Consider the following 53,338-nt stretch of genomic DNA (forward strand, 5'->3'; position numbering starts at 1 on the left):
GCATTCCCGGAATCATCGTGTCTACGTATGCGGCTGACGGCCTGGTGGACGGGCGCTTCATGGAGAGCGCCATCATATTCGTGGTGGCCGGTGCCATCGCCGTGCTGGGCATTGTTTTGCGCGACCCCATCATGCGCTTTTTGGAGAAGCGCTCGAAGGGCAATCGCTAGCGGTTCTCTTGCGCTGCGCGGCGGGCGTTTTCGAGTCTGCGGGCACGGGCTGCTTCGCATACCTTAAGAAACTATGAGGACGTTAACGATATTATGACGGAACCCTCTGCGACGTTACGTCGCGCTCTACTATGACGTTGAAGAACAACGATGTTGAAACGCAGGACGAAAGAGGTCGCTATGACCAAGAAAAAACCTTTGAACAGCGCCGAGGACGCGGTTGCTGCTGCGGAAGCCGAGTTGAAGGCGGCCCAGGAAAAACTTGAGGCGGCAAAAGCGCGGCTGGCTGCCGAAGCGAACGACGAGAAGAAGGCGGATGGGCTCGATGCCGCCGAGGCGTCTGTTGAAGAGCCTGTTGAGCAGGAAGCCGAAGTTGACAAGGTCGTGGACGTGGTTGCAGTGGAGGCTTCGGCCTGCGTCCCAGATGATGCCTCGACCGCTTCGGCCGACGACGAATCCGCGGTCTTAGTTGAGGAAGTCGAGACGATCCAGGAAGCCGAGCCGGTCGAGCCGATGGGGACGGCCGAGCAGGAGAGCGCCCCGTCTGCTCCGGAGCCTCCCGCGTCCCCGGCGTCCGAGAATCCCCAGTGGGTTCCGTATTCGAGTGCGCAGGTCCCCCCGTACGGGGTCCCCGCACAGCAGCCTTCTTACGGCGCACCGCAAACCGCACCGCAGGTGCCTGCGAGCGGTTCTTATGGCGGGTCCTCATCTCAGCAGCCTGGTTACGCTGCGCCCCAGACGCCGCATGCCGGTCCTGGCGCCGTGCCGCCGCAGCAGCCCTATTACGGGTATCAGCAGCCGTACTACCAGCAGCCGTACGCGCAGCCTGTTGTGGCTACGAAGGATCATGTGGCTGCCGGTTTGCTGGCCATCTTCTTGGGATGGTTGGGCATTCACAAGTTCTACTTGGGGTACAACACTTCCGGTTTCGTCATGCTGGGAGTTTCTATCTTGGGCGGAATCCTTACGCTGTCGCTTGCGTGCTGGGTGATCTGGGTCATCGCTATCATCGAGGGCATCATTTACTTGACGAAGTCGCAATCTCAGTTCGAGCAGATCTACGTCCTCAATAAGAAGGAATGGTTTTAGCGCATCGGCGGTCCGCTGTTTGCCCGCGGTTGCATTGCTTCGCCGCTCGTCCAAATGTTCAGGGGTTTTTCCATGAATAGGGGCGGGCGGCTTTTCTTTTTCGCTAGAATGGCGGTATCGATAAGGCCTAAGCGCAGGAATTCGCGCACCGCCTTCCCGAATAAGGATCCTATAAGGAGGAAATCATGCCCAAAATCACTCGTGACCAGGTGAGAGTTCCGGCTGACGTCATGCCGGAATCCCGTGACGAGTACATTGAGAACTACATGAAGGCTACCCGTGGCACGGGTCGTCTCATGCTGTTCGCGTGCGATCAGAAGGTCGAGCATCTGAATGCCGACTTCTACGGCGAGGGCATCGACATCGCCGACGCTCAGCCGGAGCACCTCTTCGAGATCGGTCGTCAGGGCGTGTGCGGCGTGCTGGCTGGCCAGCGCGGCCTGATCGCGCAGTATGCTGCCGATTATCCGGAGATCAACTACCTGGTGAAGATGAACTCCAAGACCAACCTCGTTGGCGTGAAGCAGGACGATCCCTATTCGCCGCAGCTGCATGATCTGGATGCTGTGCTGGCTATGCGCGAAGCTGGCGTGAACATCGTGGGTCTGGGTTACACGCTGTACCTGGGCAGCGAGTACGAGTCCACCATGATGGCCGAGGCTGGCGAGCTGATCGCCCAGGCTCACGCAAACGGCATGCTGGTAGTGCTGTGGATCTATCCGCGCGGCAAGGCCGTCGCGGCAGAGAAGGACCCGGATCTGATCGCCGGCGCCGCTGGCGTGGCGCTGTGCCTGGGTGCCGATTTCGTCAAGGTGAACCCGCCGAAGCCCGAAGACGGCCGCACTCCGGCCGAGGCTCTGAAGGTTGCCGCCATGGCTGCCGGCCGCACGGGCCTTGTGTGCGCGGGCGGTTCGACGGTTGACGCCGAGACGTTCCTGACCCAGCTGCACGACCAGATTCACATCGGCGGTGCCTGCGGCAACGCGACCGGCCGCAACATCCACCAGCGCTCGCTGGCGGAGGCCGTGCGTTTGACGAAGGCCATCAGCGCCATCACGCTGGCCGACTACTCCGTGGAGGACGCGCTCGACGTCTTCAACGGCGACGAGGATTTCTCGCTGTAAGTTTCGCCGCATAGAACATGCCGACGGGCCCCTTTCGAGGGGCCCGTTTTGCGTGCGCCGGGCATGGCGCTCTTGGCGTGCGGGGCGCGCAGGTTGCGGGGTGCGTGGGGGGGGGTGCGAGTTGCGTGCAGGTCGCGGGATGCGCGGGGTGCGCGGCGCGCGCGGGGTTCGCGCAGGTTGCGGATCGCGTGCGTGGCGTGCGGCGGCGTCGCCCTCCCGCGTGGATCGCGCACCTCGTGGTGAGCCCCCCAAAAAAAATCTGGGCGCGAATCGGGACCTGTGACAATTTTAGACGTGGAAAAGCCGCGTTTTAACAGCGGACATACGCTTTTTGGCAGAGATTGGGGGGTTTGCGGCTCCTGAACGCGAGAAATTCCATCTATAGCGAACAAGTAATCGCATAATGCCTGGTCGCAGATTTTATCTTCCCTTTTTGTGCGCGCCGTCGCGCACGAAAAGCCACAAACCTCGGAATCTCTGCCATTTTCGAGCCTTCCGCGGGCAGGTTGCGGCAGCGCCTTGTCGGCAAAAGGCATGGCCGCGTTTTGGGATGCAGCCGATTGGCGGCTTCTTGCGCTCGTGAAATTGTCACAGGGGGTCCCGATTCGCGCTTCCGCAGCGCGGCCGCTGCGAGGCGGCCCGCAACTACCACCCCGCTCTATATCCGCCGTCCCGCCCGCGTCCGCGCGGGGATGGACTCACTCCGCTTGATCGGTGAACAGGTCGATGATCTCCTGCTTCGAGTGCACTTCCAGTTTTGCATAGATGTTCTTGATATGTCCGCGAACGGTGTTGGGGGACAAGTACAGAGCCTCGCCGATGTACGTGCTGCTTCTTCCGCGAGCAAGTAGCAGCAGTATTTCCGACTCTCTATCCGTTAGCTTGCATCGAACGGAAATCTCTTGTCCCGTCGCGCAAAACGAGCCGTTCTCGGTAGAAGAAGGTGCGCTTCCTTCCGCATCGTTGCTGCTGGTCGTTGTGGCGGAGCGTTTTCTGATGCGCAGCATGAACAACAGCGCAAGGGAAAGGAGGTATACGGCGATGCAAAACACGAGCATGGTCTTGAACGGCGGGTTTATGTCCAGTCCCGCTATGGCCGAGCCGCCCACGATCCCCAGCATCGATGCCAGTCGAATAAGCACGACCGACGTTCCCATAAACACGTACGGGTTCAACCGGCTTTCGTGAGACTCGCGGACGATCAGGAACATGACGCTCGTCGATATCAGGCTATGGCCGGCTACGAACGCGGCGCTTACGAAGTAGCCGTATTGGAAGTTCGCGAACGGCCACACAATCAGCACTCCGGTCAGAAGAGGGAAGAGCGCGCGGTACGCGCGCGACGCGCTGAACGTCTTGGGGAATCCGTACGCCATGACAAAGAAAGCGACCGATGCGGCGATGACTCCCAAGGAGGAGGCAAGGGACGATCCTTCGAAGTTGTAATGTTGCACAACCATGAACCCGTTGATGATTCCGACGGTGCATCCCAGCACCAAGAGCGACAGCAATCCCTCCCCGATCGAGAGAAATCCCTTCAGGTACGAGCGCGTCGCGTTGGTTCCAAGCTGCGACGCCGATCCGCGGGAAGGCTCGTTTTGCGGCACCGCGTTCGCTTCGCATTTCGCCTTTCGGCAAAGGGCCACGTTTGCTAGCAGCAAAACCAGAACGGCGATCAGGATGACAGGGGAGGGGGCGTGCCGGAGAGCGTAGGAAACCAAAGATGCAAGCAGCATGGCGAAAGCAAGCGCCTTCATGCTGTCGGCGGGTTTCATGGTGGTGAACAGTTCTACCCAGGCCAGGGTCAGCATGGCGGTGGAGATCCCTTGGGCCAGCGCAAGAACCAGAAGAGAGACCGCTGGATCCATCGTGGAAAAACCACCGGCAAACGAAAAGCAAGCTGCGGCTGCGAGAATCGCCGAGGGAACAACGATCGGCACGGACATTGCGGGCAGCCGCCCGCGCAGCGCAGCTATGACGATGAGGGTATCGGCCAGCAGCACGAACAGGGCCGACGCAACGCTGAAATCAAAGCCGGCAATAAGCACAGTGGTTGTGTCGGACGTTAGCACGGCCGTTGAATACAGGACCGATTGGGCCGCTTTGAATGCCGAGAATCCAAGGGTGCACCACATGACAAGAAGGTGGCGCTGTTTAGAACGCACGTCGTCCATCAACCGCTCCCCTCCCTGGTCGTGTTGTTGGATCGCGATTCATTGTGCGACAGGATCGAGCTCGTGCCAACCCTGTTTTGGCCGAAAAGGTTGGGCGAGGGCGTATTCAACCCAAAATGAGGGAGGGGCTGAGCGGCGGATTCGACCCAGAATGGGAGATGTGCGGGCTTCGAGGGCACTTTAACCTGAGTTTGTCGAAGGGCTGTGCGAGCTTGTTTTCGACAGACGAATTGGTGTGGTCAGGACGGCGGTTTGCAGACGAAGTGCTTCTCGCTCGGTCTTGATCGGAATGGAGGGCATCATGCAGCAGGGGATTTCACGACGCAGTTTCATTGGAAGCGCCGCCGTTGGAAGCGCGGTTTTGGCTTTGGGGGCATTGGCCGGCTGCGCTCCGCAGGCGGATCAAGGAGGCTCCAGCACGTCGGCTGCCTGGGATCAGGAGGTTGATCTTTTGGTGTGCGGTGCCGGCGGGTGTGGGTTGGCGTGTGCGGTAGAGGCGAAGGACAACGGAGCAGAAAACGTTCTTGTTATTGAAAAGGGCGATATGATCGGCGGCACTACGGCCATGTCTCAAGGCATGATCGCTGGCTACGATACCAAGTTTCAGAAAGAACAAGGCATCGAGTTGACGTTTGACCAGATGTACGCGAACCTGATGAACAATGCGTCGTATCGCCTGGATCCCGCGTTGACCAAAATCACCGTCGAGAATTGCGGTAAGACTATCGACTGGTTGGCAGATCGTGTGGGCGTCTCTTTCCTTGACAGGATAGACATTTACTACGGGCCGTTGCAGATGATGCATAACGTGGACGGCGCGGGCGGCGGTTTCGCGATTGCCTTCTCGGCTTGTCTTGACGATTTGGGCGTGCAGGTTGAGAAGGGCACGAAGCTGGTGGAAGTGCTTCTGGATGCCGAAGGGCGCGTTGAAGGCGCGGTTGTGGAGTCCAAGGGCAAGCAGCGGCGCATCAAGGCAAAGGCGGTTATGCTGGCAACGGGCGGGTTTGCCCACAATGCCGAGCTGGCTGCTCGGTTCGATCCCGAAAAAGCCGGTACTTTCGGCATAGGGCATCCTAACTGCGAAGGCGATGGCTTGGTGGCGGCATCAAATTCCGGGGCGCTTCTGTCGCACATAAACCACATGATGTGCATCCTCAAGGATTACACCATCATGAGCGAACACGAGGGAACCTCGGCCAGTGCGAACTTGAATGGGTTCACGAATCTCCCGAACATGATTTTAGTTGGCTCCGACGGCAATCGATTTGTTGACGAGACCAGCAAGGGGTACATGAGCCAAGATCTCAACAGCCCTATTTTCGACAAGATGCATCGTGACGGTGCGGGGTATGTGTGGGAGATATCCGACGAGGCCACGGTTGCAGCTGCTGGTGGCAAGGTGGTTCGCGGCGAAGGTCTTGAGTACGTGAAGGGCTCCGATGCCGCAGAGCTTGCGAAGAGCATGGGCGTCGATCCGATCGCCCTTGCCGCTACGATCGATGCATACAATGCCGCGGTTGACGCTGGCGTAGACAAGGAGTTTGGCGGCTTCCCCACGACTAAGCTGGTTGCGCCGTATGTGGCTGTTCCCGTGGTTCCGTGCGAAATCATTACGTATGGCGGCGTTGCTCGAAGCGAAAAAGCCGAGGTCCTGCGTGCTGACGGACAGATTATTCCCGGATTGTTCGTAGGTGGCGAGGCAAGCTGCAATTCCGCCTACATGGGATTCACGCTTTCCAATTGCTTTACCTGGGGGCGCATCGGCGGGCAGAGTGCCGCTTCGTATATTCAGAGCTAATTACCCTCCTCCCTCCCTTCAGCGAAAAGGTCTGCTTTTCCAGATCTTCTTCGCTGGGCAGCCGCGCACGCAGGTCGTGCGCGGCTGCTTTTTTGCGAACAGGTGCGCGTCCGCTGCCCACCCTCGTCCCCGTCCCAAGAAGCTTGGCGACGCTGCGAAACTGCTGGGTGCGCGTCCGCTGCCCGCCCTCGTCCCCGTCCCCGCCCGCTTGCGTCCATCGTGGCGGTCGAAACCCCAGATGCATTTCTTTGGCCGAACGCCGACATAGTTCGATGCACGATCGTGTTATGGTTCAAGGCGACGATACGCCGCCCCCTCAAGGGCGCACGGTGCAGGGTGGAATCCATGCGCCCAGGTCATCGACATGTCGCGCGTGAAATTCGCATACGAGGAGGTTGCATGATGGATGACAGGCTGTTTCGCAAGGGCGCATGCGCGCTTGCGTTGGTTTTGACAACAGGCGCGGTCTTGGCGGCATGCTCGAACTCGAACGGCGGCGTTGTGTCTTCGTACGACGGCGTGGCAACGGTGCTGCAAGCCGCTCTTCCGCAAAAACCCGCTGCCGACGACTATGAAGCTCAGAGTAAAGTTCTCGAAGACAACAAACTTGACCAGGCGTTCCTCGATAACTTGAGCACGTTCTCCTACCGGAGCGCACCTGCCGTGTTTGCGGAGGCGTCCGAAGCAAACGAGAACTACTCGCCCGCAAGCCTTTACTACGCTCTGGCGATGACGCAAATGGGAGCCGCAGGCAGCACGCAGGACGAGATCGCGGCCTTGCTCGGTGCGGACAACGTCGACGTTACCGCGCAGCAGTGCGGTAATTTGCTGCGTCTGCTTGCCGCCGATCAATACTCGAACGTCAAGCTGGCCAACTCCGTATGGATGAGCCCCGACGCCGAATTCAACCAAGGGTTCGTCGACGTCATGCGCGATCAATTCTACGCATCGTTGTTCCAGACGGATTTCGGCACCCCCGAAGCGGACAAGGCGATGGGGCAATGGGTTGCCGATAACACCGAGGGAACGCTGGCTCCGCAGTTCAAAAGCGAGAGTCAGCAGCTGATTTCCCTGATCAACACTGTGTATTTCAAAAGCGAGTGGTCAAGGGCATTCGATGCCGAATCCGTTTCCCCCGAAACGTTCAACGCCGAAACCGGAAAAGTGACGGCGGATTTCATGGTTCAACGGCTTGACGGACCTCAGGAGATTCGCGCGACCGATACGTACACGCGCGCAAGCTTGGGCTTTGCGGACGGAAGCCAGATGACGTTCGTGCTCCCGGCGCAGGGCGTGCATGCTCGGGATTTGCTGGCCGATGCCGCCGCGCTCGAAGAGGCGTTCACGGCTGATTCGACTGGAGAAGCGTTCGTAACGTACCATGTTCCGAAGTTTAGTTTCGACAGCTCGTACGACTTGGTTTCATCGCTGAAAAAGCTTGGCGTGAACAGGGCTTTCAGCGATCAGGCGGATTTCTCGAACCTTACCGACATCCCGGCGTACGTATCAAGCGTGGCGCAGGAGGGCCACATCGGGCTTGACGAAAACGGCGTCGAAGCCAGCGCGTACACCAAGGTCGACATCATGGCCATGTCAGCCCTTCCGGATCCTGCGGTTGTGGGCGAACTGGATTTCAACCTGGATCGCCCGTTTTTGTACGAGATCAAATCCAAGCAAGGGGCGGTGCTGTTTCTGGGCATGTGCGGGGACCCTTCTGCAGGGAAGTAGCTCGCCAGTACGCAGGTGTACATAATTCGATACTGTGTTGTAAATAAGAATTTGTCTCATTAAGGGGCAACAATCCTTCCTACCCTGGTAAGATCGTCGCAACAAGACAGGCGATTCTCAACCAGAAAAGAAGGAGCCCTCCCATGACCGACCAGTTCGATACCACCAGGCTTACCAACGAAGTCGGAAACCCCGTCGCCGACAACAACCACACGCTGACCGCAGGAGAGCGCGGCCCCATGATGCTCCAGGACAACTGGATGATCGAGAAGTTGGCGCACTTCGATCGCGAGGTTATCCCCGAGAGGCGCATGCACGCGAAGGGGTCGGGCGCGTACGGCACGTTCAAGGTGACCGGCGACATCACGCGCTACACGAAGGCGAAGGTGTTCCAGCCCGGAGCCGAAACCGAGGTGTTCGTGCGCTTCTCGACAGTGGCGGGCGAGCGCGGCGCGGCCGATGCCGAACGCGATATTCGCGGCTTCGCCATGAAGTTCTACACGCCCGACGGCAACTGGGATCTCGTAGGCAACAACACCCCGGTGTTCTTCCTGCGCGATCCTAAGAAGTTCATCGACCTCAACCACGTGGTGAAGCGCGACCCGCACACCAACATGCACTCCGCCCAAAGCAACTGGGATTTCTGGTCCAGCTTGCCCGAAGCGCTGCACCAGGTGACCATCGTCATGTCGGATCGCGGCATCCCGGCCAGCTACCGCCACATGCACGGTTTCGGCAGTCATACGTTCAGCCTGATCAATGAGGAAAATCAGCGTGTGTGGGTGAAGTTCCACCTCAAGACCAACCAAGGCATCAAGAACCTCACCAACGAAGAAGCCGGCCAAATTATCGCAGGCGACCGCGAAAGCCACCAGCGCGACCTGTTCGGCGCTATCGAGCGCGGCGAGTTCCCCAGCTGGCGCTTCTGCGTTCAGATCATGGACGAAGCTACGGCGAAGAACTACAAGGAGAACCCGTTCGACATCACGAAGACGTGGAGCCAGAAGGAATTCCCGCTTATCGAAGTGGGCACGCTCGAGCTGAATCGCAACCCGCAGAACTACTTCGCCGAGGTGGAGCAAGCCGCGTTCGCGCCGACGCACTTGGTGCCGGGCATTGGACTGTCGCCCGACAAGCTGCTGCAGGGCCGCCTGTTCGCATACGGCGACGCGCAGCGCTACCGCCTGGGCGTCAACCACAACCACATTCCGGTGAACAAGCCGCGCTGCCCCTATGCCGAGTTCCACCGCGATGGAGCCATGCGCACGGACGGCAACTTCGGCAGCACGATTGGCTACGAGCCTAACAGTTACGGCCAATGGCAGCAGCAGGCGGACGCGGCCGAGCCGCCGATGGACCTGTTCGGGCCGATGGATGCATGGGATCCGGCGGACGACCCGACCGACGACACCTTCTATCAGCCGGGAGACTTGTATCGCCTGATGGAAGAGCCGCAGCGCGCCGTGCTGATCGCGAACACGGCGGCCGACATGAACGGCGTGACCGAGAACATTCGCTTGCGCCATGCGGCCCACTGCTACAAGGCCGATCCCGAGTACGGCGACCGTCTGGCCGACGCGCTGGGCGTGGACGTAGCTCGCGTGCACGATTTGGCTGCGATGACGCACGAGGAACGCATGGCCGCTACCGGCCAGCAGGTTCCGGCTCGCAAGAAGGGCGGGGAAGCGCGCGCCTAGCTCCCAGTTCCTTCACCTTGCGCGCCCGAATGTTTCACGTGAAACATTCGTTCGCTATCAAGAGGGTTGATTCATACATTGCTTTCCCATATACGGCCGCTTCTGCTTGCTCCTTTGCAGAAGCGGCTCGTTTCGCGTGGCGTCGATAGGCAAGCCCGCAGGATCCCGATGCCGCTGCCGAGCTGCTTAGGCGATGACGCGCCTGCTTCGTCTGCTTCAAATATGCGCCGATCGGGGTATATTCGCACATTGCCTGCGCGCTTGCCTTACGCGTGCGGGGTCTTCTTGCTACTATGGCACCATCCGACTTCGCCTTTCACAGAGGGATGGACCACATGAGACGACTTTTTTCGCTCGTTTTGGCCGCAGTGCTTGCATGTTCGGCGGTCCCCGCGTTTGCCGATCCCCCTTCAGCGCCGAGCGATAACCCGATGGTCGGCATCGGCAGCGAAGCGCGTTCGATCGACGACCTGCTGCAGGCGGGCGATTATGCGCCTGGGCGCGTGCTCGCTCGTGTAACAAGCGAGTTCGCTCCCGTTGCTCCGCGCTCGAACTACTCGAACGATGCTGCTTCTTGGTCGGCGGAGTCGCTGTTCACGTACGAATCAGGCGCCTACGAGCCCGCGGCGCGCATGCTGTCGGAAAGCGAAACGCCTGCCGATCAGGTGATTCTTATTCAGTCCGATACCATGACGACCGAGGATCTCCTGCGTCAGTTGGCGGGGACTCCGGGAGTGGTGGCCGCCGAGCCCGATTACGTGCGCACGATCAGGGACCCCGAAAGCGCGCCTTCCGTCCGACCGGAGCCTTCCGCCGGCGCAGCGCGCGCCGCCGACTCTGCCGAGGCCGCGACCAACGACCCGCTGCTTGACCAGCAGTGGCAGCTGTCTTCCACCTCCGAGGCGCCGGGAGGTTCCAATGCGCGGACGCTGTGGCAGAAGCTGGGCATTCCCGAAAAGTCGTCCGAGTTGAAGAGCGTTGTGGTTGCCGTGGTCGATACGGGCGTGGACTACACGAACCCCGATCTTCAGGACGTCATGTGGAGCAACCCCGGAGACATCGGCTTGCCCGGCGAGAAGGGAAGCGCCGGCTACAACTTCGGCGACAACGTCGACGATCCCATGGATGTCGACGGGCATGGCACGCATGTGGCGGGCATCGTTGCGGCTGCGAACAATAACGCCGAAGGCGGTTCCGGAGTGGCGCCCAATGTCCGAATCATGGCGCTTCGCATCGCTAATGCAGCGGGGCAACTTCCCTCTTCGGCCCAGATAGGCGCCTATGACTACTTGAAGCGGGCGGCGCGCGGCGGCGTGCCGGTCGTGGCTGCGAACGATTCCTGGGGAGGTATGGGCGTCAGCGGTATTCTTGACAGCGTGATGGATGATGCGTATCGCAGCGCTAATGTCTTGTCGGTGTGCGCATCGGGGAACGAATCTCTCGATAACGACCGATCGCCCGGCAATCCTTCCGGTGGTTCTTCGGAGGGCGTCATTGCTGTGAACGCCGTTGACCGCCAAGGTGCGCTCGCAGCCTTTTCGTCGTACGGTGCGGCGACGACCGATCTTGCAGCACCTGGCGACGCTATCTTGTCAACCGTGCCGGTAGGCCAAGGAATGGCCGATCTCGAGGATAAAGACCTCATTGTCTTGCAAGACGATTTCGAGAAGCTTGACGGCCTCTTCACGTTCGACGTAGCCGGAAGCGCACCGACGTCGGTCGTGCGCACTGATGAGGTATGGGCCGGGTCCGCCGCATCGGGGCACAGCCTGCAATGGAGCGTGCCTGCCGCGAAGGCAGGCCAAGAGGCAAGTGTCGTGCTGACCCCCGCCGATGGGGCATGGGCGGATCAAACGGCGGGCGCGTCGTTCGAGGACGCGCACTATCTGGCGTTTGACGCGAAGGTGACTGATTCGATCGCGTCCGGCTCCGCGCGCATTCTGCACGTGTACCTGTCGTCGACTGATCCGGACAACCCTTGGATCGAACTGTCTCCGGGCGAAGAACTGATCGCTTCCTATAACTCATGGTCGACCTTCGTAGCTCGCATACCTGACGAGGCGCGCGAATCGATTGATTGGAAGAATCTGTCCGTCAAGATCACGCGCAACCTGGTGCCGTTCGACGAGGGGTCCGACCTCCTGTTCAACATCGATAGCGTCTCGCTGATAACTTCGATCATTCCGTACAACAATTTGAGCGGAACTTCGATGGCCGCTCCGGTGGTGAGCGGCGCCCTCGCTTTGCTAGCGGGGAAGTTTCCCGATGAGGATGCATCGACGCTGCGCGCTCGCGTGCTGGGCGGCGTCGAGCGCACCACGGAGCTTGCCGGTACTTGCACCTCGGACGGCAAGCTTGACCTTGTGCGCGCGGCAACCGATCCGTACCCCGTTGTGGATGCGCTCGAGCCCGCCGCGCGTGAAGCCGCAGCTGCTCACGCTACGGCGACCATCCGAGGGAGTTGGTTCGGTGATGCTGAAGGGCGCGTTCTCCTTGATGGCGAAGAGCTTGCCGTGACGGCGTGGGGCGATCAGGGCATTACCGTCGCGCTGCCCGAACAGCTTGAGGCGAAGATGCGCTACGTGCAGGTGGTGCGTGCCGACGGCGCATCGGGAAGGCATCTTCTTCTTGTGGGGCAAGAGCAGCCTCCGGCCTACTATGAAGATCTGCCTGCTCCTAATTTTCAAGATTTAGGGATAGTGGATGCTGAGCAATCGACTTCGTGGCAGGTGGCATCTGCGAACGCGACCGTATATGCAGCGAGCGAAAAAGCAGTCACGATGCAGGGGGGCCAGTCGGTTTTCGTTTTGCTGGCGTACGACCCGCTTGCCAAGACGTGGTCGGTCGAGCGTGCGCTCGACGGCGTGTTCGATCATCCGTTTCTCATGGCGGCGCATGGCGACGTGCTTTACCTGTTCGATCCGATTAAGTATCTTCTGTACCAATACGATACGGCTGCCTGCACGCTGAGCGATCCGCTTGACTGCTCGTCGCTGAAAGCCTGCGCAGATCAGGGAACTGAGCTTGTGTTCGGCGGTGTGGCATGCGACGGGGCGTCGCTGTGGCTGAGCGGCGGGTGCTTGCCTGATGGCAGCGCCGTGACGCTTGCCGCGCGCATCGACGTGCGAACGGGCCAGGCAACGGCTCTGCCTCCCCTGGGCAGCGGGCGCGTGACGCCCGCCGTGCACGTGCTCGATGGAACGTTGACGGTGGCGGCAGGCAATGCATCGGTCCAGCCTAGTAGCCTGGTTGGCTCGGTCGAGCAGCTTCGCGAAGGCGTTTGGACGGCAACGGGCGTTCCGGATGCCGTCGAGAGCCTTCAAAGCGGGGCCGTTGCCTCGGCGGTGCTTCCGAGCGGCATGAGCATCGATGGCGTCGCGACCGAGGGCGAGCGGCTTGTTCTTGCGGGGCTCGTCAGCGCAGATGACGCAGGTGCCGACACGTACGTGTTCGATCCGGCAACGGGCGCATGGCAGGCGGTACGCGAGCGCTTTTCGGCAGGGAAGATGGTCTACGGCGGCGCCACGGTGCTGAATGACGCGCTTTACGTGCTGGGCGAAGACGTGCTTTCCGGCTCAACCGTGTTTAAGCGCCTGGCGCTCGAGGCGGCTCCCGAGCCCACGCCGCCCACGCCTCCGGTGTCTCCGACGACGCCCGTGTCGCCTGAGAATGGGGCCGGGGCGGATCCGAAGGCGCTCGTGCGCACCGGCGACGTTGTGCCGCTTGCGTCGACCGCGATCTTGGGCGTGATTGCGATCGCCTGCGGCACGCTTGCGTTCGCGCATCGCAGGCGCCGGTAGTCTCGTTCGCGGATCCGTGCGATCGCGCAAAGCCGTGAAAAGCGAGTACCCCGCAAAGCCGAAGGGCCTTGCGGGGTACTTGATGAGCGAGATGGTGCCCGAGGCGAGAGTCGAACTCGCACGTCGTTAGACAACGGTTTTTGAGACCGCCGCGTCTGCCATTCCGCCACTCGGGCGCAGCATGAAAGTATACCCGAAGCTTGGCGACCCGTCGAGAAAAAACTCGGCATGTTCGCACCGCTATTCGCTCCGCACACCGTCGCACCTCTGTCGCGCTCCCGTTCGCTCCCTTTTCGCCGCGCGCGGGCAGAGCGCCCGCTGCCCGAACGACAATCGGTTAACAGGTGCACGTCTATCTGGCGCAGGATCTTGCCAAGGCTCATAATGGAAGCAATTGCCATTGGCGGCACGATGCAAGCGAGCCTCGCCGCCAATTTCAGCGCACTCGACAGAGAGGCGGAATCTTTATGGATCAAACGGAACTCGCTCAAAAAATCGATGCATACCTCGAGGACAATTGGGAGGCGATGGTCGGCGACATCGAAACGCTCGTTCGCATTCCCAGCTTCGAGGAACTAGACAAGAAAGCCGAAGGCGCTCCCTTCGGCCCTGGCCCGAAGCAGGCGCTCACCGCAGCGCTCGAACTTGCTTCCGACATGGGTTTTGAGACCCATGATGCAGAAGGCTACATCGGGTTCGCGGACTTTCCCGGCGCAAGCGAAACGCAGATCGGCATCATCGGCCACATGGACGTCGTGCCCGCGGGCCCGGGGTGGACGTTCGAGCCGTATGCCGTCACGCGCAAAGAGGGCTACCTGGTAGGGCGCGGCACGTTGGATGACAAGGGTCCCAGCGTGGTGGCGCTGCATGCCGTGAAGTTCTGGAAAGATCAGGGTGTGGAATTCCCCTACACCGTCCGTTTTCTTTTCGGCGCGAACGAGGAATCGGGCATGGCGGATGTGGCGTACTACCACAAGCATTACGATGATCCGGCGTTTTTGTTCACTCCCGACGCCGAGTTCCCTGTGTGCTACGGCGAAAAGGGCGGTTTCGACGGCGTGATATCCAGCAAGCCCCTTCAGGAATGCGCGCGTGTGATCGTTTCGTTCGAGGGCGGCGCAGCCACCAACGCCGTGCCGGGCATAGCCCATGCCGTGGTGAAGGCGAGCGCAAGCGAGCTGCCGAGCACCGACCGTATTGCCATAAGCGAAGCCGGCGAAGGCCTGGCCCGCTTGGAGGCGTCCGGCAAAGGCGCCCATGCGTCGATGCCTGACGAAGGGGTCAATGCTATCGGCCTTATTGTGGACTACTTGCTGGATCAGGGCTTGTGCAGCGCCGACGAGCGCGCCTTCCTCGAGCTTGACCAGAAGCTTCTGAACCATACTGACGGCAGCGGTGTGGGCATTGCCACGTCGGACGAGTACTTCGGTCCGCTGACCGTTGTGGGGGGCACCATCAAGCTGGAAGACGATCGGTTCGTGCAGACGCTCGACAGCCGTTTCCCCACGTCGATTACGGCTGATGAGATAACCGACCGGCTGCGCAAGCTGACCGACGAAATTGGCGGCACGTTCGAAAGGACGCTGCTTATGGAGCCGTTCCTGGTGGAGCCGGATTCTCCGGTCATCCAGGCGCTGCTCAATGCGTACAACGAGGCAACCGGCGAGGATGCCAAGCCGTTCACCATGGGCGGCGGGACGTACGCCCGCGAGTTCAAGAGCGGCGCTAGCTTCGGGCCCGAGAAGCCTTGGGTCGAAAATCCCGAATGGGTGGGCATGATGCACGGCCCCGACGAGGCCGTCAGCGAGGAACTGCTCAAGCAGTCTTTCAAGATCTACGTGCTTACGCTTGATAAGCTGATGAAGCTCGACCTGCAATAACGGTAATGGATGCGACGCCCCGGCGGCTTTCGGCAATCGCCGGGGCGTCGTGCGCAAAAAGGAGAGGAAGCAGATGGTCGATTCCGTTCCGGACGATTTTTATCCCGCCCTTGGCATAGCGGACGCCGAGGGCTTCGAGCGGGCAGATGACGGGCGCATCGAGTTCGAGGGTCTTCCGAACACGCGTGACTTGGGAGGCCTCCCTTCGGTTGACGGGAGGTTCGTCAAGCGTGCGCGCCTGCTGCGCTCGGGCGCTCTTGCGCGCGCCACCGAGCGCGATTTGAAGGTTCTTGCGGATGAGTTCGATCTTCGTACGGTGGTGGACCTGCGAACCGAGGAGGAGCGCCGCGAGCATCCCGATCCCGAAGACGCCCTGCTGGACGTGCGGTTTCGCGATGCTCCGGTGCTGTCTGCATCCACGTTCGGGGTAACGCACGAAGGCGGGATCCTTTCGGCCCTCAAGGCGCTGCGGGCGGTTCAGAAGAACCCGGCCGGCATGATGATGGACGTGTATGCTCGCATGGTGCTCGACGAGCAAAGCCAACGCGGGTTCTCCCAGTTCTTCCAAGACGTTTTAGCTGCTGAACAGGGGGCGGTGCTGTGGCACTGCACTATCGGCAAGGATCGCGCCGGTTTGGCCACCATGCTGATGCTCCATGTTCTAGGCGTGCCGCGCAACGTTATCGTGAAGGACTACGAAGCCACGAACCGTTACGTGGAGGCGCGCTCGCAAGACATTATGGACGCGCTGGCCGCGTACGGTTTGGCGGACAAGCTGGATGCAAGCCTTAAAGTGCTCAACTCGGCCGACCCTCGGTTCTTGCAAGCGGCGTTCGATGCGGTGGACCGGGAGTACGGAAGCTTGGATGAGTACGTGCGCGTTGCGCTTGGCGTGGCGGACGACCAGCGCGATGCCTTGCGGCACCGGTATTTGGCGGACGGCCCGCAGGGCTAAGGCGTTCTCGCGAATCCGCAAGCGACCGCGCTTGTTGCGCGGTGCGTGCGCTCGCCTCAAGGCCTTTCGCCGCCGATTGCGGCCCTTGTTGAATTGGTCTAGCCCTATATTTCTGCTTTTGCGCGGTTTGGGCTTGCCATGACTTATAATGAAAGAATCTTTAAGCGTTTGTTCGGAATCTAGGAGGTATTAGTGTTGAAAGCCATGATTGTCGACGACGAGGCCCCCGCACGTTCTGAACTCAAGTTCCTGTTGGACGAGCTTGGGCAGACCGAGGTCGTGGCCGAAGCTGCTAGCGTGCGCGAGGCTATCGAAAAGCTCAAGGAGTATCCCGTTGACGTGATGTTCCTTGATGTCAACATGCCCGAGGCTACGGGATTGCAGCTGGCGGAGGCCTTGCAGCATCTCAAGTTCCCCCCTGCTGTTGTGTTCGTGACCGCGTACAGCGAATACGCCCTGGACGCGTTTAAGGTCAGCGCGATCGACTACCTGGTGAAGCCGGTTGAGACCGAGCGCTTGTCGCAGGCTATCTCGCGTGTTCGCGAGCATGTGTCCCTGCATTTGCAGGCCCAGAAATCGGAGCGTATTCCGGTGGAGAAGGGCGGCAAGAAGATCCTTATCGGCATCGACAAGATCCGCTTCGTTATGGCTCGCGACGACTATGCGTATCTGCAAACCGACACGGATCGCTATTTCTCGACCGTCAGCTTGGCTCAACTGGAGAAGCGCCTGGACGGGCACGGGTTCTTCCGCGTGCATCGCGGCTATCTGGTGAACCTGTCCATGGTCGAGGAAATCGAGTCCGTGTCTGGTGGAACGCTGCTGCTTACGCTGAACGCCGTGGAGGAGAAGATCCCCGTATCCCGTCGCCGCGTTTCGGCGCTCAAGAAGGCGCTCGGCCTGTAACGCCGCCCTCGCGCCCGTCTTGGCGCAGGACTTTTATCTGCATTTAGCAAGCGGGACCCGACACTATCGGGTCCGCTTTTTCGGTAGCGCGTCCGGCGGGGGCGCGTTTTCATTTGGTAGCGGGCAAGCGTTTCGGGCATGCCCGACGGCGGCTTAGTACGCCGTGAACGAGCTCTTCGGCGCCAAGCAGATGGGGCAGGCGGTGAAGTTCTCGCCCTTGTGGATGTAGCCGCAGATGGGACACAGGTAATAGCTTCCATCGAACGGCGTGTCGATGGTGGTGTAGGCGTCCATGTACAGCTTCGCGTGGTAGGCTTCCGCCAGCTTGGCGCGCGTGAACACCTGCACGGCCTTGTTGTTGCCCTCTTCCTGGGCTTTCTTGATGAACGAGGGGTACATGTCCGAAGTCTCGTAGATTTCGCCGTTCGCTCCGGAGATCAGGTTGACGTCGCTCTTGTGGCCCTCGACGGTGGGCGGCTGGGGCTTTTCCGTACTGGGATCCAGTTCCTTTGCCAGGTTGTATTCCAGCTCGATATGGATTTTCTCGGCATCGGCCGTGCACTGGAACAGGCGCGCGAGCGTATCGAACCCTTCATCTTTGGCAACCTTGGCGTACGCCTCGTACTTCGTGGTGGCACCCGTTTCGCCCTCGATGGCGGAGAGCAGGTTCTCATAGGTGGTCCCCACCGTGGTCTTGCTGTCGGGCACGATGTTGAAGTTGCTGGCAGTGCTCGCCTCGGGGATCGAGGTGGGGTCCAGCACCTCGGCCGTGTACTGCGCGGCTGCGGGATCGGTCGAGGCGGCGGGCTGATCCGTGCTGGCGGGCTGGCTTTCGTTGGCGCATGCCGCAAGCAGCCCCAACGTCGAAACCGATGCTGCTCCCACAGCGGCGCCCTTCAAAAGATCTCGTCTGGTGATCTCGGACATGGTGCTTCCTCCCTCTTGTTTTGAACGGGCGCAACGCCCGTTTCTTAAACGATACTTTATATTAATTAAAAATAAAAATCAATAAAATTGATACAAAAGAACTAGACGATCGTTCACAAGTCCACCACAAGAAATCTCCTCTTATACGCGCTGACCTCCTGCGTTTGCTAGAATGAAAAGACTTACGTGAAAGAAGGTATCATGCTGTCCGGTGACATGGAAAAACTGTATCCTTCCGCAAAGATACTCGTGAAAGAGTGCGTAGCCAGCAGGCTGCACGCGAAGGATGCTACTCTGTACGGCTTTTCCGAAGAAGCGCGCGCATGCGCCGAGAACTATATGGGATGGACGGATCTTGCAAGCAATCCGCCTTGTCCTCTGTCCGAGATCCAGTCGTTCGCCGACTCGATCATCGCGCAGGGCCTCGAAACGGTCGTGCTCATTGGGCAAGGCGGCTCCACGCAGGCTCCCATGACCATTACCAAGTACAACAAGCCGGACTCGTCTGCGGTCACGTTCCGCACGCTCGACTCCGATTCCCCGGTGCGCGTGCGGGCGATGCTCGCCGAAGCCGACCCGCACACCACGCTGTTCATCATCTCGTCGAAAAGCGGCGGCACCATCGAGCCGCGTCTGGCTCTGCGCGCCGTGCGCGATGCGGTAGCCGACCGCATCGGCGAGGAAGAGCTGGTGCAGCATTTGGTTGCCATCACCGATCCCGGCTCCCAGCTTGAGCGCCAGGCGCGCGAAGAGGGCTGGGCTGCGGTGTTCTCCGGCGAACCTACGGTGGGCGGGCGCTTCTCGGCGCTGTCGGTGTTCGGCCTGCTTCCCGCAGCGCTTGTGGGCATCGATCTTCAGGAGTTTATGCGGCACGCGGTCGAAGCCGAGCATCAGTGCAGCGAAGACGCCATCGACAACCCGGCCATCGTGCTTGCGGCGTTCCTGTACGACAACTACCTGCAGGGTCGCAACAAGTTCTCGTTCTTGACGCAGAAGCGCGGCCGCGTGCTGGGCTTGTGGATCGAGCAGCTGGTGGCCGAGAGCCTGGGCAAGGAAGGCCAGGGCATCCTGCCGAACATCGAGGTTGACACGCTGCTGCTCAAGAAGGATCCGGGCGATCGCAGCGTCATCACGTACCTGACGAAGACGGACTTGTGGGACGAGCGCCGCAACTTCGAGATGAGCCTGTCCTACATCGACCCCGCTATCCCTCGCCAGAACTATCGGATCGACTCCGTCGAGGAGCTGGCCGAGCATTTCGTGATGTGGGAATGCGCTATCGCCATGTGCGGCTACCTGATGCGCGTGTGCCCCTTCGATCAGCCCGACGTTGCGTCGGCTAAGGCGGTCGTGCTCGACATTCTGCGGGACGGCCAGCCTGAGCCCGATTTCGTTCAGGACTTCATCGGGGACGTGCTCATGGGCGAAGCCGAGGTGCGCTTGGCGCCCTGCTTCAAAGACTGCACCGACATTCGCGGTGCCTTGCGCGCGCTGCTGAGCAGCATCCAGCCGGGCGATTTCTTCGCGCTCAACGCGTTCTTGCCGTTTACCGGCGAAGGTCGGCGCGAAGCGCTCGAGACCATTCGTCATGGCGTAGCCGACAAGCGCGGCGTGGTATCGTGCTTGGAAGTGGGACCTCGTTACTTGCATTCCACGGGTCAGCTTCACAAGGGCGGTCCGAACTGCGGCGTGTTCTTGATCCTGTCGGCAGACGAGCTGAAGGACATCCCGCTCAAGCAGGAGGCCGAAAGCCTGGGATCGCTGGCGAAAGCGCAGGCTTCGGGCGACCTGCTCACGCTGGCCGAGCGCGGTCGGCGCGTAGTGCACCTGCACTTGCCCGACAACTCGGGCGTGACCCTGCGAGCGCTGGCCGAGGTGGTCACGAGCATTCTGGAGGAACTTGACGCGCGATAATCTTTGGGAGGCGTATTCATGAAAGAAGCGCTCAACATACAAGTCAAAGGTATCGTACAAGGGGTGGGCTTCCGCCCCTTCGTCTATCGTTTGGCTAAAAAATACCTGATCAACGGATGGGTTTTGAACGCTACCGACGGCGTGTTCATCCATGCCGAAGGAGATTCGAAGCTGCTTGACGAGTTCGTGATAGAGCTGTCGGAGAACCCGCCGGCGGCGTCGCAGGTGAACGAGATCGAGCTCAAGGAAGTTCCGCTGGAAGACTTCGAGTCGTTCGACATTCGGTTTTCCGATGCGGGCGAAGTCGAGCGAACCACGCTTGTCTCGCCCGATCTCGCAACGTGCGACGATTGCGCGCGCGAGCTGTTCAACCCGAACGACCGCCGCTATCGCTATCCTTTTATAAACTGCACGAACTGCGGGCCGCGCTTCACTATCATCGAGAAGCTGCCCTACGATCGCAAGAGCACGTCCATGAAGGATTTCCCCATGTGCGCGCGCTGTTCGTCGGAATACGCCGACCCGCTTGACCGTCGTTTCCATGCGCAGCCCGATGCGTGCTTCGAGTGCGGTCCGCATATCAGCTGGCGCGAGCACGAGGGCGGGGCCGTCGACGCTCCGTTAACCGAGGCGCTGTGGGGGGCGACGCGCGAGCAGAGCGATGCGATTTTCGCGCGCGCCGTCGAGCTGCTGCTGGCAGGCAAGATCATCGCCGTGAAGGGCCTGGGCGGGTTTCACTTGGTGTGCGACGCCAACAACGCGGACGCGGTTGCGCTGCTGCGCACGCGCAAGCATCGCGAAGGCAAGGCACTTGCGGTCATGGCGGCCGACGTCAAGGCGGCGCGCGCCGTATGCGAGGTGAACGAAGCCGAGGCGGGCGTGCTCGCATCGACGTCTCGACCCATCGTCTTGCTGCGCAAGCGCGCCGACGCGCAGGTGGCGCCCGGCCTTGCCGACGGTCTCTCCGAGCTGGGCGTGATGCTGCCCTACACCCCCGTCCAGCACCTGCTCCTGCACGATTTCGCCCATGCAGGCAGCTCGAAAGACCAGGGACGGGGCCTTGTTCCCCTGCTGGTAATGACGTCGGGTAACGTGCACGACGAACCCATCGTCATCGACGACGAAGACGCGTACGGCAAGCTGTTCGGCATTGCGGACGCGTTCTTGGGGCACGATCGCGCCATCCGCACCCGCTACGACGATTCGGTTGTGCGCGTCATCAGCGCTGGTGGTGCGGGCGATGCAGTGCAGTTCATCCGCCGTGCTCGCGGGTATGCGCCGTTGCCGCTTTCGCTGGCTTGTCCTAAGCCGGAGGAAGACCAGGCTGCGGCAAGCCCTGCGGCTGCCAGCCGGCAGGGCAAACGAGAAGCGCTGTCTATCCTGGCGGTGGGTCCCGAGCAGAAGAACACCTTCACCCTGACGCGCGACGCCGAAGCGTTCGTGTCGCAGCATATCGGCGACATGGAAAACGCCGAAACCTACGATGCGTGGCTGGCGGCGAAGGATCGCTACCAGCAGCTGTTCGAGATTTCCCCGCAGCGCTTGGCGTGCGATCTGCATCCCGAATACCTGACGTCGAAGTGGGCGCACGAGGAAAGCGCCGCGCGCCAGGTTCCGCTGGTCGAGGTGCAGCATCATCACGCGCACGTTGCGTCGGTGTTGGGAGAGCACGGGCTGTTCGGTCCCGCGTGCGGAATCGCCTTCGACGGCACGGGCTATGGCGTTGACGGGGCTATCTGGGGCGGCGAAGTGCTCCTGGCCAATGCGTCGGCGTTCGAGCGGTTCGCGAACTTCGCGTACGTGCCCATGCCGGGCGGTGCGGCCGCGGTGAAGCACCCGCTGCGCATGGCGTACGGCGTGCTGTGGGCATTCGACCTGCTGGAGCATCCTGCGGCGGCGGACGTTCTTGCGGCGCTGGGGCCGCAGGCCGCTTTGTGCGACCAGATGATCGAGCAAGGGATAAACACGCCCATGACCTCGTCGGTCGGCCGCTTGTTCGACGCGGCGAGCGCCCTTTTGGGGGTGTGCGCGGAGTCGCGCTACGAAGGCGAACCGGCTATCTTGCTGGAAGGCGCTCTTGCCGCCCCGGCTTCGCCCGATGCGAACGGCAAGGCGTCCGATTCCGATGCGGGCGATCGCTACGCTATCGCGGTGATTAAGAACACGGCAACCGAGAGCAGCACGGCGCAGGACACGTCGGTCGTCCTGTTCGACGCGGCCCCTGCTTTCGAAGCACTGCTTGACGACAAGGCCGCCGGCGTGCCCGTTTCCCTGATCGCCCGTCGCTTCCATGACGCGTTCGCCCAGGCTGTCGTTGCGGCGGCGGAACTGGTTCGCGGGCTGTACGGCATCGACGTGGTGGCCCTTTCCGGTGGCGTGTTCATGAATCGCTACCTGGTTGAACGCGCGCTCGCTTCCTTGGAGGCGGCCGGCTTCACGGTTGCCGTCAACCGCGATCTGCCGCCCAACGACGGCTGCGTTTCCTTCGGCCAGGCTGTGGTAGCATGGGCCTCGAACGACGAGGGCGGGCAAGCGTAGCGCTCGCATATATAAGAAAGAAGGCATGACCATGTGCTTGGCAATACCCGCGAAAGTGATCGAGCTCAAAGACGATCGTCTGGCAACGGTCGACATCTTGGGCGTGACGCGCGACATATCCCTTGACTTGACGCCGCAGGCGGCCGTCGGTGATTTCGTGCTGGTGCATGCAGGGTTTTCCATCGAGGTGGTCGACCCCGACTTTGCTCAGGAAACCATTGATCTGATCAGGGAGTTTCCCGATCTTGCCGGCGACGAGATTCCTGCCTAGGGGGAGCCATGGCCAATCTTGAACAAGAGCTGGCAGCGTTCAAGGATCCGAAACTGGCGCGCGGTTTGATCGACTCCATAGGCAAGCTAGCGCCTGTCCAGGGCGCTACGCTCATGGAGGTGTGCGGAACCCACACGGTGGCTATCGCGCGCAACGGCATTCGGAACCTCATGCCCGAAAGCGTGCGGTTGGCATCGGGTCCCGGTTGCCCGGTGTGCGTGACCTCGAACAAGGATATCGACACGGTGATCGCGCTCACGCGCGTCCCGAACGTCACCATTGCCACCTTCGGCGACATGACGCGCGTGCCAGGCTCAACGTCGAGCCTGCTTAAAGAGCAGGCGTCGGGACGTTCCGTGCAGATCGTGTACTCGCCGCTCGATGCCATTGCCTTGGCGCAGCAGCAGCCCGAGCGCCAGATCGTGTTCGTGGGAGTGGGCTTTGAGACCACGACGCCCTTGGTGGCCATGGCCATCAAGCGAGCCGCCGCGCTGGACCTGAAGAACTTCAGCGTGTTCGCCGCGCACAAGAACATGCCGGGCGCGCTGGAGGCCATCATCAACGATCCGCGCCTTTCGGTGGACGCGCTTATCCTGCCTGGCCACGTAAGCACCATCATCGGCGTGGAGCCGTACCGCTTCCTGGCTGAGAAGTACGGCATTCCGGGAGTCATCACTGGGTTCGAACCCGTTGACGTGCTGCAAGGCATCGCCATGATCATGTGTCAGCTTCACGAGGGTCGCGCAGACATCGAGATAGCGTATGCGCGCGGCGTCATGCCGCAGGGCAACCCCGTTGCGCTGGCGGCCATCGACGAGGTGTTCGAGACCTGTCCCGCTACGTGGCGCGGGTTGGGGGAGATACCTGGATCGGGGTACCGCATTCGCGAGCGGTTCGCTCGGTTCGATGCCGTAAGACGCTTTGCGCCGTCCGTGGAGCCTACGCAGGATCCGAAGGGCTGTCGTTGCGGCGACGTGCTGCGCGGCATCATGGCGCCTGACGAGTGCCCGCTGTTTCGCACGGTATGCACGCCCGAAAACCCTGTGGGTCCATGCATGGTTTCAAGCGAAGGCAGCTGCGCCGCTTATTACCGATATTACTAGCGGGCAAGGGCGCGTCCCGGTGCTTGCGGTGGGACGCGCCCTTGTTCGAGGATTTTGCGGTGCGCTGCGCCGTGCGGCATGCTGCTCGGCCGCGCGCCCAAAACCGATTCGTTTTGGCAAGGTGCTCAACTCTGTGCTTTTTCTTGCACCCTGCTTAAAGTTGGCAATAAATTTTTTTGCTTCGATATTGTGCATGCAGGGACGGTTTGCAGGGCGTTTTAGAGCCGCATCGTTGTGCATGCCCCTTCAATTTTTTCACGTTTTATACGAGCGCTTCTGAATATAATCGGGAAATATCCAATATGGGGGCAAAAATTGCATAATGGCCCGAAATAGCGCGTTCTCAATTATTGTGCAGTTGAACAATAATGATTTCAAAATGGTTAAAACTATTCGTAAATTTCATGTTGCAGGTGAACAAAAAAGATGGTATAACTTGCTCATCGGCAAATCTGGCAAACATGCCACGGTAGGATTCCGAGGAGCTTTCATGAACCATCTGTCTCCAAAGTTCTCCTGCAGCCGCGGCACTTTTGCCGGCTGAGCTGCAGTACACAATAGTGTGCCACCCATTTTAGGCAACGCAGGATGCGCTGCCGGAGAAAGGAGACTGTCATGGCGAAGATAGTCAATTCTTGGAACGACTGGGATCCGTTGAAGCGCGTGATCGTCGGCCTCTGCGACAACTCGGTCATCCCGCCCGAGGAGCCCGCGACCTCCGAGAAGGTGCCCGTCGACTCCGAGATGCGCGGCATGTGGGGCCTTCGCCCGCTGCGCACGGTCGAGGTCGGCAACGCCTGCCTCGAGAACCTCGTGAAGGCGCTCGAGGAGCGCGGCGTGGTCGTCGACCGCCCGACGCCCCTGCAGTGGAACCAGGCCATCGGCACGCCCGACTTCCGCAACGACTCCATGATGACCTGCATGCCGCCCCGCGACATCCTGCTCACCATCGGCAACGAGATCATGGCCTCCGCCAACTCCTTCCGCTGCCGCTACTTCGAGTACCTGGCCTACTGGCCGCTGATGAAGCAGTACTTCGACGAGGACCCGGACTTCCTGTGGACCCAGGCCCCCCGTCCCCGCTTGACGGACAAGTCCTACAAGCACAACTACTACGATGAGAAGATCAGCCTGGAGGAGCGCCTGGTGCGCACCGCCAACAAGGACTTCGTCACGACGGAAGTCGAGCCGATGTGGGACGCCGCCGACGTCATGCGCATGGGCAAGGACCTGTTCATCCAGCACGGCCTGACCACCAACCGCACGGCCATGGACTGGTTCCAGCGCTACTACCCCGAGTACCGCGTGCACGCCGTGAACTTCCCCGGCGACCCGTACCCGATCCACATCGACGCGACCTTCGTGCCGCTGCGCCCGGGCCTGATCATCAACAACCCGCAGCGCAAGCTGCCCGAGGAGCAGCGCGCGATCTTCGAGGCCAACGACTGGCAGATCGTCGACGCCGCCCAGCCGGCGCACTCCGAGCCGCCCGAGTTCTGCTACAGCTCCGTGTGGCTGTCCATGAACTGCCTGGTCCTCGACCCCAAGACGGTCATCGTGGAGGCCTCCGAGGTCTACCAGCAGGAGGAGATGGACAAGCTCGGCATGAACGTCATCCCCGTCGACCTGCGCGGCGCCTACGCCTTCGGCGGCGGCCTGCACTGCTCCACGGCGGACGTCTACCGCGAGGGCGAGTGCCTCGACTACTTCCCGAACCGCGTCGCCGACCCGACCCTGGTCCGTCCGGAGATGTGGAACGACTAGTCGCTTAACCTGACCAACCCTTGCTGAAGCAAGAGTAGTCTCGTACAACAGAAAGGGGATCTGGTTCCGAATAAGAGTCAGGTCCCCTTTTTGGTTCCAACCTACAACTACCGCATGTGTGATTCGGCCATATAAGGTCGAATAGGGCTGTCGCATCCCTAATTCGGTCTCGCATGGCACGAGTTGCGGAGGGGTAGAGGGGATTATTTTGTTGCTACTGGTTTAAGGAGGACCAATGGCAGACAACGCTAACAAGGAAATCAAGACCGCAACGGCCGATGACGGCTCGACCGGCTACGAGATGAAGATCGGCCTTGGCACCATTGCCATGCTGATCTCGGCGACGGGCATGGGCTTGGTGCCCCTGTTCAGCCGCTGGGCAACTCGTACGGACATGTTCGACGGAGCGATGGGCCTGAACGCCGGTGACTCCATCGGCGCTTTGATGGCCGTGGGCCGCATGAGCATGGGCGTGCTGTTCTTCGTCGTCATCATGTTCGCTACGGGCAAGGTTGAGACGTTCAAGAAGCTCAAGCTGACCCCGGCAATCGCGCTGGGCGGTTTGATGATCGGCATGTCGCTGGCGTGCTACGTAACGTCCACGCTGCTGACCACCATCTCGAACGCCGTTCTGTTCATCTACATCGGCCCTGTCGTCTGCGTAGTGCTCGCTCGCATCTTCCGCAAGGAACCCATGTCTGCATTGCAGTGGGTATGCCTGGTGGCAGTGTTCATCGGTATGTTGTTCGGCAACAACCTGATGGGTTTCAACGAGTCCGGCTTCTTCGTAGACTTCAACCTGGTTCCGTCCACGCCTGAGTTCCCGCAGAAGGGCCTCGGCGACGCATTCGGTTTGGCTTCCGGCTTCTTCTATGGCGCTTCGATGTTCTTCAACGGCTACCGCAAGGATGCCGACACCACGGCTCGTGGCGTGTGGAACTTCATCTTCGCCGTGCTCGGTGCCGGCGCCATCACCGTTGTGCTGAACGCCCTGGGTGCAAACCCCGGCATGGAGAACTGGGCTCTCAACATTCACTTCACCGCATTCAACTGGATCGGCGCCCTGCTTCTTTGGGTCATCTGCGGTCCTCTGGCTCTGGGCTTCCTGTTGGTGGCTGGCCGCAACCTGCCGGCTGCTGACTACGGCACCATCGCGTACTGGGAAGTTCCCGTGGCCATCTTCGTGGGCCTGGTTGTGTTCGGCGAAGCCTTGACCATCAACACGATTCTTGGCGGTATCCTCATCATCGGCGGCGGCGCTATCCCCTCCATCAAGGGCATGCTCACCGCTCGCAAGCAGAGGAAAGAGGAAGAGATTCGCGAGAATCTTGCCGCTCGCTTGGACGAGGAAGAAGCCAAGGAGCACCTGCAGTAGGTTTGGCGGCATGCACCCGATTTCCGGGTGCATGCCTTTCCGCTATCAAGCGGTAACCCATAACCGGAAAGGAAGGTGTGGTTTATGAAGATCACGAGCAACCTGACTCACATCGCCACCGAGATGGAGTTCGAAGCTCCGCTGACTGAAGAGGAGCTGCGCGCCGCGTTCGAGGGCAACGGCTTCCAGGGATTCGCCGCCGAGCTCGACATCGCCGAGCGCACCGAGGACCACGTGCAGATGATGTCGCTTGCCGATCTGCTCGGGTTCGCGAAGGCCTCCGGCCTGTCCGCGGTGACCTACGACGTGACGTACTTCCCGCATGCCGACGCCGCCGAGGTGGACTACCAGCTCAACCAGCTGGCCCACGACCTGGAGATCAGCGCCGAGGTCATCCGCGACCTGTGCGCCGACGAGATCCAGGAGTACCTGGCGCTCGACGCCAAGCGCGACGCGAGCCTGCCCGTCCACAGCATCGTGGAAGCGTACACGGGCGGCACGGCGTTCGCCTGGTACGGCATGCGCGACTACCCGCGCCTGAAGAGGGTCATCCTGGCCAAGCTGGCCCAGGGCGGCCAGAAGGCCAAGAAGTCCTTTATCTTCCGCGCCAGCAAGGCGCAAGCGGATCTGCTTGACGAGTACTGATAGTCTATTTGTGCAAAGGACCCGCTTATGCTGCAATAAGCGGGTCCCCCTTTTCCCGATGCCGAAATGGGGCTGGCATCGGTGCCCCTCGCTCCCAATTCGCGATACGTTAAGTAACGACTTGCATTGAAGCGGAGGCACTTGGGGTATTATAACCTCAGTAAAGGCGTTTTCCCGACTGTTAGGGGGCTTCAATGGAGCAACTTATACGCCGGCGGTCTGCGTTTCTTTCTGACGTGGCCGTTCATTTCTTAGGGGATTACCATGAAAGCTAATTCTGACACACAAGGCACGCTTAAAAAGGTAGCCGTATCGTCCTTTCTTGGCAACTTCATCGAATGGTTCGATTACGCTACGTACTCGTACTTCGCGATTGTGATCGCAAACGTGTTCTTCCCGAACGACGACCCGGCACTTGCGCTTATGCAAACGTTTGCCGTGTTCGCACTGTCGTTCCTTCTGCGCCCGATCGGCGCTATCTTCTGGGGCAGCATGGGCGACAAGAAGGGTCGCAAGTGGGCGCTGTCCACCTCGATCTTCTTGATGACGGGCGCCACGTTCTGCATTGGCTTGCTGCCCGGCTACCTGACCATCGGCTTGGCGGCTCCTATCATGCTGCTGTTGCTCCGCATGGTTCAGGGCTTCTCGGCTTCTGGCGAATACGCAGGTGCTGCAACGTTTTTGGCCGAGTATGCGCCGAAGGACAAGCGCGGCGTGTACTGCTCGCTCGTACCGGCGTCGACGGCGGTCGGCTTGCTGGTCGGCTCGACGTTCGCCACCATCATGTACTCGGTGCTTCCTACCGAGGCCGTGAACGATTGGGGCTGGCGCATTCCGTTTTTGCTGGCCGGTCCGCTTGGCTTGATTGCGCACTACATTCGTACCAAGCTTGAGGATTCTCCGACGTATCAGGAGATGCAGAAGGCCATCGACAAAACCGACGACTCGAACCATCCCATTCGCGACCTGTTCCGCCATCACTCCAAGGAGCTTTTCATCTCCTTCGGCGCCTGCGTGCTGAACGCAGTGGGCTTCTACGTGGTGCTTACGTACCTGCCCGTGTATCTGGAGACGGCCGTGGGCATGGATCCGAGCCAGTCGTCGCTGATCACTACTATCAGCTTGATCGTGTACGTGGCGTTCATTTTCGGAAGCGGTCATTTGTCCGACAAGTTCGGCCGCAAGAAGATGCTGATCATTGCGTGCGTGTCGTTCATCGTTTTGACGGTGCCGGCGTTCATGCTGCTCAACACGGCCGACTTCTTCATCGTTTTGGCTGTTGAGCTGGTGCTCTGCTTGGCGCTGACCATCAACGACGGTACGCTGTCCAGCTATCTGACCGAGACGTTCCCCACGGCTGTGCGCTACACCGGTTTCGCGCTGTCCTTCAATATGGCCAATGCGATCTTCGGCGGATCGGCTTCGTTTATCTCTACGGCGCTGATCGCCGCCACCGGATCCAACCTGGCTCCGGCGTGGTACATGGTGGGCGTGTCCTGCCTGGCGCTTGTTGCAATGATTCTGTCGCACGAGCACACGGGCAAGGATCTGGCCGACGTATAGGCTCTTTGAGCTGCTGTTTTAAGGGTTGTGCTTGCTGCACAACAAGGCATGAAAGAAGCGGCGCCGTTCGAGCTTGCTGGCTCGAACGGCGTCCGTGCACAAGGCGGCGCGAAGGCGTGCCGCCGAGGTGATGGAGGGCCTATGAGCGAGACAACGCAAACGCCTAAATCGTTGAAGGCGCAAATCACGCGCACATCGTTGGTTCTTGCGGCCGCGGCGCTTTTGCGCGAGCAGGGACCGAAGGCGGTCACGTACCGCAAGGTGGCGAAATGGGCAGGGGCCGCATCGTCCTCGGTGGGCTACTACTTTGATTCCGTGACACAGCTTCTTCATGAGGCGGGCCGTTACAACATACAGCTTTGGGCGGAGCGTGCGGAGAAGGCTGCGTCGGCGGCGGAGGGCATGGAGGTCGAAGAGTGCCGCAAGCATGTGGTTGACCTGCTGATTCGCGCGTGCTTGCCGGATGACAGCGTTGTTCCTTCGGCTCACTACGCTCAGCTGATCGCCGCTGCCGAATCCGAGGTGGTTACCGAAGCGTACCAGAAGGGCCGCGTTTCGTTGGACGCCGCTATTGGTCGCATTCTCTCGCACGCGCAGATCGACATGCCGCCGCGTATGGTGGGCACCATCGTGGACGGCGCTGCCGTAGCCGCCATTTCCGAAGGCTACGACGTGTCTTTGTTCGCATCCGAGCTGCTTGCTTCGGCGATCGAGGTGTACGGGCGCGCCGCCCGGTAGCAAGCAATCTACAGCCAACGTTTCAGCGACGGGAAGGTTAACGCCTTCCCGTCGCTGCTTTTGCGACTCCTTCCTTTGATACAACGGTTGCAGGCACGCGCGACCGTGCGCTCGCGTGCCGATTTGCAGCAATCCGTAGAAGCGCGCGCAGGTGCAAAGGAAGGAGTGAAGCAGTATGAGCGAACCTCGTCGACAAGCGGCAGCTGCCGCAGCCGATCCGGGTCCCGTAGGCAAAGCGAGCAGGCCCTCGTTTACGCGATCCCTGACGTTCTTCGGGTTCTTCGCTATCACCGCATCCATGGTGATGACGGTGTACGAGTACCCCTCGTTCGCCTCGTCAGGTTTTCAGCTGGTGTTCTTTTTGATCATCGGCGGAATTCTGTGGTTTCTGCCCGTTGCGATGTGCGCGGCGGAGATGGCCACGGTCAAGGGGTGGGAATCGGGCGGCATTTTTGCCTGGGTCGGCAATACGCTAGGGAGGCGTTGGGGCTTTGCGGCCTTGTTCTTCCAATGGTTCCAAATTACCGTAGGGTTCGTGACCATGGCGTTTTTCATCTTGGCGGCATTGGCGTACGTGGTCAAATGGGACGCGCTGTACGACAACCCGTTGGTGATGTTCTTCGGCGTGGCGGCCATCGTATGGATTCTTACGTTGACGCAGCTGGGCGGCACGAAGTTCACGGCGCGCATTTCGAAGGTCGGCTTCATCGGCGGCATTCTGGTGCCGGTCTTGGTGCTGCTCGTAGGGTTGATCTACTACTTCGCCACGGGCGGCGTATCTCAGATCACCATGGATGCTGCCACGTTCGTTCCCGATTTCACGAAGGTTGACACGCTGGTTATTTTTGCGTCGTTCATCTTGGCGTACATGGGCGTCGAGGCATCGGCTTCGCACGTGAACGAGCTGCAGAACCCGAACCGAAACTACCCGTTGGCCATGATCGTTCTAGCGGTGCTGACCATTGCGTTGGACGCGCTGGGCGGGCTGGCCGTTGCCACTACGCTGCCGGCATCCGTTCTGGACGGCAACCTATCGTTCGGCGTGATCGAGGCGTTCCGCGCTATCTTCGTGACGCATATCGGCCCTTCTATGGAGTGGGTCGTGTTCGTGGTTGCCCTGTTGCTGGCGTTGGGCGTTTTGGCGGAGATTTCCGCATGGATCGTAGGCCCGTCGCGCGCGCTTCTGGATACCGCGCATGACGGCATTCTTCCGCCGTCGTTCAAAAAGGTGAACAAGCATGGCGTGAGCGTGAAGACGGTCGTGATTCAGGCGATCATCGTAACAGTGTGGGACGCGGTACTGTGCGGCTCCATCGCGCTTTCCGGCGGCTCGAGCTCGTCGGTGGGGTACCTGACGGCTATCGGCTTGACGGTGGTCATTTACCTGGTGGGATACGTGCTGTTCTTCCTGGGGTACTTCGTCCTTGTTTTCAAGAAGAAGAACCTGCAGCGGTCGTTCCAGCTTCCCGGAGGCACGCCGTTCAAGGCTGTTGTGGCGGGGGCGGGGCTGTTCATGACGGTGGCAACGCTGATCATATCGTTCTTCCCGTCGTCGAACCTTTCGGATCAGGCGAACCTCGTGTACCAAACAACGCTGGTGGTGGCGTTCGCGGTCTCGGTGGCTATTCCGTTTGCGATTTACGCGCTGCGGCACCGGTGGGCGCCGGAAGAGGCTGCTTCCGATGGCCCTGCGGGACCGGGAGCAGCGGCGGGCACGGGCGTGTCCGGCGGTGCGGGCGTTGCGGCTGCTGCCGCGAATGCGCGCCTCCAGGACTTGGCGCGCGGCAATGACAAGCACCATACAACAAAGGATGCATAGGAGGCTCATCATGGACAAGCAATCTACTACGAGCAAGATTTTGGAGAACATGGACGAGGGAACGCGCTACTTGACACCTATCTTCGGGTCTGAGGCAAGCGATGCGCAGATGCCGCTCATGAAGATGAACGACAAGCCGGTCGAGCCGCGCATCGCTTACGAGATGATCAAGGAATACCTGTCCATCGAAGGCAACGCAACGCAGAACCTCACCACGTTCTGCCAGACGTACATGGAGCCCATGGCCACGAAGATCATGGCCGAGACCATGGAGAAAAACGCCATCGACAAGGACGAATACCCCATGACGGCCGACTTGGAGAACCGTTGCGTGGCCATGATCGGCGACCTGTGGCATGCCGATTCGAACGAGCAGCCCATGGGCACGTCGACCGTCGGGTCGTCTGAGGCATGCATGCTGGGCGGCTTGGGCATGCTGTTCCGGTGGAAGAAGCTGGCTGCGGCAGCCGGGGTGGACATCTATTCCGCCACGCGTCCGAACCTGGTCATTTCGTCGGGTTATCAGGTGTGTTGGGAAAAATTCTGTCGCTACTGGGATATCGAGATGCGCCTGGTTCCGCTTGAGAAGGACCATCTGTCGCTCAACATGGACACGGTCATGAACTATGTGGACGACTACACCATTGGCATCACGGCAATTCTGGGCATTACATATACCGGCAAGTTCGACGACGTGAAGAAGCTGAACGAACTGGTGGAGGCGTACAACCAGGAGCACCCGAAGCTGCCGATTCGCATCCACGTGGACGGTGCGTCGGGCGGTATGTTCGCGCCGTTCGTGGAGCCTGACCTGGAGTGGGACTTCCGCTTGAAGAACGTGTGGTCCATCAACTGCTCCGGGCATAAGTACGGCCTGGTTTATCCGGGCATCGGCTGGGTCGTCTGGCGCAGCAAGGAAGCGCTGCCCGAGGACTTGATCTTCTGGGTGAGCTACCTGGGCGGCGAAGAGGCAACCATGGCCATCAACTTCTCGCGCTCGGCTTCCCAGATTGTGGGGCAGTACTACGTGCTGATGCGCAACGGCTTCGAGGGGTTCCGGGAAATCCAGGAACGTACGCTTGACGTGGCCCGCTACCTTGCCGCCGAGATCAAGGACATGGGCATGTTCGAGCTGTACGAAGATGCTGGCCACATTCCCATTGTGTGCTGGGGTTTGAAGGAAGATGCGGACGTGGCGTGGTCGCTGTACGACCTGTCCGATCGCCTGCGCATGAACGGGTGGCTGGTGCCCGCGTACCCGATGCCCGCCGACCTGCAGGAAACGACGGTGCAGCGCGTGGTGGCGCGCCAGGACTTCTCGATGCAGCTGTGCGTCAAGCTGGTGGAGGACATCAAGAAGGAAATCGATACGCTGAGCAAGGCTCGATTCGTGACGGGCAACACGCAGGGCGTCATCAACACCGGGTTCGATCATGGCGGGCGCAGCGCCGCCAGCGTAAGCGGCAAGACGGAGGACGCGGCCAAGGCGAAGTAGGGGCCGCGGCTTCCGCAGGATTGCAGGTGCCCCGGCCTGCGTTGGCCGGGGCACCTGTGCGTGCAGGCAACGTACGGGATGGCAACGTGCGTGCAAACAGCGTACGGGATGGCGACGTGCGTGCAGGCAGCCTGCGCGCAAACGGCGTACGGGATGGCAATCTGGGTAGCGTCCCGCGGAGGGCTCGAAAATGGCAGAGATTCCTAGGTTTGTGGCTTTTGGCTCGCGACGACGCGCACGAAAAGGGAAGATGAAATCTGCGGCCAGGCATTATGTGATCACTTGCTCGCTATAGGCAGAATTTCTCGCGTTCATGAGCCGCAAACCTTCTAATCTCTGCCAAAAGGCGTATGATGCGCGTATGGCTGTGATCATCGGATACGAATCGGCTCTGGAATACTGGCGCACGGTCGGCCCTCGATTCCTGCAGGGGTTGAAAAAGCGCCGGTCAGCCACCGCACGCGCTCGAAAAGCGCTGCAGGCGCAGGAGAAGCCGCGTCTTTCTGCGGGCAATCGTCGACCGGGTGGATACAGTATTCCGGTGCATGCGCTCGTCGGCAGCGCATCGGCGCGGACTCAAACGGGGAGCATCGTCTGCCACGTGCGAAGCTCGTTGCCGGAAGAGTCGGTGGTGGACGCGGGGCAAGGATTCTTCGTGAGCGCGCCGGAATTTTGCTTTTGCAGATGGCGAGCAAGCTGAGCCTTGCTCGGCTCATCCAGCTTGGCTGCGAGCTCTGTGGTACGTACGTTCATGTTGACAGCGGTCCGGCGGTTCGACGGGAGGCTCCGCTGACGTCGGTCGCCAAGCTGCGAGCGTTCGTCGAGAGTGCAGAGTACGCCTATGGGCGCACGGAGGCGCTGCGCGCGTTGGGCTTCGTGATGGAGAACGCCGCGTCTCCGATGGAGACCGTGCTGGCGCTTCTGCTGTGCCTGCCGTATCGGCTGGGCGGATACGGGATCGAGAAGCCGCAGTTTAACTACCGTGTGGACGTGCCTACCCATATAAGGAAACTCGCGGATCGAAGGTACTGCGAATGCGATCTGTGCTGGCCGGGCTCGAATCTAGCGGCCGAATACGATAGCGCGCGGTACCATCTCGATCCCGAGCGGCAGGAGAGCGATGCGCGCCGGCGCGGAACGCTCGTCTCGCTGGGATTCACCGTGCTGACCGTCTCGCGAAAGCAGGTGATGGATGGCGGCGCGTTCAACCGGCTTGCCCGTCAGATAGCGAACCTGACGGGCAAGCGGCTGCGCTACGTCGATCCCGAGTTCACCCGAACCCGCCTCGCACTGCGCGAGGAGTTGCTTCGGGGGATGCTCGTCGAGGAGGAGGCGTGACCGCTTATCCGAAGAACATGAAGCCGAAGTAGCCGAGGCAGGCGCCGACCGAGGCTCCGATAAGCATGAACAGGGCGGTTTTAAGCGGACGATGCTCGCGAGCGCGCCTGCTGCTTCGGCAGTCCCGGTCGACGGGCTGGCCTTTTCGGAAGGCCAGGAGCTCGCGGTACGTCACCAAGTCATGCTGCTTTTTAAGGCGCTCGGCTGCCATGGCGGCCGCCATGGCAACGCCGTAGAGCAAGAGGGCGATGATCGTGCTGGGCACGATGCCCCAGCCCCAAAACGAGATGCCCCCTACGACCATCACCACGGCTGCAAGGGCGAACGCGAGCATGACGAGTCCCAGGGCGTTCAGTTTCTTTCCGTCGTGTTCGACTGCTTCTTTCATGGCTTCCATGTCTCCTTTGATCAGTTCGTCGATAGTGACGTCGAACAGAACGCTTAGGAGCAGCAGGCTTTGCACGTCGGGATAGGTCTTGTCGGTTTCCCAGTTCGAGACGGTTTGCCGTGATACGTAGATCTTGCCGGCCAAATCTTCCTGGGACAATCCTCGTTGCATCCGATACCGCTTGATTTGCTTGCTTAGTTCCACGCGCGTCCTTTCGACGGCTAAGAGACTGCCATGATGTTGGCCATGGTACCACCAAATGATTTCGACATAGGCTTCCGCGGATCGAGGATTTGCTGTCAAAAGGTTTTTGCATGCGTATGACCTGGGAAAATAAAACCCTCTTACGTTCGGGACGCGTTTGCGAGCCAAGCGTAAGAGGGCGTGAAAAGATAGGGGACGCGCGTTGCCGCCGGCGCGGTCGATGCTAGTCGAACTGCCTCAAGGCCGTGCTCAGGCGTGCAAGGCCTTCGCGCAGCGTGGCTTCTGCGGCGCAGTATCCCAAGCGCGCGCCGCGCGGCAGCTCGAAGCGACTGCCGGGAACCAGCAGCACGCCTTGATCGCGCAGCAGGTCGATGCAGAACTGCTCGTCGTCTACGGGAATGTCAAGCTGGATGTAGGATGTGGACACCGCTTTGGGCGGCACCCAGGAAACGCGCGGCTCGTTGTCGATCCACTCTTGGGCGATAGCCAGGTTGTTCAGCACGATGGCCCGGTTGCGCTCGAGCACCTTCTCGCGGTTCTTCAGTACGTGCACGGCAAGGGCGTCGTTGAACACGCCGTCGCAGATCATCGTGTAGTCGCGGTACACGCGGAAGCGATCGACCAATTCCGTGTCGTTGGAGACGATCCACCCGATACGCGCGCCCGGCACCGAGTACGTTTTGGAAAGGCTGTTGGACACCACGGCCTTGTCGTACAGGTCGGCCATGGAAACGAACGACTCCGTATCCTGCAAGGGGAGGTACACTTCGTCGGACAGCACGTACGCGCCTACCGAGCGCGCGATGTCGGCAATCTGCTGCAGCATGTCGGCCGAGAGCACGGTGCCCAAGGGGTTGCTGGCGTTGTTGATGCAGATGAGCTTCGTGTTGGGGCGTATCAGCTGCTCGAGTTCGCGGATGTCCGGGTTCCAGTCGTGCTCCTGGCGGATGTGCCAGTACTCCACTTCGGCACCAAGCGTGCGCGGAATCTCGTACAGCGGCTGGTAGGTGGGGTATTCCGCAATCACGTGATCGCCGGGTTCCACCAGCGCCATGAGCGCCAGCAGGTTCGCGCCCGTTGCGCCGTTGGTTTGCAGGATGTTGTCCGGATTGCCAGCGCGGTACAGCTTGGCCACTTCGGCTTTGAATTCGGGCGATCCTTCGATCCAGCCGTAGTTCATCTTCTCACGGTTCAGGCGCTCGTAGAACGTGGCGCCTTCCTCGTTGTCGAGCGCCAAAATCTCCCCCATGGTCATAGACGCGATGGTGGATTGGGCTATGTCGTACGTGGCGCTTTTCTCCCACACGTTGAGCCAGTCTTCCACGCCGATGGTTGCGATGTTCATGCGAAGCCCTCCTTTGTTGAAAAAGGGAGACGAGCCTGAGCCCGTCTCCCTTTGCGTGTTGGTTTGCGAATCCGGTGCGCCCGGATGCTTGCGGGGCGGGTGCGGTTAGATGGAGATGATGCCCATGCCCACCATGACCAGGGAGGCAACGCCCAGGGCAGCGATAACGCCCATGCCAACGATCTCGGACTTCTTGAGACCGACGCCCTGCTGCTTGCGCGCAGCGGCGAACACGAAGAAGCCGGGGATGTAGCCGACGCAGGTCAGAAGCAGGAAGCTCCAGCCGTTGTAGAGGCAGCCCACCACCAGGAACACGGTGGCGATGGCGCCGATGGCGAACTGGCCCCACTCCTTCTTTTCCGCGGAGTGCTTGCACTGGAACGCGGAAGCCAGCGCCCAGGTGACCACGATGGCCACCGTGCACATGCTGAACGCGAAGTTGTAGGCGTCCTGGCTGAAGATGGTGATGATCATGAACACCTGGGTGCACACGGCCACCAGCAGGAGGCTGAACTGCGGAGCGCCCTTGTCGTTCAGCTTGCCCCAGCCAGCCGGGAGCAGCTTGTGCTCGGCCATTTCGCTGGTGGTTTCAGCCGGCAGAATGGTGAAGGAAAGCCAAGAACCCAGAACGCTGATGATGATGGCGATGGAGATGAACGCGCCGCCCCAGCCCGGAGCCATTTTGTCGAACACGTACAGCATGGCGGGCTTGTCCATGGCGGCGATTTCCGTGTAGGGAAGGTAGCCGTACGGAAGCACGGACGCGCCAATGTAGATAACCAGCAGGCAGACCAGGCCGATAACGGTGGCCTTGCCGGCGTCGCTCTTCTTTTCGGCGCGAGAGGACACCACGGCAGCGCCCTCGATGCCGATGAACACCCACATCATGATGATCATGCAGTTCATGACCTGCTCGCCGATGCCGCCCAGGCCCACGGCCGTGGCGCCGTATTCGCCTGCGGCGACGGCGTTGTTGTACAGCGTGCCCCAGAAGTCGGCGGTGAACACGCCGGCGTTAAACATGAACAGGGCAAACAGGATGAAGATGCCGATGGAGGCAACCTTGCACACCATGACGATGGCGTTCAAGAACGATGCGCTTTCAACGCCGCGGATAACCAGCAGCGTGAGCAGCCACATGACCACCGAGGCGATGAGGATGCAGGGCACGGTGTTTCCCGGAAGGAAATCGGGATAGAAGTATCCCACCGTGGACATCATCATCGTTGCGAAGGCCACGTTGCCAAGCCAAGCGGAAAGCCAATAGCCCCAGCCGGAAAGGAATCCTGCCAGGGGGCCGAAGCCCTCGCTTGCGTACGTGAAAATGCCGTGCAGGTCGGGGCGCTTTGCCACCAGGTTGTTCAGCGAGAGCGCCAGCAGCAGAAAGCCGATGCCGACCACAAGCCATGCCACCAGCGCGCCGCCGGGGGAGGCGACCTGGGAAAGCTGGCCGGTCAAAGCGAAAACGCCCGAGCCGATACACGAGCTGACGACCATGCCAATCAGCCCAAACAGGCTGATGCCCTTCTTCTTTTCTTCCATTGATTCTCCTTGCTCGTCCGAGGGGGGGTAACTGTGCCCTACATACATCAGCCCCGGTTCTCGTTCGCGTGTGGGGACCGGGGCTGATGGAGGGGGTAAAGATTAGTCTTCGCGCCAGATGGGCATGCTCATGCAGCGCGGGCCGCCACGGCCGCGGGACAGCTCGGCGGAAGGCACGACGACCAGGTTGAGGCCCTTGTCCTCAAGCACCTTGTTCGTCACGTCGTTGCGCTCGTACACCACGATGGTGCCCGGAGCGATGCACAGCGTGTTCGAGCCGTCGTTCCACTGCTCGCGCTCGGCCGCGATGCGGTCGCCGCCGCCGCAGGGGATGAGCTCCACGGGGCAGCCGACGTACTTCTCGAGGATGGCCTCGAGCGTGTCGTTCATCTCGCGGACCTTGATGCCGTCGCCCTCGGGGGTGATCTCGAACACGGTCAGCGGGCCCATGATGCCCGGATGGATGGTGAACTTGTCCACGTCGATCTGGGTGAACACCGTGTCGAGGTGCATCATGGCGCGGTTGTTCGGGATGTTGAACGCCAGGATGGTCTCGACGGGGCTGGTCTCGTCATGGAAGATGTTCTTAGCGATCTGGTCGATGGCGTCGGGCTCCGTACGCTGGGAGATTCCGATGGCCAGAACCTTATCGTTGATGTTGAGAATGTCGCCGCCCTCGATGTGGAACGTGTTGTAGCGGCTGTAGTACTCGGGGGTGCCCTTCAGCATGGGATGGTACTTGAAGATGTACTCGCCGTAGATGGTCTCGCGGTTGCGCGTCTCGGAGTACATGCGGTTGATGGACACGCCGTTGCCGATCATCGCGAACGGGTCGCGGGTGAAGTACAGGTTCGGCATGGGCTTGACGACCATCTTGGAAGACTCGGAAACCAGGTCAACCAGGGAGTTCGACTTGTCGGTGTGCAGCTCGGTCAGGTTGATGCCCTCCATCGTCTTCAGGACGAAGTCCTTGGCATCGGGGTAGTTCTCCTGCAGGTAGTCGAAGATGATCTTCTGGTAGCGCTCCGTGCGGATGCCGGCCTCTTCGATCCACTGCTTCAGGAACTGCTCGCGCAGCGCGGGGTCGGCCTCCAGAACCTCGGCCATAAGATCTTCGAGGTAGAACACTTCAACGCCGTTGTCGCGCAGAGCCTGCGCGAAGGCGTCGTGCTCCTCCTGGGCGACCTTCAAGAACGGGATGTCGTCGAACAGCAGCTCTTCGAGCGTGTTCGGCGTCAGGTTCAGAAGCTCTTTACCCGGGCGGTGCAGCAGGACTTGCTTCAAAGGCTTGATTTCGCTTTTGACGTTTACTCCAGCCATTGCAACCCTCCTTCTTCCTTTCGTCGGGCCCCGGCGTCTTGCCGGGGCCTGCCGTGCCTCACGTGAGGCTATCTTCGCCAAGTTCGCGCCTCGGCGGCGATACCTCGGCGCGTTGGCTCCACCATGCGCCCTGGAGGTTGTGAAGAAAAGATGTAAAGGGGGTGTATCGATAGATGGATAGAGGGTGTACTCGTGCTGCAAGCCGCCCTACACCTTCGATAAACCCCAGGTGATCGCTTGATTAATATATCCTGACCATTTTTCTTCCTAAGGTTGCCAAAGAGAGGGTAATGCCGTCCTAAACGCAAGGCGTTGCTGTATCATGGGAGCTGGTTCCCGACAATGCGAGAGAACTGAACGGAAGGGAAGGTAGTTGCCTGTGGGTCTCGTGCTCTTCCATGTCACCCTTATTGTGTTGTTGATATCGATCCTTGCTTCGGCCATGTGTCTTTCGGCGTACTTGGTTTCGCGCAAGCGGTTGATGCTGTTCGCCTTTTTCGCGTTTCTGTTCTATTTCTTCGACGTCGCGTTCGTCTTTCAGGACGAGTTTGTCTCGTATGTCCTTGGCTCCGAGCAGGGTCAAATCTATCTAGTTATACGATCACTGACCAATGTTATTACGGGCGGCGGGTTCCTTGTCTCGTTTTGGTTTTTGGTATGCGACTACCTGGGGGAAACAAGGCGCGCGCTTTTGGTGGCTCCGGGGGTTGTGTTCGCGGTGATGAGCGTGGCGGTGCTGGTGGCGCTGCCCGAGGGCGACTTGCAGCGTTTCTTGTTCTACGGCATGCGCGAGCTGTTCGTGTTCTGGATGCTGCTGTTCACGGGGTTTCGCTACTTCTCGTCGAAGGACGATGTCGAGCGCAGCCGCCTGTGGAAGCATCGGTGGCTGTACGTGATGGTGGCGGTTCTGAACACGGCCGTGCTGTTGGAGGACATGACCTTCTTCATGCTGCTGAACGAGCCTGTGATTCAGCTGGGCCCCATCACGTTTTCGGCTGAGCGCAACTATGCGGAAGAGGCGTTGCTGATGAGCTGCGCGTTCTTTGCAGGAAGGGATGCGCGCCGGGTTTTGCAGCTTCGCTTCGATCGTCCGCCGATGCGCGGCGATCAGCGGCAAGACGAGCAGATCAGCGAGAACCTTATGCTGTACGCGAAGCGCCATCAGCTTTCCGAGCGCGAGAGCGAGGTCCTACACCTGGTGTTGCTGGGGAAGGACAACCAGAACATCGCGTCCACGATGCACGTGGCGCTGAGCACGGTGAAGGTGCACGTGCACAACATCTTGCAGAAAACGGGCCGCACCAACCGCCAAGATTTGATCCAGGATTTCTGGAAGACGTCGTAGGGCGAGACGGCAGCGGTGGGTTGATTCGGCGACTCGTTTTGGGCGGCTGACCTGAAAACGGGCCGGCAATCACGCTTTTCCGTCTCATGCCGATTGCCTTGCCCGCGTGCCGCTTCGCTGTATACTCGCACGCTTTAATCTGCTAAAGTAAATCGGTCATTATGCCAGTTGCAGGCCTAGAAGGCCCGTAATGGAATCGGACGTGCCGGGGGGACGGCATGTCTGCTGCAGGCATATCGTTGCTTTAAGGGCTAAGAAAGGAGTGGGTATGAGCAGTACGCTGGTTCAGAAGTTCAAGAACGTCGGCCCGGGCGCACTGGTTGCCGCCGGCTTTATCGGTCCCGGCACGGTTACGACGTGCACGGTTTCCGGAGCAAGCTATGGCTACACCATGCTGTGGGCACTGCTGTTCGCCACCGTTGCGACCATTATCTTCCAGGAGATGGCGTCGCGCGTTGGTATTGTTTCGGGTAAGGGTTTGGGTGAAAACATCCGCGATCGTATTCCGAACAAGATTTTGATGTGGATTGCGATCGTGATTGTTATCATCGCCATTTTCGTGGGCAACATTGCTTACGAAACGGGCAACATCACGGGCGGTATTTTGGGCATTCAGGCTGTTGCGCCTGATGTTCCGATGATCCCCATCGTTGTGGTTCTGGGTATTTTGGCGTTCGCCGCCATGTGGATCGGCTCGTACAAGGTGGTCGAGGTCATCCTCACGGCTATCGTCGTGTTCATGGGCGTCGTGTTCTTTGTGACGGCCCTTGCTTCCAGCCCGGATTGGGGCGCCATTGCGACGGGCCTGTTCGTCCCCACGCTTCCGGAAGAAGGCTCGAAGGGCATCCTGACGGCAGTGGGCCTGATTGGGACCACCATCGTGCCGTACAACCTGTTCTTGCACGCGTCCGGCGCTTCCGAGCGCTTCAAGGATCCGGAGCAGGTATCCGACGCTCGTTTCGACACCGTTTTGAGCATCGGCCTGGGTGGCATCATCTCCATGGCGATTCTGATTTGCGCCGCCGCGAACATCTACGGCACCGAGGCAACCGTGGCCAACGGCAAGGACATGGCGCTTGCGCTGCAGCCTTTGCTCGGCTCGTGGGCTACGTGGATGATCGGCCTGGGCCTGCTGGCCGCCGGCTTCTCCAGCGCCATCACGGCTTCGTTCTCTGCTGCGTATGCGGTGAACGGCGTTCTGGGTTGGAAGAAGACGACCAAGGATATCCGCTTCAAGGCTATCTGGATTATCGTGCTGGTGGCTGGTTGCTGCATGGCCATCGTGCTGGGCAAGAGCCCGACCGAGCTTATCCTGGTTGCGCAGGCCGCAAACGCCATTCTGCTTCCCATCATGGCGTTCTTCGTGCTGTACTGCGCTAACGGCAAGGATCTGGGCAAGTGGAAGAACCACGTGTTCGCGAACTGCGCGGGCGTGGTCATCATCGTCATCACGCTGTTCATGTGCTATCGCAACATGTCGAGTTTCTTGGCGTCGCTTCAGAAGCTTATCGGCGGCTAACGCCTTCCCCTGTTGCTTGAGTTACGCGCGCCCGCCCTCTTGGCGGGCGCGTTGCGTTTTCGGGCTCGCGACCTGTTCTGGGCGTGAGGCGCACGGGAAGAACGCCGCCCGTTATGCGGTCGCGCGCCGGGCTCGATGCGTGCGGTGCAGGCTTTGGCGCGAAATTGCGGGTCTGCGCTCTCGGTCAAGAGCCTTCGGCAACCGTTGAATTCGTTGCGTTTCGATGACCTGGCATGTTGGTGCAAGCGCTCAAAACAACTGCGGCTGGTGGGTCGGTTGGGGAGCGCAGACCCGCAATTTCGCGCCAAGTTTTGCGTCGTGGGCTGTCGAACTGTTGCCGGAGCGGCCCCGGATGGCCTGCTTCGCGTGGTTCCGCCGGGGCTTTCGGGGGCTTTCGGCGTTGGGGGGCATTCTGCCTCGCTCGGACGCGAGCGAGACGCCCCGAAACGCAGCCGACCGGACGACGCTGGTTTCGGCCTGTCGCCGTGCAAGGATTGGCGCGCGGGTTCGCTCGGGCTCGTCAAGGTGTTTTTTCCAGATGGTGCATGCGCCCCTATGGCATTGGTATGTTTCGTTTTGGATAACAGTTGACCAAGCCCTCTTTCGGCAAGGTATTATGAGCGCGAAACAAGAGCATAGTGTCTCAACGACCGAAGGAGCAAGTATGGAATCGAACATCGTCGAGCAAGCGCACGCTTACCGCAACCGTCTTTTCCCTGGATTCGACTCGCCGTTTTCCGTCACCGACCCGGAGTTTCAGGAGCGTTTCGACGCATTCGCTTTCGGAGAGGTTCCGGCAAGCGACAACCTTGACGACAAGACAAGGCTGATGGCTATTTTGGCGGCGCTTGTGGGGTGCCGGGGCATCGAGGCTTTTCAGGCTATGGCCAAGGGTGCGTTTAACGTGGGAGTTACCCCTGTTGAGGTGAAGGAAATCGTCTACCAGGCTGTTCCGTATCTGGGGCTTGGGTGCGCGCTTCCGTTTTTGCATGCGACCAACGAACTGCTGGAGCATCGTCTGGTTTCCCTGCCGCTTGAGGGCCAGGCTACAACCACGATGGCTACGCGTGCGGAAGCTGGCGCCAAGAAGAAGGCCGAGTTGTTCGGGGCTGATGCGGTGGGAACGGTTGCGTCGGGATATGCGGACGCGGCTCGCATCGACGGCTGGGTGGAATCCCATTGCTTCGGAGATTGCTACACGCGCACCGGTCTTGACGATGCTCAGCGCGAGATGGTCGCTTTTTGCTTTCTTGTTGCGCAAGGGGGGCATGACGAGCAGTTGACCGGTCACGCGCGAGCCAGCATGCGTTTGGGGAACGACGCAGGGTTCCTGGTCAGCGTCCTGGCGCAATGCGTTCCCTACATCGGATACCCGCTTGTTCTGGATGCGCTTCGCTGCGTGGAATGCGCTGCTGCCGCGCTCGAGAAGGCTGACGCGTAGGTTTCGTATTGTCCGGGAGCGCGAAGTGCGCGTTCCCGCTAACTTTGGCTGCGAAATAGGTCGTTCTTGTTCGACCGGGCTGGCTTTCGACGGAGGCTTCGCGCTCTTTCTGCGCGGGGCCTCCGCTTGTTTGTTGGCGGCTGGGTCGAGCGCGGACCTCAATGCCCCGCTGCTCGCAGCGTTGAGGCCGCTGATCCCAAATTCTTGCACCTCATCTCTTCGATCGCGTATAGTCTTGGTTGCCTTCTTGGACGGTCGGGCTATTCTGCCGGCTCGACCTTCTGCACCAAGAGCGGCTCATATATTGCTAACTGAATAGGCTTCGAGGGAAGCCGACGGGTCGCTTGTCTGCTGCGCCCCGTGCGTTCTGCACCGCTGCTTGCTGTCGAACAATCCGCACCTTCCAATGTAAGGGTGCGCTTTGCGCCGCCTTCGATTGGAAGCGTGCTGTCGCGCAGTTTTTCGCTTGCGTAGCATTTGCGCGCAAGGCGAAACGGGTGCGCGGTTTTGAAGGGAAAGGTGTTGTTGTGGATCTGCTGAATCAAAAGAAAGGCTTGCTTGCCGTGGGGGTGGTTGCAGGGGCCATGCTCGCGTTGCTTGCTTACTTCGGGAATCCGGCGAACATGGCCATGTGCGCGGCGTGTTTCATTCGCGATACGGCTGGCGCGTTGAAGCTGCACAGCGCATCCGTCGTGCAGTATTTCCGCCCCGAAGTGGTGGGCTTGGTGGTGGGCGCGTTCGTGATCGCCCTGGCCACGAAGGAGTACCGCTCCACCGCGGGGTCGTCCCCGATGATCCGTTTCGTTCTGGGGTTCATCATGATGATCGGCGCGCTGGTGTTTCTTGGCTGTCCGCTGCGCATGGTCATTCGCATGGCCGCGGGCGACCTGAACGCTTACGTGGGCCTGATCGGCTTGGTGTTGGGCATTGCGACGGGAACGCTGTTTCTGAAGAAGGGGTATTCGCTGGGGCGGGAGCGCGACACGAACAAGTCCGCGGGCGCCGTGCTTCCCCTTGTGCTGGCCGCGCTGATGATCATCGGGTTGACCGCGGGCGTGTTCGCCGCCAGCGAGACGGGGCCCGGCAGCAAGCACGCCCCCGTGCTCATCGCGCTGGCTGCTTCGCTTGTTGTGGGCATGTTGGCGCAGAAGGCGCGCATTTGCTTTGCGGGCGGTGTGCGCAACGTCATGCTCATGCGGGATTTCGACCTGCTGCTTCCCATTGCGGGATTGTTTGTGGTCATGCTTGTATACAACCTGGTCACAGGCAATTTCAAGCTTAGTTTCGAGGGTCAGCCCATCGCTCATTCCCAGCATCTGTGGAATATTCTGGGCCTGTATGCCGTTGGATTCGCGGCGGTGCTCGCCGGCGGCTGCCCGCTGCGCCAGATGACGCTGGCGGGTCAGGGGTCATGCGATGCCGCCGTCACGTTTTTGGGCATGCTGATCGGCGCGGCGTTCGCCCACAACTTCGGCTTGGCTGGCGCGGCAGCTTCGGCGGCTACGGCGGAAGCCGCAGCTGTGGCGGGCGGTCCTGCGCTGGCGGGGCAGATCGTGCTGGTAGGGTGCATTGCCGTGCTGTTCGTGATTGGCGCAGTCAACCTGCGCAGCAAACAGAAGAGCGCGGGCATTGCGGCGGCGTCGTCGGCATCGGCAAGCGTTGAGGACGCATCCGCCGCAGCGGTGAACTAGACACGAAGGGAGCAACTATGATCGAAGTGGACGCGCGGGGCCTTTCGTGCCCGGAACCGGTGATGATGGCCATGCAAGCCGTGAAAGCACACTCCGGGCAATCGGTTCGCGTGCTGGTGAGCACGGCTATCGCGCGCGACAACGTGATGGCAATGGCGCGCAGGAAAAAGAAGACGGCCGCGGTCGAGCAGATCGGCGACGATTTCGCCATCGTGATCGAGTGACGGCGAGGTTGGCATGCGGACGAAATCCCCGGTTCTTGTGGTTGCGTTCGGAACCACGACGGATGCGATGGCGATGGAGCAAGCGGGAAGGCGACGCGGTTTGCAGGGTCGGTTGATTCCCATACCGCGCCAGCTATCTGCGGGCTGCGGTCTGGCCTGGCGGGAGCCCGCATGCAACGGTCAGGCGCTGCGCCACGTGCTGGAGGCCGAGCGCATAGATTTCGACGGCCTGCATAGCATGGAGCTGTAGGGCTGTGGCCGCAAGTCGGCGTTGATGCATCAGGGGAGGTCGCGATTGATTCGCATCCTCCCCTGATTCGCTTTGCCGTGTTATTGCGCGCCGACCGGCTTGATGACGATGCCGTCCTCTTCGAGCGCGCTGCGCGTGCGGCTGACGAACGCGAGGGCGGTGGGGGAGTCTCCGTGCACGCAGATGGTGTCGGGGTGCAGATCGATCAGCTTGCCCGTTACCGAAAGGATGGCCCCGTCTCGAATGGCGTTCTTCACGCGCTCGATAGCCTGCTCCTCATCGCGAATGAGCGCAGCGGGATCGTTGCGGTTGACCAGCTTGCCCTCGTCGGTGTAGTTGCGGTCGGTGAAGAACTCCTCGGCCGTGATCAGCCCTTGCTTGCGGCCCGCGTCAACGAGCGCGCTGTTCGCCAGCCCGACCAGAGCCAGGTTCGGATTCACGTCGAAGACCGCTTGCGCCAGCGCGGCAGCTAAGTCGGGGTTGATGGCCGCATGATTGTAGAGCTGCCCGTGCGGTTTGACGTGCGCAAGCTGCACGCCTTGCGCCTGGCAGAACGCTTGAAGCGCGCCGATTTGGTACACCATGTACGCGTACGCCTCGTCGGGCGACAGGTTCATGTCGCGGCGACCGAAACCTTGCAGATCGGGGTAGCCCGGATGCGCGCCGATGGCGATGCCGGCGTCCTTTGCCATGCCGACCGTCTTGCGCATGACCATCGGGTCGCCTGCATGCTGTCCGCACGCGACGTTCGCGCTTGAAACAAGCGGAATGATCTGGTCGTCCAGTCCTAGCGTGTAGCGTCCGAAGCTTTCGCCCAGGTCGCTGTTGAGGTCGATTCGGTACATAAGCCTGCCTTCTTACTCTTTCAGGTTGATGTTCTTCGTGTCGGTGATCAGCATGCAGCCCGGTGCGTGCGTGATGGCGAAGGGCGGCTTGCTGTTCATCACGATGGACTGAGGCGTGACGCCGCATGCCCAGAACACGGGAACTTCGCCCTCGCGGATTTCCACCGGATCGCCGAACTCGGGGCGCATGATGTCGTTCACGCCGATGGCGGTGGGGTCGCCGATGTGGATGGGCGCGCCGTGCACTTTCGGGATGGTGCCGGAGATCTGCACCGCCTTCACCACCTGGTTGTAGGGGATGGGGCGCATCGACATGACCATGTTGCCGGACATGCTGCCGGCGGGCGTGCACGGCACGCCGGTCAGGTACATGGGCACGTTGCAGCCCATGGTGTTGTGCCGAATCTCGATGCCGGCCTCGATGAGCTCGCTTTCGAACGAGAACGAGCAGCCGATGACGAACGACACCAGATCGTCGCGCCAGTAATCCTGGACGTTCTCCACTTCGGCCACCAGCTTGCCGTGCTCGTAAATGCGGTAGCGCGGGAAGTCGGTGGCGATGTCGCAGTCGGTGGCGCAGATGGTGGCCTCGCGCGCACCCACCTCGGTCACTTCGAGAAGCGGGCACGGCTTGGGGTTGCGCTGCGCGAACAGCAGGAAGTCGTAAGCTTGCTCTTTCGGCAGCACGATGAGGTTCGCCTGCGCGTATCCGGGGCATAGACCGCTGGTCGGCGCTGTGAACTGGCCGGTTCGGATGAGGCGCCGCGCTTCAACGGGCGATGCGGCAAGCATCTGCGCCCAAACGTCCTCGGCAACGCCTTCGGGTTTGGCGGGTTGCGGAGCATTCAGCATGGTAGAACTCCCTTCTTGGTAGCTGCGGTCTTGTCCAAGATGACGAAAGAGCTTCTCGATTTCGCGTTCGACGTTGCTAAACGAAGCTCCGTCCGTGAATCAAACCTCGCCCTTCATGAAGCGCTCGATGAAGCTGGTGTCGGCCGTGCCGGCGGCGAACGTCTCGTTCTCCATGATGGCGTACTGGAAGTCCAGGTTCGTCTTCACGCCCACGACCACCATTTCCTCAAGGGCGGTGCGCATTTTGGCGATGGCTTCGGTGCGGTCGCGTCCGTGCACGATAATTTTCGCGATCATCGAATCGTAGTAGGGCGACACGTCGTAGCCGTCGTACGCCGCCGTGTCCACGCGCACGCCGTTGCCGCCGGGCAGGTGCATCTGCGATATGACGCCGGGGGAAGGCAGGAAGCCGCGCTCGGGTTCCTCGGCGTTCACGCGGCACTCGATGGCGTGCCCGCGATAGGTGATGTCGTCCTGCGTGAACGTGAGCGGGTCGCCCGCCGCCACGCGAATCATCTCCTGCACCAGGTCGGTCCCCGTGACCATTTCGGTTACGGGATGCTCCACCTGAATGCGCGTGTTCATTTCCATGAAGTAGTAATTCAGCTGGTCATCCAGCAAAAATTCGATGGTGCCCGCCGACGAGTACCCCACGGCTTGCGCGGCGCGCACTGCTGCGGCCAGCATTTCGCTGCGGACCTCGTCCGTCATAACGGGCGAAGGGCTTTCCTCGATCATCTTTTGGTGATTGCGCTGCACGGAGCAATCACGCTCTCCCAGCGCCACCACGGTGCCGTGCGTATCGGCGATCACCTGCACCTCGACATGCCGCGGGTTCATGACGCAGCGCTCCAGGTACATGGTGTTGTCCCCGAACGCGCCCACGCTCTCGCGCTGTGCGATGTTGAACTGCTCGGCGAAGTCCGTTTCGGACAAGCTGACGCGCATGCCCTTCCCGCCGCCGCCCGACGATGCCTTGATCATGATGGGCCAGCCAATTTCGCGGGCTATGACCAGGGCTTCTTCCGGGTGGTGCACCGGCTCCTTCGTGCCGGGAACCACCGGGACGCCCGCTTCCATCATGGTCTTGCGCGCTTGGCTTTTATTGCCCATGCGGTCGATGACCTCGGGGGCCGGGCCTATGAACACGATGTCGTTTTCGCGGCAGAGCTTGGCGAACGTGGAGTTTTCGGACAGGAATCCGTAGCCCGGGTGGATGGCTTGCGCGCCCGTGCCTTTCGCCGCCGACAGGATGGCCGCGATGTTCAGGTAAGAGTCGCGCGCGGCCGGCGGGCCGATGCACACGCTCTCGTCGGCAAGGTACACGTGAAGCGAGTGCTTGTCGGCGGTGGAGTACACGGCCACTGTCTTGATGCCCATGGCACGGCATGCGCGGATGATGCGAACCGCGATCTCGCCGCGGTTGGCGATGAGGATCTTCTCGAACATGAGCGGGCCGCCTTAGGCGTGGTCGCCGGTGGCGATGCGGAACAGCGGCTGATCGTATTCAACTTGGGAGCCGTTTGCGGCAAGCACTTCCATCACGATGCCGGGTGCGGGCGTGGTGATCTCGTTCATCATCTTCATGGCCTCGACGATGGCCAGCGTTTGGCCGGACAGCACTTCCTGGCCCACCTTCACGAACGGATCCTCGTCCGGGCTGGGGGCAAGGTAGAACATGCCCACCATGGGGCTGCGCACCAGGATGGAATGATCGTCGTCGCTGGCATCCACGGCTGCGGCTTCGTGGCTTTCGGTTTTTCCGGCCAACAGGGCGCTGACGCGATCGGCCATGAGCGGCAAAGCGGTGGACGAGAGCGGCCCGTGGTTGCGCTCGAGCTCGATCTTCAGGTCGCCGTCGTCAACGCGCAGGGCCGTGAGCTCGGCCTTGTCCATAATGGCGATCAGCTCTTCGATGGCTTTCGTGTTCATGACGTCTCCTCGTATCTCTCGTTCGCTCATACCGTCGTGCGGTGGGCGGTGGTTTCCGGTGTTGCGATCTTCTCGTCGTTCGACGTGCGTACGGTTCCTAAAACGTTGCGGTTTCCGACGCGTTCAGCGCGATCGGCGCGGTCGATCCACAAGGTGTCGGCCTGCGATTTGCGCGCTTGCTCTTCCAAGATGGGGGTAAGCCTCCGCGCCGTTCGACGGGGCGATATGCCGTCGGCGCTTGGTCGGCGCACCTTGAGTGCCAGCGCTTCGAACAGGTGGGCTTCGTCGCGCAGCAAGCGCTGCGCTTCCTGGACGGAGATGGGCTCGAAGCGGATTTTGCGTCCCGGGGGTCGCTGCACGAGCCGGGGTATGTCCACCGTGGCCACCGTGCCTATTTTGGCGTATCCGCCGGTGGTCTGCCGGTCGGCCAACATGATGATGGGCCTGCCGTGCGACGGAACCTGCACGGCGCCAAGGGCGATGCCGTCGGACACGATGTCCGAGCCGTGCTTCGTCTTGATAACGGGACCGTCCAGGCGGTAGCCCATGCGGTCACATTTCGTCGTGGTGGTGAACGGCTGGCTGTAAAAGGTTTCGATTCCTTCGTCGGCAAACATATCCTCTTGCGGTCCGGGCACCACGCGTACCACGATTTCGTCTTGATCGAACTGGTAGAACTCGTCATCGTTGTCGATGCGATGGGACCCGAGGTTCGGCAGGAAGTCCACGCTTTTCGTGGTGAAGGGCAGGTAGTCCCCGGTAGTCAGCGCGCCTCCGCGCCATCCGCCCAGCTCGCACTTGAGATTGGTCGAGCGGCTGCCCATGATCTCAGGTACGCGCACGCTTCCTCCGGCAATGGCCAGGTAGCCGTAGCAGCCGGTTCGGGGTGCTTTGAACCGCAGTATGGAGCCGCGACGCACCGTGATTGCCGCGTACATGGGAATCGGCTTGCTGTCCAACGTGGGGGAGAAATCGCCGCCTGTGATGGCTATGATTGAGTTCGTGGTGAAGCGCACCGTGGGGCCTGCGAGCGCGAACTCCAGCACGGGGGCGTCGGGGTCGTTTTCCACAAGCAGGTTGGCGATGGCGTATGCTCGGCGATCCATGACGCCGTTCGTGGCGAACCCGCTGCCTTGGTATCCGAAGCGGCCGTTGTCTTGAACGGTGGTGATGACGCCGGGTTTTTTCACGACAAGACCCATGTTACTCGCCTTCCACGAAAATGCCGTACGAGTACGTGCCGGCGGCGAGCCGTGCCTCTATGGCGGTGTACTCTTCGGGCGTTATGGGCACGAATCGCAGGTATTCTCCCGCAGCGTACAGAATGGGATCCTCGCGGTCGGGGTCGTAGGGACGCAGCGGCGTGCGGCCGATGATCTGCCAGCCGCCCGGCGAAGCCAGCGGGTAAATGCCCGTTTGAGCGCCGCCGATGCCCACGCTGCCCGGCTCGATGCGCGTACGGGGAACGGCTAGGCGCGGCGTGTGCAGGCGTTCGTCCAAGCCGCCCAAATAGGCGAAGCCAGGAAGAAAGCCCAGCATATCTATAAGGTAGTCGCGCCCGGTGTGTATGGCGATGACTTCTTCTTCGGACATGCCTGCATGCTCTGCCACATTTGCCAGGTCGGGGCCGAATTCCCCTCCGTAGCACACGGGGATGGGGACGATCTTACGCACGCTCAAATCAGCTTCTTCCACGTCGCGCAGCTTGCCCCGCAGCTTCGCGGAAAGCTCATCGAACGTAACGATCAAGGGGTTGTAGTACACCATAAGCGAGCAAAACGTAGGCACCAGCTCGGTGACGCCCGCGATGGGGTCGGCCGTAAGGTTTTCCGCAGCCATGCGAATCTTGGCGCTGGTTTCCGCCGAAATCGTTTTTGCGAACTCGAGGTTAAGGGCCGAGTCTCCCGCGATGGTGATGGTGAATCCCGCCATGCTCGTCCATTCCTTGGCGTGTAGATGCTACACTGGTACGCTGGGTCGTTATGAATAAGGATTGATTGTAGCATATATGGAAAAAGCGCTCTTCTTGGCGGCGTTCTTCTTCGCCTACACCGTTCAGGCTATTACGGGATTCGCGGGCAATATCTTCGCGATGCCGGTGGGCACCACGCTGTTGGGGCTGCACTCCACCGTGGCGATTCTCAACGCCATGGGCTTTTTCGCGTGCGGGTTGCTGACCGTTTTGAACCTGAAGAGCGTGAACTGGCGCGAACTGGGCAAGATCATCGGCGTTATGGTGGTGTTCATGTTCGTGGGCATTTGGCTGGACACGCTTATGCCGCTTCACGTGCTGCTGAAGATATACGGCGTGGTTGTCATTGCGATCGGCCTGAAGAACCTGATTGTTCCCCAGCAGAAGTTCATGCCGGAGTGGGCCTTGTGGATTATCCTGGCGCTTGCGGGGCTTATTCAGGGCATGTTCGTGTCGGGCGGTGCGCTGCTGGTTATCTACGCCGTGCAGAAGCTGCGCGATCGTCAGCAGTTCCGCATCACGCTTTCGGCTACGTGGACGATCCTCAATCTCATCTATGCTGGCATTGCGTTTCAACAGGGGAATTTCACCGGGGACGTGTTGCAGATTATCGTGCTGTGCATCCCGTTGGCCGTGCTCGCCACCTTCTTGGGCAACAAGCTGCAAAAGAAAATCAGCCAGGAAAAGTTTCTCAAGCTTACGTACGTCATGCTGCTGTGCATAGGTGTCATCCTCCTGATAACTTCGTAGTTTCGCCGCCGAGTTGGAATTGGGTTACAATAAAGGCACGGCAACAGTAGGGAAGGAGCGGTCATGGCACAGCGGTACACGCGTATTTTTGCGGCGCTCGACGGGGCGTCGACGCAGGAGGCAGTGGCCCAGCGTGCAATAGCGCTCGCGGCGGACAACCACGCCGATCTGATGTTCGGTCATGTTATCGATTCGGTTCCGTACGAGGCTTCGGGCGTTGACTTCGAAGCGCTGTGCGTTGAGGGCAAGAAGCGCATCGAGGCTGATTTGGCCGATTTGCTGGCAGAGGCCCAGGCGAACGAGAACATCCCGTCGGTCGACTTGACCGTGCGCGCGGGACGCATTACCGACACGCTGGCGAAGCAGCTGATCGAGCCGGCAGACCCCGATCTGGTTATATGCGGAGAACGCGGCCTGTCCAACATCAAGTACGTGTTCGTGGGCAGCGTGTCCACGTTCCTGATTCGCAACATGCGTTGCGACGTTTTGGTGGTCAAGCAAGACTAGACTTGCTTGGGCTTGAGCGTGCGACGGCTCGGGCGTTGCTGCTTCGGCACGCGCTTGGAGCTTGCAGGTTGGGGCCGTGCGCGCTAGGTTGCGTGCGTGATGGGTTGCATCGTGTTTCAAGCGCCGTCCGTGTGGGCGGCGCTTTTGCTGGGATGCCAAGAACCCGAAACGTTTGGGGGGTGTTTCTATGGTTTTGTCAATTGCTTTTTCGGGATCGGGCCGTTTGATTCGGGCATGCTCGCGCAAACCCCGGCGGCAGGGCTCTTCTTCGGCGATTCGGCCGAGGACTAGGCTCGGGCGCACGGGCGGGCGTCCCGCATGACGGCGAAGATGACCTTCAGCCTCTTTCGCGCCACGGCTTTGAGGGCCTTGTTGTGCCGCATTCCCCGCGCGCGGCACG

Annotated in this window: 44 protein-coding genes and 1 tRNA gene (1 of these 45 running past the window's edge); 31 read left to right on the plus strand and 14 right to left on the minus strand. The window is 60.7% G+C overall.

The features are described from left to right. The 3 genes from ACTQZK_RS05150 to ACTQZK_RS05160 form a co-directional block, all read left to right on the plus strand. A protein-coding gene (locus ACTQZK_RS05150) for a TVP38/TMEM64 family protein (protein WP_114566429.1) crosses the window boundary here: on the plus strand, nucleotides 1-170 show its final stretch. Its footprint begins 652 nt before the window's first position; only the last 170 of its 822 coding nucleotides appear in the window; the start codon falls outside the window, past its left edge; it ends in the stop codon at nucleotides 168-170. Between the two features lie 180 nt (nucleotides 171-350). Next, nucleotides 351-1,259, plus strand: coding sequence for a TM2 domain-containing protein (locus tag ACTQZK_RS05155; RefSeq protein ID WP_114566430.1), 909 nt, complete (start codon nucleotides 351-353; stop codon nucleotides 1,257-1,259). 185 nt (nucleotides 1,260-1,444) lie between these two features. Further along, entirely contained in the window at nucleotides 1,445-2,383 is a 939-nt protein-coding gene (locus ACTQZK_RS05160) for an aldolase (protein ID WP_114566431.1), read from the plus strand. Nucleotides 2,384-3,081: 698 nt separating this feature from the next. Here ACTQZK_RS05160 and ACTQZK_RS05165 read toward each other — a convergent pair. Then, the gene (locus ACTQZK_RS05165) at nucleotides 3,082-4,557 is read right to left on the minus strand and encodes a response regulator transcription factor (RefSeq protein ID WP_441898733.1); all 1,476 of its coding nucleotides are present in this window, start codon (nucleotides 4,555-4,557) and stop codon (nucleotides 3,082-3,084) included. Between the two features lie 301 nt (nucleotides 4,558-4,858). Here ACTQZK_RS05165 and ACTQZK_RS05170 point away from each other — a divergent pair, with 301 nt between their 5' ends. The 4 genes from ACTQZK_RS05170 (at nucleotide 4,859) to ACTQZK_RS05185 (ending at nucleotide 13,580) form a co-directional block, all read left to right on the plus strand. Further along, complete coding sequence (locus ACTQZK_RS05170) at nucleotides 4,859-6,355, plus strand: FAD-dependent oxidoreductase (RefSeq protein ID WP_216529826.1); 1,497 nt, start codon at nucleotides 4,859-4,861, stop codon at nucleotides 6,353-6,355. Nucleotides 6,356-6,754: 399 nt separating this feature from the next. Further along, complete coding sequence (locus ACTQZK_RS05175; protein ID WP_216529825.1) at nucleotides 6,755-8,083, plus strand: serpin family protein; 1,329 nt, start codon at nucleotides 6,755-6,757, stop codon at nucleotides 8,081-8,083. Between the two features lie 143 nt (nucleotides 8,084-8,226). Then, entirely contained in the window at nucleotides 8,227-9,780 is a 1,554-nt protein-coding gene (locus ACTQZK_RS05180) for a catalase (protein ID WP_441898735.1), read from the plus strand. A 335-nt stretch (nucleotides 9,781-10,115) separates the two neighbouring features. Then, nucleotides 10,116-13,580: a S8 family serine peptidase gene (locus tag ACTQZK_RS05185; RefSeq protein ID WP_418831264.1), complete on the plus strand. Its 3,465-nt coding sequence runs from the start codon at nucleotides 10,116-10,118 to the stop codon at nucleotides 13,578-13,580. Between the two features lie 92 nt (nucleotides 13,581-13,672). Here the strand turns inward: ACTQZK_RS05185 and ACTQZK_RS05190 are convergent. Next, a tRNA-Leu gene (locus tag ACTQZK_RS05190) sits at nucleotides 13,673-13,756 on the minus strand. A gap of 291 nt (nucleotides 13,757-14,047) precedes the next feature. Here ACTQZK_RS05190 and ACTQZK_RS05195 point away from each other — a divergent pair. The 3 genes from ACTQZK_RS05195 to ACTQZK_RS05205 all read left to right on the plus strand — a co-directional run bounded on the left by ACTQZK_RS05195 (nucleotide 14,048) and on the right by ACTQZK_RS05205 (nucleotide 17,321). Then, entirely contained in the window at nucleotides 14,048-15,460 is a 1,413-nt protein-coding gene (locus ACTQZK_RS05195) for a Sapep family Mn(2+)-dependent dipeptidase (RefSeq protein WP_216529822.1), read from the plus strand. Between the two features lie 73 nt (nucleotides 15,461-15,533). Beyond that, on the plus strand, nucleotides 15,534-16,415 hold the full coding sequence (locus ACTQZK_RS05200; protein ID WP_114566436.1) for a tyrosine-protein phosphatase: 882 nt from the start codon (nucleotides 15,534-15,536) through the stop codon (nucleotides 16,413-16,415). A gap of 192 nt (nucleotides 16,416-16,607) precedes the next feature. Beyond that, on the plus strand, nucleotides 16,608-17,321 hold the full coding sequence (locus tag ACTQZK_RS05205; protein ID WP_114566437.1) for a LytR/AlgR family response regulator transcription factor: 714 nt from the start codon (nucleotides 16,608-16,610) through the stop codon (nucleotides 17,319-17,321). A 153-nt stretch (nucleotides 17,322-17,474) separates the two neighbouring features. Here the strand turns inward: ACTQZK_RS05205 and ngr are convergent, their stop codons facing one another. Next, nucleotides 17,475-18,248 carry a nigerythrin gene (gene ngr / locus ACTQZK_RS05210; RefSeq protein WP_225749718.1) on the minus strand — a complete coding sequence of 258 codons (774 nt, stop codon included), beginning with the start codon at nucleotides 18,246-18,248 and terminating at the stop codon, nucleotides 17,475-17,477. A 201-nt stretch (nucleotides 18,249-18,449) separates the two neighbouring features. Here ngr and ACTQZK_RS05215 point away from each other — a divergent pair, with 201 nt between their 5' ends. From ACTQZK_RS05215 to ACTQZK_RS05275, 13 genes are all read left to right on the plus strand, one after another. Beyond that, complete coding sequence (locus ACTQZK_RS05215) at nucleotides 18,450-20,162, plus strand: glucose-6-phosphate isomerase (RefSeq protein ID WP_114566439.1); 1,713 nt, start codon at nucleotides 18,450-18,452, stop codon at nucleotides 20,160-20,162. An 18-nt stretch (nucleotides 20,163-20,180) separates the two neighbouring features. Then, nucleotides 20,181-22,700 (plus strand): carbamoyltransferase HypF, encoded by a 2,520-nt coding sequence (hypF, locus tag ACTQZK_RS05220; RefSeq protein WP_114566440.1) that lies wholly within the window; start codon nucleotides 20,181-20,183, stop codon nucleotides 22,698-22,700. A gap of 31 nt (nucleotides 22,701-22,731) precedes the next feature. Continuing rightward, nucleotides 22,732-22,971 carry a HypC/HybG/HupF family hydrogenase formation chaperone gene (locus ACTQZK_RS05225; protein WP_114566454.1) on the plus strand — a complete coding sequence of 80 codons (240 nt, stop codon included), beginning with the start codon at nucleotides 22,732-22,734 and terminating at the stop codon, nucleotides 22,969-22,971. An 8-nt stretch (nucleotides 22,972-22,979) separates the two neighbouring features. Next, entirely contained in the window at nucleotides 22,980-24,074 is a 1,095-nt protein-coding gene (hypD, locus tag ACTQZK_RS05230) for a hydrogenase formation protein HypD (protein WP_114566441.1), read from the plus strand. A gap of 615 nt (nucleotides 24,075-24,689) precedes the next feature. Then, complete coding sequence (locus tag ACTQZK_RS05235) at nucleotides 24,690-25,838, plus strand: serine/threonine protein kinase (protein ID WP_225749381.1); 1,149 nt, start codon at nucleotides 24,690-24,692, stop codon at nucleotides 25,836-25,838. Nucleotides 25,839-26,073: 235 nt separating this feature from the next. Beyond that, the gene (locus ACTQZK_RS05240) at nucleotides 26,074-27,213 is read left to right on the plus strand and encodes a DMT family transporter (protein WP_114567326.1); all 1,140 of its coding nucleotides are present in this window, start codon (nucleotides 26,074-26,076) and stop codon (nucleotides 27,211-27,213) included. An 84-nt stretch (nucleotides 27,214-27,297) separates the two neighbouring features. Beyond that, nucleotides 27,298-27,858, plus strand: a complete 561-nt coding sequence (locus ACTQZK_RS05245; RefSeq protein ID WP_216529971.1) for a hypothetical protein — start codon at nucleotides 27,298-27,300, stop codon at nucleotides 27,856-27,858. 264 nt (nucleotides 27,859-28,122) lie between these two features. Then, entirely contained in the window at nucleotides 28,123-29,421 is a 1,299-nt protein-coding gene (locus ACTQZK_RS05250) for an MFS transporter (protein WP_114567324.1), read from the plus strand. Nucleotides 29,422-29,562: 141 nt separating this feature from the next. Then, on the plus strand, nucleotides 29,563-30,159 hold the full coding sequence (locus ACTQZK_RS05255) for a TetR/AcrR family transcriptional regulator (protein WP_441898738.1): 597 nt from the start codon (nucleotides 29,563-29,565) through the stop codon (nucleotides 30,157-30,159). A 175-nt stretch (nucleotides 30,160-30,334) separates the two neighbouring features. Further along, nucleotides 30,335-31,978 (plus strand): amino acid permease, encoded by a 1,644-nt coding sequence (locus ACTQZK_RS05260; protein WP_441898739.1) that lies wholly within the window; start codon nucleotides 30,335-30,337, stop codon nucleotides 31,976-31,978. A gap of 10 nt (nucleotides 31,979-31,988) precedes the next feature. Continuing rightward, complete coding sequence (locus ACTQZK_RS05265; protein ID WP_441898741.1) at nucleotides 31,989-33,473, plus strand: glutamate decarboxylase; 1,485 nt, start codon at nucleotides 31,989-31,991, stop codon at nucleotides 33,471-33,473. 361 nt (nucleotides 33,474-33,834) lie between these two features. After that, nucleotides 33,835-34,173, plus strand: a complete 339-nt coding sequence (locus tag ACTQZK_RS05270; RefSeq protein ID WP_441898743.1) for a hypothetical protein — start codon at nucleotides 33,835-33,837, stop codon at nucleotides 34,171-34,173. Beyond that, a complete protein-coding gene (locus ACTQZK_RS05275; protein WP_441898745.1) occupies nucleotides 34,158-34,811 on the plus strand; it encodes a hypothetical protein in 654 nt (217 codons plus the stop codon). The genes ACTQZK_RS05270 and ACTQZK_RS05275 overlap by 16 nt, the downstream gene beginning before the upstream one ends. A gap of 4 nt (nucleotides 34,812-34,815) precedes the next feature. On the opposite strand, the gene ACTQZK_RS05280 is transcribed toward ACTQZK_RS05275, so the two are convergent. The 4 genes from ACTQZK_RS05280 to arcA form a co-directional block, all read right to left on the minus strand. Further along, nucleotides 34,816-35,403: a helix-turn-helix transcriptional regulator gene (locus ACTQZK_RS05280; protein WP_441898747.1), complete on the minus strand. Its 588-nt coding sequence runs from the start codon at nucleotides 35,401-35,403 to the stop codon at nucleotides 34,816-34,818. Nucleotides 35,404-35,626: 223 nt separating this feature from the next. Then, entirely contained in the window at nucleotides 35,627-36,748 is a 1,122-nt protein-coding gene (locus ACTQZK_RS05285) for an aminotransferase (RefSeq protein WP_114567320.1), read from the minus strand. 105 nt (nucleotides 36,749-36,853) lie between these two features. Then, nucleotides 36,854-38,290, minus strand: coding sequence for a basic amino acid/polyamine antiporter (locus ACTQZK_RS05290; RefSeq protein ID WP_114567319.1), 1,437 nt, complete (start codon nucleotides 38,288-38,290; stop codon nucleotides 36,854-36,856). A 102-nt stretch (nucleotides 38,291-38,392) separates the two neighbouring features. Then, on the minus strand, nucleotides 38,393-39,610 hold the full coding sequence (gene arcA / locus ACTQZK_RS05295) for an arginine deiminase (RefSeq protein ID WP_114567318.1): 1,218 nt from the start codon (nucleotides 39,608-39,610) through the stop codon (nucleotides 38,393-38,395). Between the two features lie 379 nt (nucleotides 39,611-39,989). On the opposite strand from arcA, the gene ACTQZK_RS05300 reads away from it, so the two are divergent. The 3 genes from ACTQZK_RS05300 to ACTQZK_RS05310 all read left to right on the plus strand — a co-directional run bounded on the left by ACTQZK_RS05300 (nucleotide 39,990) and on the right by ACTQZK_RS05310 (nucleotide 43,915). After that, on the plus strand, nucleotides 39,990-40,955 hold the full coding sequence (locus tag ACTQZK_RS05300) for a helix-turn-helix transcriptional regulator (RefSeq protein ID WP_114567338.1): 966 nt from the start codon (nucleotides 39,990-39,992) through the stop codon (nucleotides 40,953-40,955). Nucleotides 40,956-41,223: 268 nt separating this feature from the next. Then, a complete protein-coding gene (locus ACTQZK_RS05305) occupies nucleotides 41,224-42,474 on the plus strand; it encodes an Nramp family divalent metal transporter (protein ID WP_114567317.1) in 1,251 nt (416 codons plus the stop codon). A 664-nt stretch (nucleotides 42,475-43,138) separates the two neighbouring features. Beyond that, nucleotides 43,139-43,915, plus strand: coding sequence for a carboxymuconolactone decarboxylase family protein (locus ACTQZK_RS05310; RefSeq protein WP_441898750.1), 777 nt, complete (start codon nucleotides 43,139-43,141; stop codon nucleotides 43,913-43,915). A gap of 260 nt (nucleotides 43,916-44,175) precedes the next feature. On the opposite strand, the gene ACTQZK_RS05315 is transcribed toward ACTQZK_RS05310, so the two are convergent. Beyond that, nucleotides 44,176-44,460, minus strand: a complete 285-nt coding sequence (locus tag ACTQZK_RS05315) for a hypothetical protein (protein ID WP_441898752.1) — start codon at nucleotides 44,458-44,460, stop codon at nucleotides 44,176-44,178. On the opposite strand from ACTQZK_RS05315, the gene yedE reads away from it, so the two are divergent. From yedE to ACTQZK_RS05330, 3 genes are read left to right on the plus strand one after another with little or no spacing between them, the layout of a single operon-like run. Then, a complete protein-coding gene (gene yedE / locus ACTQZK_RS05320; protein ID WP_441898754.1) occupies nucleotides 44,443-45,606 on the plus strand; it encodes a YedE family putative selenium transporter in 1,164 nt (387 codons plus the stop codon). The two genes, ACTQZK_RS05315 and yedE, sit on opposite strands and share 18 nt — an antisense overlap. A gap of 17 nt (nucleotides 45,607-45,623) precedes the next feature. After that, nucleotides 45,624-45,830 carry a sulfurtransferase TusA family protein gene (locus ACTQZK_RS05325; RefSeq protein WP_114567314.1) on the plus strand — a complete coding sequence of 69 codons (207 nt, stop codon included), beginning with the start codon at nucleotides 45,624-45,626 and terminating at the stop codon, nucleotides 45,828-45,830. A 13-nt stretch (nucleotides 45,831-45,843) separates the two neighbouring features. Further along, nucleotides 45,844-46,080 carry a DUF3343 domain-containing protein gene (locus ACTQZK_RS05330; protein WP_114567313.1) on the plus strand — a complete coding sequence of 79 codons (237 nt, stop codon included), beginning with the start codon at nucleotides 45,844-45,846 and terminating at the stop codon, nucleotides 46,078-46,080. Nucleotides 46,081-46,160: 80 nt separating this feature from the next. Here the strand turns inward: ACTQZK_RS05330 and ACTQZK_RS05335 are convergent, their stop codons facing one another. The 6 genes from ACTQZK_RS05335 to pxpB form a co-directional block, all read right to left on the minus strand. Further along, a complete protein-coding gene (locus ACTQZK_RS05335; protein ID WP_441898757.1) occupies nucleotides 46,161-46,925 on the minus strand; it encodes a LamB/YcsF family protein in 765 nt (254 codons plus the stop codon). 12 nt (nucleotides 46,926-46,937) lie between these two features. Further along, a complete protein-coding gene (locus ACTQZK_RS05340; RefSeq protein WP_441898759.1) occupies nucleotides 46,938-47,777 on the minus strand; it encodes a putative hydro-lyase in 840 nt (279 codons plus the stop codon). A 99-nt stretch (nucleotides 47,778-47,876) separates the two neighbouring features. After that, the gene (accC, locus tag ACTQZK_RS05345) at nucleotides 47,877-49,226 is read right to left on the minus strand and encodes an acetyl-CoA carboxylase biotin carboxylase subunit (RefSeq protein ID WP_114567310.1); all 1,350 of its coding nucleotides are present in this window, start codon (nucleotides 49,224-49,226) and stop codon (nucleotides 47,877-47,879) included. 12 nt (nucleotides 49,227-49,238) lie between these two features. After that, nucleotides 49,239-49,709, minus strand: coding sequence for an acetyl-CoA carboxylase biotin carboxyl carrier protein (gene accB / locus ACTQZK_RS05350; protein WP_114567309.1), 471 nt, complete (start codon nucleotides 49,707-49,709; stop codon nucleotides 49,239-49,241). A gap of 26 nt (nucleotides 49,710-49,735) precedes the next feature. Next, nucleotides 49,736-50,911 carry a biotin-dependent carboxyltransferase family protein gene (locus ACTQZK_RS05355; protein WP_216529978.1) on the minus strand — a complete coding sequence of 392 codons (1,176 nt, stop codon included), beginning with the start codon at nucleotides 50,909-50,911 and terminating at the stop codon, nucleotides 49,736-49,738. 1 nt (nucleotide 50,912) lies between these two features. Next, nucleotides 50,913-51,641 carry a 5-oxoprolinase subunit PxpB gene (gene pxpB / locus ACTQZK_RS05360; RefSeq protein ID WP_225749725.1) on the minus strand — a complete coding sequence of 243 codons (729 nt, stop codon included), beginning with the start codon at nucleotides 51,639-51,641 and terminating at the stop codon, nucleotides 50,913-50,915. A 76-nt stretch (nucleotides 51,642-51,717) separates the two neighbouring features. Here pxpB and ACTQZK_RS05365 point away from each other — a divergent pair, with 76 nt between their 5' ends. Together ACTQZK_RS05365 and ACTQZK_RS05370 are read left to right on the plus strand one after the other, a co-directional pair. Then, nucleotides 51,718-52,431, plus strand: coding sequence for a sulfite exporter TauE/SafE family protein (locus ACTQZK_RS05365; protein ID WP_114567306.1), 714 nt, complete (start codon nucleotides 51,718-51,720; stop codon nucleotides 52,429-52,431). Nucleotides 52,432-52,494: 63 nt separating this feature from the next. Further along, nucleotides 52,495-52,938 (plus strand): universal stress protein, encoded by a 444-nt coding sequence (locus ACTQZK_RS05370; RefSeq protein WP_216529980.1) that lies wholly within the window; start codon nucleotides 52,495-52,497, stop codon nucleotides 52,936-52,938. Nucleotides 52,939-53,338 lie beyond the last annotated feature (400 nt).

Origin of the sequence: Paraeggerthella sp. LCP19S3_G8, from assembly GCF_052119225.1 — a bacterium.
GTDB classification, from domain to species: domain Bacteria; phylum Actinomycetota; class Coriobacteriia; order Coriobacteriales; family Eggerthellaceae; genus Paraeggerthella; species Paraeggerthella hominis.

Coding starts and splice junctions, on each gene's coding strand:
- ACTQZK_RS05155 (WP_114566430.1), top strand. CDS start 351: ATGACCAAGAAAAAACCTTTGAACAGCGCCGAGGACGCGGTTGCTGCT.
- ACTQZK_RS05160 (WP_114566431.1), top strand. CDS start 1,445: ATGCCCAAAATCACTCGTGACCAGGTGAGAGTTCCGGCTGACGTCATG.
- ACTQZK_RS05165 (WP_441898733.1), bottom strand. CDS start 4,557: ATGGACGACGTGCGTTCTAAACAGCGCCACCTTCTTGTCATGTGGTGC.
- ACTQZK_RS05170 (WP_216529826.1), top strand. CDS start 4,859: ATGCAGCAGGGGATTTCACGACGCAGTTTCATTGGAAGCGCCGCCGTT.
- ACTQZK_RS05175 (WP_216529825.1), top strand. CDS start 6,755: ATGATGGATGACAGGCTGTTTCGCAAGGGCGCATGCGCGCTTGCGTTG.
- ACTQZK_RS05180 (WP_441898735.1), top strand. CDS start 8,227: ATGACCGACCAGTTCGATACCACCAGGCTTACCAACGAAGTCGGAAAC.
- ACTQZK_RS05185 (WP_418831264.1), top strand. CDS start 10,116: ATGAGACGACTTTTTTCGCTCGTTTTGGCCGCAGTGCTTGCATGTTCG.
- ACTQZK_RS05195 (WP_216529822.1), top strand. CDS start 14,048: ATGGATCAAACGGAACTCGCTCAAAAAATCGATGCATACCTCGAGGAC.
- ACTQZK_RS05200 (WP_114566436.1), top strand. CDS start 15,534: ATGGTCGATTCCGTTCCGGACGATTTTTATCCCGCCCTTGGCATAGCG.
- ngr (WP_225749718.1), bottom strand. CDS start 18,248: ATGTCCGAGATCACCAGACGAGATCTTTTGAAGGGCGCCGCTGTGGGA.
- ACTQZK_RS05215 (WP_114566439.1), top strand. CDS start 18,450: ATGCTGTCCGGTGACATGGAAAAACTGTATCCTTCCGCAAAGATACTC.
- hypF (WP_114566440.1), top strand. CDS start 20,181: ATGAAAGAAGCGCTCAACATACAAGTCAAAGGTATCGTACAAGGGGTG.
- ACTQZK_RS05225 (WP_114566454.1), top strand. CDS start 22,732: ATGTGCTTGGCAATACCCGCGAAAGTGATCGAGCTCAAAGACGATCGT.
- hypD (WP_114566441.1), top strand. CDS start 22,980: ATGGCCAATCTTGAACAAGAGCTGGCAGCGTTCAAGGATCCGAAACTG.
- ACTQZK_RS05235 (WP_225749381.1), top strand. CDS start 24,690: ATGGCGAAGATAGTCAATTCTTGGAACGACTGGGATCCGTTGAAGCGC.
- ACTQZK_RS05240 (WP_114567326.1), top strand. CDS start 26,074: ATGGCAGACAACGCTAACAAGGAAATCAAGACCGCAACGGCCGATGAC.
- ACTQZK_RS05245 (WP_216529971.1), top strand. CDS start 27,298: ATGAAGATCACGAGCAACCTGACTCACATCGCCACCGAGATGGAGTTC.
- ACTQZK_RS05250 (WP_114567324.1), top strand. CDS start 28,123: ATGAAAGCTAATTCTGACACACAAGGCACGCTTAAAAAGGTAGCCGTA.
- ACTQZK_RS05255 (WP_441898738.1), top strand. CDS start 29,563: ATGAGCGAGACAACGCAAACGCCTAAATCGTTGAAGGCGCAAATCACG.
- ACTQZK_RS05260 (WP_441898739.1), top strand. CDS start 30,335: ATGAGCGAACCTCGTCGACAAGCGGCAGCTGCCGCAGCCGATCCGGGT.
- ACTQZK_RS05265 (WP_441898741.1), top strand. CDS start 31,989: ATGGACAAGCAATCTACTACGAGCAAGATTTTGGAGAACATGGACGAG.
- ACTQZK_RS05270 (WP_441898743.1), top strand. CDS start 33,835: ATGGCTGTGATCATCGGATACGAATCGGCTCTGGAATACTGGCGCACG.
- ACTQZK_RS05275 (WP_441898745.1), top strand. CDS start 34,158: ATGGCGAGCAAGCTGAGCCTTGCTCGGCTCATCCAGCTTGGCTGCGAG.
- ACTQZK_RS05285 (WP_114567320.1), bottom strand. CDS start 36,748: ATGAACATCGCAACCATCGGCGTGGAAGACTGGCTCAACGTGTGGGAG.
- ACTQZK_RS05290 (WP_114567319.1), bottom strand. CDS start 38,290: ATGGAAGAAAAGAAGAAGGGCATCAGCCTGTTTGGGCTGATTGGCATG.
- arcA (WP_114567318.1), bottom strand. CDS start 39,610: ATGGCTGGAGTAAACGTCAAAAGCGAAATCAAGCCTTTGAAGCAAGTC.
- ACTQZK_RS05305 (WP_114567317.1), top strand. CDS start 41,224: ATGAGCAGTACGCTGGTTCAGAAGTTCAAGAACGTCGGCCCGGGCGCA.
- ACTQZK_RS05310 (WP_441898750.1), top strand. CDS start 43,139: ATGGAATCGAACATCGTCGAGCAAGCGCACGCTTACCGCAACCGTCTT.
- ACTQZK_RS05325 (WP_114567314.1), top strand. CDS start 45,624: ATGATCGAAGTGGACGCGCGGGGCCTTTCGTGCCCGGAACCGGTGATG.
- ACTQZK_RS05330 (WP_114567313.1), top strand. CDS start 45,844: ATGCGGACGAAATCCCCGGTTCTTGTGGTTGCGTTCGGAACCACGACG.
- ACTQZK_RS05335 (WP_441898757.1), bottom strand. CDS start 46,925: ATGTACCGAATCGACCTCAACAGCGACCTGGGCGAAAGCTTCGGACGC.
- ACTQZK_RS05340 (WP_441898759.1), bottom strand. CDS start 47,777: ATGCTGAATGCTCCGCAACCCGCCAAACCCGAAGGCGTTGCCGAGGAC.
- accC (WP_114567310.1), bottom strand. CDS start 49,226: ATGTTCGAGAAGATCCTCATCGCCAACCGCGGCGAGATCGCGGTTCGC.
- accB (WP_114567309.1), bottom strand. CDS start 49,709: ATGAACACGAAAGCCATCGAAGAGCTGATCGCCATTATGGACAAGGCC.
- ACTQZK_RS05355 (WP_216529978.1), bottom strand. CDS start 50,911: ATGGGTCTTGTCGTGAAAAAACCCGGCGTCATCACCACCGTTCAAGAC.
- pxpB (WP_225749725.1), bottom strand. CDS start 51,641: ATGGCGGGATTCACCATCACCATCGCGGGAGACTCGGCCCTTAACCTC.
- ACTQZK_RS05365 (WP_114567306.1), top strand. CDS start 51,718: ATGGAAAAAGCGCTCTTCTTGGCGGCGTTCTTCTTCGCCTACACCGTT.
- ACTQZK_RS05370 (WP_216529980.1), top strand. CDS start 52,495: ATGGCACAGCGGTACACGCGTATTTTTGCGGCGCTCGACGGGGCGTCG.